We start from the raw sequence: 57,671 nt of genomic DNA, 5'->3' as shown, positions 1-57,671 counted from the left end.
GGTTGCGGCCGACGCGGAACTTGACGTGGTTGAGGGGCTGCGTCTCGGGGTCGAGGCCCCACATGCGGCAGAACTCCTCGGTGGCCTCGTCCTGGGTGGCGAAGCGGCTGGAGTAGACGTAGCCCGTGCCGAAGCGGCCGAGCATCGGGATCTTCCAGGTCCAGCCGGAGGACATCGCGATCGAGGAGGTGAAGGGCTCGATGCCCTCGGCCTCGTCGTCGTGGGGCACCTGCGTGGCGACCGCGCGGTCGTTCAGCAGGTGGTCGCTCATGTCCAGGAACGGTTCCTTCATCGTCTGGTTGATGAGCAGGCTGCGGAAGCCGGAGCAGTCGACGAAGAGGTCGGCCTCCAGGGTCAGGCCGCCCTCGGTCCTGATGGAGGTGATGTGGCCGCGCTGGTCGATCTCCGCGCTGACGAACTTGTCCTCGATGTGGACGGCGCCCTGGCGCTGGGTGGAGAAGCGGCGCAGGAAGTCCGCGACCAGGTTGGCGTCGAAGTGCCAGGCGTAGCTGGCCCACTTGGTGCCGTCGAGGTAGCGCGGGGAGAGCTTCTGGTCGAAGACGGCCGGCTGCGGGTAGCAGGCGCGGTCGAACGGCTCCTCGGTGAGGCCGTTGAGGCGCTTGTGCGTCCAGTAGTGCGAGAGCGGCAGGTTGTCGTGCTCGGGCAGCAGGCCGAAGAGGTGGTCGAAGTGGTCCTTGCCCTGGCCGAAGGTGCGGCCGTCGGACTGGCCGGCGCCCGGGGTGCGCCAGTTGACGAAGCGGATGCCCATCTTGAAGCTGGCGTTGCACTCCGGCATCCACTCCTCCTCGCGCAGTCCGAGGAAGTCGAAGAACACCTTCTGGAGGTTGGCGATGGTGGCCTCGCCGACGCCGATCCTGGGTATCGCGGGCGCCTCCAGGACCGTGATCTTGACGGTGTCGCCCAGGGCGCGCCCCAGGTAGGCGGCGGACATCCACCCGGCGGTGCCGCCGCCGAGCACGACGATGCTCTTGATCCGGTTGTCAGTGGTCATGGCTGTGTAACCCCCAGTGGGTCGGTGGTGGGGAGAGGGGCGGCGGGGCCGTCTTCACGCGGCCGTCAGCCCCAGTCGGCGGTGGACGGCCCCGCCCAGTGCGGTGGCGGGGTCGTCGAGGTCGAAGGTGATGTCGAAGTGGTTGCGGTGGGAGACGACCAGCTCGCGCACCTCGGGCGAGCGGCCGGTGACCGCCGCCACCAGGTCGTCGTGCTGCCGGCGGAACTCGTCCGTCTCGGCGCCGCCCCGGGCCACCACGAGCGGCGGGAGGCGCTCGGGCAGCCGGTGCAGCGGGCTCATCAGGCGGGCGGTCTCCTCGGTCAGGCCGAGGGGCTCGTTGACGTAGGTGAGCCGGAGCGGTTCCAGGTCGTAGACCCCGCTGAGCAGGACGGCGCCCGCGAAGGCGTCGGCCGGGTGGCGGCCGGCCGGCCGCCAGTCGTCCAGCAGGGCCATGAGCACCAGATGGGCCCCGGCGGAGCTGCCGCTCAGGACGATCCGGCGCTCGTCCACGCCCAGTTCGGCGGCGTGGGCGACGAGCCAGTCGAGGCCCCGGCGCACCTGGGCGACGATCTCCTCCAGCCGGTACGCGGGAGCCAGACCGTAGTCGAGGGCGGCGAAGGCGGCCCCGGCCGGCACGGTCCGCCGGGCCGGGAAGGACGACTCGTCCTTGCTCAGCTCCTGCCAGTAGCCGCCGTGGACGAACACCAGGAGGGGGGCGTCCGGACGGGCGGCCGGGAAGAAGTCCAGCGTCTCGCACGGCTCGGTGCCGTACGGGACGCCGGCGCGGACGGCGAGCGCGCTCCTGGTCCGGGCGCTGCGTGCGGCGTACTCGTCCAGGAACACGCCGATGTCGTCGACGCGGGAGCTGGGGGAATACTGCCGGTCCAGGGTGCGCTGGTCGTAGGGGCCGTAGACGAGTGTGTCAGGTCCGTCGTGCGTCGGCATCAGAACTCCGTGCGGACGGACCAGAGTTCGGGGAAGAAGCGGTGCTCGGCGACCCGGCGGAGCCATTCCACGCCCAGGGTGCCGCCGGTGCCGGGCTTGTGGCCCATGATGCGCTCGACGGCCAGCAGGTGCGTGGTGCGCCAGCGGGAGTACTGGTAGTTCAGCTCCGAGAGCGCCTCCGCGAGGGCGTGCAGCTGGGGGTCCTCCTCCGGTGACCGGTAGATCGCGCCCCACGCCTCCTCCACGAGCGCGTCCGGCACGTACGGCTCCGCGAACTCCACCGGCACGCACTTCTCGGGGATCCGGCCCCTGCGGTGCAGCACGGCGAGTGTCGCGTCGTACAGGCTGGGCGCCTCCAGGACGGCGGTCACCTGCTCGTGCAGCCAGGGGACGGCGTGGTACGCCTCGGCCATCCGGCGGACCTTGTTGCCGAGGGAGAACTCCAGCTGCCGGTACATGTACGACTGGAAGCCGGAGGCCGACCCCAGCTCGTTCCTGAAGTTGGCGAACTCCCGGGGGGTCAGCGTGCTGACCGGCTCCCAGCAGGCGGTGAGCACCCGCTGCGTGCGCTCGATCCTGCGGAGGTACCACAGGGCGTCGTCGATCCTGTCGTCGAACAACAGGTCACGGACGCGGTTGATCTCGGTGAACAGCAGCTTGAACAGCAGCTCCTGGACCTGACCCGTGATGTAGAAGGTCAGCTCCGCCGGCTCCTCGGTGCGCGGGTGCTGAAGGCTCAGGAGCGCGTCGACGCTGTGGTAGTCGATGTACGGGGTGCTGTTCTCGTTGACACGGCCCACGCTGAAGTCCAGGACCGGCTCGCCGTTCGTCTGCTCGGACTGCGCGCGCCGCTCCTCCTCCGTCATAGCGCGATAGGCGCGGGGTCCTCGGGTAACTCCCTCGGCTGCCATGCGTGATGAACTCCAGTCCTGCTGGGTGGGCCCTGGAACGGCGACTCGGCCGAGGGCGCACGATGGGGCGAATTCCGGTGTGCGGGTGGTTCCCGAAGGGGCGGTCGAATCCGCGCGCCTACAAGGGCGGCGACCGCCGGGTCGGTCCGGTTCGGTGACAACCAAAGTGCAACGTCGCGCTCTGGTGGTGAAGTTGGCCGCCCTCCCTTGGTCAACAGGGCGCAGCACGGGTCGGGACCTTACGGGACGTCATTTTCGGCGTCAAGAATGTAGAGGCGACTCCAAGGGGGGTCCCTCTACGCGAATTAACCCTTGGGCCAACTGCGCCGGGCGGCCCGGCAGGGCTTCCCTCCGGTGTAATTCCCTGTGGCCGACGTCACGTGGATCGCATCCCCGTGTGTGCGGTTTCCGGAGCGTCTGTGCTCCTTTGCCGGAGCCGTCGCGCATCGGCATATGAACGGATTACGGAGTCGAAGTGGCATGCCGGGGAACGGCGTTCGGGGGCGGGCCGGCCGGAGCCGGGCCTGGGCCGGAACCAGGACAACTGCTATCCTGAGTGTCGTGAAGATGTCGTCGACGGTCGAGTGGACAGTCCATGTGTGCCTCACGCTGGCATGCGCCCCCCCTGGGACATTGATGCAGGCCGGAGCCCTGGCCGAGTTCCATGGACTCCCGAAGGCCTACCTCACGAAGCAGCTCCAGGCCCTGGTGAAGTCCGGGATCATGCGCTCCACGCCAGGGGTCCGCGGTGGCTTCTCGCTGGCGCGCCCCAGCAGCGAGATCACCCTGATGGACATCGTCGCGGCCGTGGAGGGCCGTGCCGACCTCTTCCAGTGCGCGGAGATTCGCAAAAGCGGCGTGATCGCCGAGTCCGGCCTGAGCAACGTGAATCTTCCGTGCATTGTTCAGATCGAGATGACGAAGGCCGAAATGGCCTGGAGAAAGGCCTTGGCGGCGCAGACACTTGACGGACTTGCCCGCCGTCTCGAAAAGGGTGCGCCACGTGTGGTGGACCTTACTCGGCAGTGGATCTCCGCCATCTGAACCAGCCCGCCCCCGCTCTTGTTCGCTTGCTCCGGGATGCCCCCGGCGTAGGGTGATTCGCCGTGTCGACGCGAGCCCCCTCACCCGTGGGCAACCCTGGCATGCCCACTATTCGCAACAAAAGGCAGAAGGTGCCATGACCACCAGCGCGACCACCCCGCTGAATTCGGACTTAACGCGACCCCGCTCCCCGGGCGTCGCCGTGGCCATCGTTCTGGTGGCCGCGTTCCTCGTCCTCGCCGACACCTCGATCGTGAACGTGGCGGCCCCCGTCCTGCAGAGCGACCTCGGCGCCAGCTTCGCCCAGACCCAGTGGGTGGTGGCCGCCTACCAGCTCACCTACGCGGTGCTCCTGATCACCGGCGGCCGGCTCGGCGACCTCTACGGCCGCAGGCGGCTGTTCGTGGTCGGCCTCGTCGGCTTCGTCGTCACCTCGGCCGCCTGCGGCTTCGCGACCAGCCCCGCCGTGCTCATCGCGGCGCGCGCCCTCCAGGGCGCCACGGCCGCCCTCATGTACCCGCAGACGCTCGCCGTCATCCAGGTGGTCGTGCCCCCCGAGCGCCGGCCCAAGGCGTTCGCCGCCCTCGGCATGGTCGTCAGCGGCGCCACCATCGCCGGCCCGATGATCTCCGGCGTCCTCATCCAGCTCGACCTCTTCGGCAGCAGCTGGCGGCCGGCCTTCCTGCTGAACCTCCCCATCGGCCTGCTCGGCGTGCTCGCCGCGGTCAAGTTCCTCCCCGAGTCGCGCTCGGAGCAGGCCCGCAGGCTCGACCTCCCGTCGGTGCTGCTCGTCACCGCCGCCCTCGGCTGCCTCATCTACCCGCTGATCGAGGGCCACGAGCGCGACTGGCCGTGGTGGACCGTCGCCCTGATGGTCCTGTCCCTCCCGCTGTTCGGCGCCTTCCACCTCCGCTGCACCCAGGTGCACCGGGTGACGCAGTCGGCCCTCGTGCCGCCGTCCCTGTGGCGGGACCGGGCGTTCACCGTGGGACTGGTCATGTACGTGCTCGCCTACTCGGGCATCGCGTCGTTCTTCCTCTACCAGTCGTTGATGCTTCAGTTCGCCTATGGGTATAGTGCCTTGGCCGTCGCGGCGATCATGAGTCCCTTCGCGATCGGCTCGATGGTCGGCTACTACTCGTCGACCCCCTTCGCCAAGAAGACCAGCGGCCGTGTGGCCGTCGCCGTGGGCGCACTGATCTGGGCCGTCGGCGACGTCGCCGTGGGCGCCACCACCCTGCTCGCCGGGAACGGCCTCAAGGGCTGGTACTTCGTTCCCGCCTTCGTCATCGCCGGCTTCGGTCTCGGCATCGCCCTCGCCCCCCTCCTCGGAGTGGTCCTGGGCTCGGTGCGGAGCTCGGACGCCGGCTCCGCCTCCGGAACGCTGAGCACCGGTCAGCAGGTCGGCGCCGTCCTGGGCGTGGCCCTGATCGGCGTCGTCTTCTTCGGAACGCTCGGCAGCGCCGCCGAGAGCTCCGCCGAGCAGCGGGCCGGCACGGTGCACGCCTCCGTCGCCGCCGCCGCGGGCCCCGAACAGGCCGACCGGCTCACCCAGGAGTTCACGACCTGCGTCATCGCCCAGGGCGAGGGCGGCACGGCCGCTGACGGACCGTGCCACGCCCTGGTCACCGGAACCGACACCACCGCGGCCACGCACCTCGTGGAGGCCGGACGCCACGACTACCGGATGGCCTACGGCGTGAGCGCCTTCGTGCTCGCGGCCGCCGCCGCCCTGGTCGCCCTCGGCGTCAGGTTCCTGCCGCGCCCCGCGCCCGCCCCCAAGCCGTGAGACCGGCCGTGGACCCCCACGGCCAGAACGGACCTTCCCACATGACCGAAACGTTACTGCGGCTCATGGAGAGCCGAGGTGCGCTCTCCTCGCTCACCTTCGTCGAGGAGGACCGCACCCTCTCCCTGGCCGACCTGCTGGCCGAATCCCGCGCGACCGCGGCCGGGCTCATAGCCCGGGGCGCCGCCCCGGGAGACCGCGTCGCCTTCATCATGCAGAACGGCAGCGGCTTCCTGAAGCTGCTCTTCGGCGCCCAGTACGCCCACGCGGTGCCCCTGTCCATCGCCCTCCCCTTCGGCTACGGAGGGGTGGACGGCTACATCGAGCACGTCCGCGGCATCCTGGAGGACGCCGACGTCCGGCTCCTCGTCGTCGACCCCGACCTGGCCCGCGTCCGCCGCGCCCTGGCCGAGGCACTGCCCGAGGTCACCGTCGTCTCCGCCGAGGACCTGGACACCCAGGACCTGACCGCGGTGCCCGAGGGCTCCGGCGACCCCGACCGGCCGGCGTACATCCAGTACACCTCCGGCAGCACCTCCCGGCCCAAGGGCGTGCCGCTCACCCACGCCAACGTCATCGCCGGCCTGCACGCCCTCGCCACCCCCTCCGGCACCACCAGCGAGGACCGCTGGGGGCTGTGGGTGCCGCTCTTCCACGACATGGGCATGTTCTGCCTGCTGACCGCGCTGTCCGCGGGCGCCGACGTGGTGCTGTGGCGGCCGCGCGGCGGCATCAGACGACCGCTCGAATGGCTCCGCCGGTTCGCCGCCGAGGGGTGCACCCACACGGCCGCGCCGAACTTCTTCGCCGACGCGCTCGTCGAAGCCGCCAAGGCGGCCGAGGCCCCGCTGGAGCCCGCCGACCTGTCCGCGTGGCGGGTCTGGTGCAACGGCGCCGAGACCGTCAACGCCCACTCGCTCGCCGCCTTCGAGAAGACCTTCGCCTCCTGGGGCTTCCGGCCGCGCTCCATGTGTCCGGTGTACGGCATGGCCGAGGCGACGCTCACCGTCACCTTCCCGCCCTCCCGCCGCGAGCCCGTGGTGCGCTGGGTCGACCGCGAGGCCCTCGCCGGAGGGACCTTCGTCCCTTCCGGCGAAGGACCGGGCGCGCGCCCGCTCGTCGGCGTGGGCCACCCCGTGCCCGGCGTCGAGGTCCGCGTCTGCGGCGACGACGGGCCCCTGCCCGAGGGCAGGGCCGGGGAGATCGAGATCACCGGCCCTCCCGTCATGGCCGGCTACTACCGCCGCGAGCGCGGGGACGAGTGGTCGCCCGACGGCTGGTACCGCACCGGGGACATCGGCGTGGTCGCCGACGGCGAGCTGTTCATCTTCGGCCGCAAGAAGGACATGATCGTCGTCCGGGGCGTCAACTACTACGCGGAGGACGCCGAGACGGTCGTCCGCGACCTCCCCGGGGTCTTCCGCAAGCGGTGCGCCGCCGTCGCCGACGACGACCACCTCGCCCTCGTCGTGGAGACCTCCCTGGAGACCGAGGAGGAGCGCGCCGCGCTCGTGGCCGAGTGCCACCGGCAGATCCGGTCCCGCATGGGCCTCGACCGGGTCACCGTCCACCTCGCCCCCACCCGCTTCCTGCCGCAGACCAGCAGCGGCAAGGTGCAGCGCCACAAGCTGCGCTCCTCCCTCGGCGAACTCGTCGCCGACGGCTCCGGTGGTCGTGCGTGACCACCTCCGCGGAACAGAGAACCGAAAGGAACCCGAACGTGGGGACGACCGCTCCCGCCGACGTCACGGCCTCCGTCCTCGACGCGCTCGCCGCCGAACTGGGCCTCGAGCCCGACACCGTGGCCCCGGACGCCGAACTCTCCACGCTCCCCGGCATGGAGTCCGTGAAGCTCCTGCGGATCGTCAGCGCGCTGGAGGAGACCCACGGCGTGGCCCTCGACGACGACGCCCTCTTCTCCATCGAGACCGTGGACGACCTGGTCCGCGCCCTGCGCGGCGAGCCGGCCGCGGACGGGACCGCGGGGGAGTCCGGGACGTGACCCGGCCCACCGGCGCCCCGGCCCCGGCCGGGGCACGGGGCGCGGACGGCTGGCTCGACGCCCTGCACCGGATCGTGCCCACGCCCGACCGGTACCTGCGCTTCGACACCGACCGCGACAGCGCTCTCGCCGTCATGCGCTGCTCGCCCGAGGTGCTGGACCGCCTGATGGAGGCCGGGCTGCGCCACCGCACCGAAGGCGACCGGGTCCTCTTCGACGACAGCGACATACGCAACGTGGCCGCCGCCTCCGGGTCGGGCGGCTCGGTGCTGGAACTGGTGCAGCGCTACCTGTTCCGCTTCGCCGTCTCCGACCCGTCCGAGTGGACCGACGCACGCGCCTGGGCCATCCGGAACCTGGGCGCCTGCCCCGACGACCCCGGCTGCCGCGAGCCCTGGCAGTTCGCTCCGCTGGCCGCCGGGGACTTCGCCGGGCGCTCGTGGGACGAGCGGGTGACCGACGGTCCGGTGGACGCGCGCGGCGCGACCGTCGACGGCCACCCGCCGCTGGCCGAGTTCACCGCCACCGTACGGACCGTCGGCGCCGTGCGGAGGGTGCGCGACCCGCTCGTCCGGGACGCCTTCCACACCTCGCTCCAGGAGATGCGCACCGGCCGCATGTACTACCAGGCGATGCCCACGGAGCTGCGCAACGACCCCGAGGCGGCCCGGGCCAACGGCACCGCCAACTGCATCAGCGTCAGCCTCCACCTGGAGCGGGTCTTCACCGACGCCGGCCTGGAGGCCCGCACCCGCAAGGGCTACCTCATGGGCATCCTCGGCAGCGACCACTCCTGGGTGGAGGTCCGCGAGGACGGCGAGTGGAAGGTCGTCGACCCCGTCTTCGCGCTGCTCGGCCTCCGGCAGGGTGCCTCCGAGGAGTTCGTCGAGTTCTGCCTCGGTTCCGTGCCCAACCGGCTCGTCCCCTGCGACTGCCCGGCCGACCTGGAGACCGTGCGCCACACCCATCAGCAGTCACCGGCCCCCACGCGCAACGTGGTGCTGGTCAACCCCCTCAAGGAGATCCCCTCATGAACGGCCGCGCGCTCCTCGCCCAGTGCATATCCGCGCCCGCGATCCTCGACACGCTCGCCGACGACGAGGACCTCAGGGAGGCCGGGCTGAACTCGGGCGAGATCGTCCTGGCGGTGATGCGCCTGGAGGACACCATCGGCAGGGCCCTGGACGACGACGAGATCACCTCGATCACCACCATCGCCAGCATCGACGCGCTCCTGCCGACCGGCGAGGCGGCCCCGCCCGCCCCGGTCCAGGACGCGGCGTAGCCACCGTGCCGCCCCCGGCCGCGCCCGCGGATCCGGACCCGGGCCCGGATCCGGACCTGGCGGACGCCGTCGCGACGGGTGGTGGCCCGCCCGCCGGAACCGTCCTCGGACTCGCCCACGCGCCGGAGACACCATCCCGCACAGAGCCCCACGCCCCGCCCCACGTCCTGCACGAGGCGGAGCACCGGCTGATGAGCACGCTGCCGCCCGCCCGCCACGAGGACTTCCGGCTGGGCAGGACGGCGGCCGCCCTCTGTCTCATCCGGCTGGGCGTGCCGGGACCCGTCCTGGCCGACGGCAGGCTGCCGCGGTTCCCCGCCGGCGTCACCGGCTCGATCAGCCACCGCGCCGGTACGGCGGTGTGCCTCGGCGCCGGCCCGGGGATCCGCGCGGTCGGCGTCGACCTCGAACGGGCCGAGGCCCTGCCCCCGGCGGCGGCCCGGCTCGTCTGCTCCGAGGACGAGCGCGCCTGGCTGGCGGGACGGCCCGGCGCGGCCCGTCACCTGACCGCGCTGTTCTCGCTGAAGGAGTCGCTGTACAAGGCGCTCTGCGCGCTGGGGGAGCCGGTCCGGGGGCTGAAGGAGCTGGCCTGCCCGGTGGACCTCCTCGGCGGCCTGCCCGTCGCCGGGGAGTTCACCGTGCGCGGCGTCCGGTTCGAGACCGGCGGCGTCCGCACCTCACGATCCGTACTGACCTGGGCAGTTGCCCGCACCTGACGGCAAGGACGACTCATGCGCAGTTACCACCGGCTCCTGGACCGGATCGTCGCCGGCGACGCGAACCCGCCCGCCGTCGTCGAGGCCCTGCGCCTGCCCGGCATCGACGGCTGGGCGGCGGACGGCCGGGTCTGGGGCACCTGGGAGGTGGACCCGGTCGTGGTCGGCCCCGGCGGGGTGTTCGGCGGGTACCTCGCGGCCGTCGCGGACAGCTACTCCGGCGTCTGCATGTACACCGTCCTGGAGGACGGCCAGTGGCTCGCCACCCGTGAACTCACCACCCGCTTCCTGCTGCCCGTCACCGGAGGGCGGGTGCGGACCGAGTCCACCGTCGTCCGCACCGAGGGCCGGCGCGTCTGGGTGGACACCGTCTTCACCACCGACGACGGACTGAAGGTCTGCACCGCCCAGGCCGTCCAGGTCGTCGTCGCGAGGAAACCCGCCGCCGGCGCCCCGCCCCGCCCCGCGTCCCCGGCACTGCCGCAGGTCACGCCGTAGCCGCCGACGCCTGCCCGGGGACTCCCGCGCGACCACACGCCCCGGCGGCCCCGCCCGTACCGCCCGCCCGTCAGCACCGCCCGCCCCGCCCGCCCGCACCGTTTGGAGACCCGCCCCCATGTCCGCATCCTCCACTGAGGCCCTTCGCATCGGCGAGCTGTTCGACATGGGTGCCGCGCAGCACCCGAACAGCCACATGACCCTCGACCACACGCTGCGCATGTTCCCCGAGTCCGGGACGAAGATCACCTACCGCCGGCTCGCCGAGCACGTCGCCGAGATATCCGCCCGCCTCACCGCGGCGGACGTCCGGACCGGCGAGAACGTCGTGCTCTTCGCCTCCAACACCTTCGACCTCGTCCTCACCGCCTGCGCCCTGGCCCGGGCCGGCGCCGTCCCGGTGCTGCTCTCCCCGCGGCTGGACGGCGACGTCGTCGCCCAGCTGCTCACCAAGTTCGACGAGCCGCCGCTGCTCCTCACCGACGCCGACACCCTGGGCGGCGCCCTCGACGGCGTCGACCTCACCGAGGCGGCCGGCAGGGTGCTCCTGATCAGCGGCGAGGCCGAGGGCCGCACCTCCCTGGCCGAGTTCGCCGGCGCCCCGCACCGGGCGCCCGTGCGCACCGACGCCGGAGCGCCCGCCCTGGTCACCCACACCTCCGGCACCACCGGCCTGCCCAAGCTCGTGCAGCAGTCGGCGAGCAGCCTGTGGTGGCACCTCAAGCCGCAGCTGAAGACCGCCAAGATCATGCGCGCCCGGGAGACCCGCGCCGTCTGCGTCTCCCTGGTGCACGCCAGGATGTGGCCGCTCCTCTACATCGTGATCTCCCGCGGCCAGCACACCGTGGTGCTCACCGACCCGGACCCGAAGAAGGTCGCCGACCTCTTCGCCGAGACCCGGCCGGGCCTCCTGGAGGCGCACCCCAACTGCTTCATCCAGTGGGAGAAGCTCGCCGACGACCCCCGCGCGCCCCTCGGCAGCATCCGGTACTTCATCAACACCTTCGACGCCATGCACCCGCGGACCATGCGCATCCTGCTGGGCGCGAGCAAGCGCCGGATGCCCGTCTACATCCAGGGGTACGGCCAGTCCGAGACGGGCCCGGTCTGCCTGCGGCCCTACACCCGCAAGCTGGTCGAGACCGCGGACGGCCGCTGCCTCGGCCACACCTTCCGCGGCATCACCGAGGTGAAGATCGGCGAACCGCTCATCGACTCCACCGGTCCCGAGAAGGTCGGCCCCATCCTGGTCCGCACCCACGGTCACTCCCTCGGCATCATCGGCGGCGCCGACCAGTTCGCCGAGCGCTTCGCCGGCGGCTGGTGGCGCATGGGCGACCTCGGCTACCGCAGCAAGTGGGGCTGTGTGCACCTGCTGGACCGCGAGATCGACCACATCGACGGCGTCGCCAGCAGCCTGCGGGTCGAGGACACCCTCATGGAGCGGCTGCCGCAGCTCACCGAGATCGTGCTCGTCGGCGACGAGAAGGGGCGCCCCATCCCGGTCGTCTCCACCCACGACGACGAGCCCCTCGACACCCGCGCCTGGGAGCGCGCGGTGGCCGACCTCCCCGCCATGGCCGCGCCGCTGCACAGCCGCTGGAACGCCATCCCGATGACCTCCACCTGGAAGGTCCGCCGGCAGGCGCTCAGCACCATGGTGACCGACGGCACGCTGCCCCTGGTGGGCGCCGCGGCCACGGTCTGACCGGGCCGGCCACCATGACCACCGACACGTCCGCCGCCGCCGCCCTCGCGGCGGCGGCCCCCGGCCCCGACGTCGACCTCTTCTCCCAGGAGTTCGCCGCCGACCCGTTCCCCGTCTTCGACCGGCTGCGCCGCTCCGCGCCCGTCCACCACGACCCGGTCACCAGGCTGTGGCTGGTCAGCCGGGACGAGGACGTCCGGCGGGTCCTCCTGGACCCCACCACCTACCGCAACGACAACGCGCTCGGCTCGGTCCTCCCGCTGCGCCTGCCCGCCCTGCGGATCCTCGACCGGGCCGGGTTCAAGACCCTGCCGCCCGCGCTGTTCAACAACAGCACCGAGAGCCACCCCGTCCTGCGCGGCCCCGTGCTCCGGCTCTTCGGCGCCCAGCGGGTGCGGGCCGCCCTGCCCATGATCGAGCGGGTCACCCACGAGGAACTCGACCTCATGGAGGCCGAACTCGACGCCACCGGACGACACGACTTCGCCCGGGGCCCGGCCCGCACCATCCCCGTGCGGGTCATGCTGGAGCTGCTGGGCGTCCCCGAGGCGGCCCGCGCCGACATCGCGACGGTCGCCGACTGGACGGACGCCTTCATCGGCCTCTTCTGGGGGCGTACGGACAAGGACCGGCAGCGTGAACTCGCCGTCCAGGTCGCCGACTTCTACACCTGGCTGTGCGAGCTCGCCGCCCGTCCCGACGCCCCCGAGGACTCCCTCCTGGGCGCCCTCGCCAAGGTCCGCATGCCGGACGGGTCCCCGGTGCCCCCGGACGTCGCCGTCGCCGTCTGCTCCAACCTCATGGTTGCCGGCCACGTGACGACCTCGCAGATGATCAGCACGGCGGTCCACCGCGCCCTGGAGACCGAAGGACAGTGGCGGGCGCTGGGCCGGGACCCCGGCCTGGCCGAGGGGTGGACCGAGGAGACCCTGCGCCGGGAGCCGTCCCTGACCGCCTGGCGCAGGATCACGAGCCGGCCCGTCACCCTCGGCGGCGTCGACCTCCCCGAAGGGGCCGAACTGCTCCTCCTGTTCACCAGCGCCGGCACCGACCCCGAGGCGCACGAGGAACCGCTGCGGATCTGCCCCATGCGCGCGGAGGGGCGCGCGCACCTCGGCTTCGGACTCGGCCGGCACCGCTGCCCGGGCGCCGAACTCGCGCGCGCCGAGGGCCGGGTGGTGCTCGGCGCGGCCGCCGCCCGCTTCCCCGGGCTGCGGCTCGCGTCCGCCGACCGCCCGCCCTTCCTCGAACTGGTCTCCTTCCGCGCCCCCACGCGCCTCGACGTGACCCACACCCCCACCCGCACCGCGTGAACCCCGCGCGCTGAAAGGCGGTACAGCACCATGAAGTCCGTGGAACCCGAGGTCTCCGTGATCGCGAGGCCCGCCCTCGACCTCGACGAGATCGCCTCCTACCTCCGTGAGATCGGAGGCGAGGAGTGGCTCGCCCGGCTCGACCAGGGGCGGCTCCAGGAGGAGCCGAACGACGCGCAGACGCTCGCGGAGGTCGCGGGCCGGATGTGCTACCGCTCCTGGGAGCCCGGCCTCAACCCCAACGTCAAGCGCGTCCGCACCGACCAGAACGCCTACCTGCGCAACATCCTGGCCAGCGCGCACGGTTCGGTCCTGGAGCACGTCAACTTCACCTTCGTGCTGAAGGACGTGAGCCGGGTCCTCACCCACGAGCTGGTCCGGCACCGGGTCGGCACGGCCGTCTCCCAGGAGTCGCTGCGCTTCGTCCGCCTGGAGGAACTGCCCTTCTGGATGCCCGACTGGGCCCAGGAGGACCCCGAACTCATGCGGCGGGCGCACGAGATGCTCGCCGAGCTCGAACGCTTCCAGACCTGGATGGCCGGGCACTTCGGCCTCGACGACGAGGGCGTCGCCTTCGCGGAGAAGAAGCACAAGACCTCGTTCATGCGGCGCTTCGCCCCCGAAGGGGTGGGCACCGGCCTCGTCTGGACCGCGAACATCCGGACCCTGCGGCACACGGTCGAGTCACGCACCGCGCCCGGGGCCGAGGAGGAGATCCGGCTGGTCTTCCACAAGATCGGAGAGCTGATGCGGAAGGAGGCCCCCGCGCTCTTCGCCGACTACGAGGTACGGGACGGGGCCTGGGTCCCGCAGTGGCGCCGGGTCTGACCGCGCCCTCCCGCCGCTCCCGTCCCCCGACCCTCTGGAAGGTGCCGTGAAACCGCAGATCGCCGCCCCGGCAGGGGCACCGCACGCCCGCATCCTCGGTGTGGGCGCCTACCGGCCCCGGCGCGTCGTGGACAACGACGAGGTGTGCCGCTTCATCGACTCCTCGGACGAGTGGATCCGCCGGCGCACCGGCATCGTGCACCGCCGCTGGGCCGGGCCCGACGAGACCCTGGAGGTGATGGGCGCGGAGGCGGCGAGCAAGGCGATGGCGGCGGCGGGAACCGACCCCGCGCGGATCGACTGCGTCATCGTGGCCACCTTCACCCACCTGATGCAGACGCCCGCCGCGGCGGCCCGGATCGCCCACCGCGTCGGGGCGACCCGGGCGGCGGCCTTCGACCTGTCCGCCGGATGCGCCGGCTTCGTCCACGGCCTGGCGCTCGCCGCCGACACCGTCCGCGCCCGGGGCGGCCACGTCCTGGTGATCGGCGCGGAACGCATGACCGACGTGCTGGACCTCGGGGACCGGGCGACCGCCTTCCTCTTCGGCGACGGTGCCGGAGCCGTGGTCGTCGGTCCGTCGCGGACGCCCGGCATCGGCCCCGTCGTGTGGGGCGCGGACGGCTCCCAGGACGACGCCATCACCCAGTCCGCGCCGTGGACCGCGCTCCGGGACGATCCGGGAGTCCCGTTCCCCTCGCTGCGCCAGGACGGCCAGCGCGTCTTCCGGTGGGCCGTCTACCAGATGCCCGAGGTGGCCCGGGACGCGGTGCGCGCGGCCGGCCTCGCCGTCGAGGACCTGGACGTCTTCGTGCCCCACCAGGCCAACGTCCGCATCATCGACGCGATGGCGTCCCGGATCGGCCTGCCCCCGACCACCGTGATCGGCAAGGACATCGTCCACAGCGGCAACACCTCGGGCGCCTCGATCCCGCTCGCCATGGACGCGCTGCTCGGCTCCGGCGAGGCCGCCGGCGGCGACACGGCGCTCCTCCTCGGCTACGGCGCGGGCCTCTCCTACGCCGGCACCGTGGTGACGCTGCCCTAGTGACCTCAGTCGGCCGAGCGGTGCCACCCGGCGGCCTCGACGCGGGAGGCGTCCGTCGGGCGGGTCTCGTCGAAGAGGGTCCGGCCGGTGGCGTCCAGGAGCCGGAGCGCGGTCACGTAGGCCCCGCGTCCGACGGTGGCTGAGGCGGTCTCGTACCGGAAGCGGAGCCGGACCGCCGGCCCGGGTCGGAGGTCGGCGGTGAGGCGGTGCCAGCGGCGGCCGGACCAGCCGGTGGCGGTGCCGTCCGGGTGGGGGAGCGGGGCCGCCGGGCCGTCGAGGGGTGCGGTGCGGAAGGGCACGGGCCGCGTGCCGGAGGCGGTCGTGGCCTCCAGGACGAGGCGGTCGGTGTCCGGCGCGGTGTCCCACCACACGAGGCAGGTGAGGCGGGCCGCGCCCGGTTCCGTCGCGGGGAGGGCGAGGGTGGCGCCGCCGGGGGCCGCCATGCCGGAGAACCAGGCCGTGGGGCCCGCGCCGGCCGGAGGGCGTACGGGGATCGCCCGGGCCAGCCGGTCGGCGGCGGCCACCCGGGGGGCCGAGCCGGCGCGCCAGGTGCGGACGGGGTGCACCGCGTTGGCGAGGAGCACCAGGAACGCGTCGGCGTCCGGGTCGAGGACCAGGCTGGTGCCGGTGAAGCCGGTGTGTCCGGCGGTACGCGGTCCGGACAGCGCGCCCATGTACCAGCGCTGGTCCAGCTCGAAGCCGAGGCCGTGGGCGTGGCCGGGGAAGTCCGGGTTGACGTCGGTGAGGAGGAGGCGCGCGGACTCGGGGGAGAGGATCCGGGCGGAGCCGTACGCGCCGCCGTCGAGGAGGGCGCGGGCCAGCACGGCGAGGTCGCGGGCGCGGGAGAAGACGCCCGCGTGACCGGCGACGCCGCCCATCGCGTAGGCGTTCTCGTCGTGCACCTCACCCCGGACCATGCCCCGGTCGAGCCGCGCCCACGGCCGGCGGGCGTCCTCGGTGGCCGCGGTCCCCGCCCGCCACGAGGGCGGCGGGACGAAGCGCGTGCGGCTCATCCCCAGCGGTCCGGTGATCCCCTCGTGGAGCAGCGTCTCCAGGCCGCGACCGGTGATCCGCTCCAGGAGCAGGTGCAGCACGATCAGGTTGAGGTCGGAGTAGCGGTATGCCGTCCCGGGCGGGTCGAGCGGCGCCTCGTCCCACAGCAGCCGCAGCCGCGCCTCCCGGTCCGGCGCCTCGTACAGCGGCAGTTCCGCCCGCAGCCCCGAGGTGTGCCCGAGCAGCTGCCGGACCGTGATGCCCGCCTTCCCGGCCCGGCCGAACTCCGGAAGGTACGCCGCCACCCGCTCGCCGAGGTCCAGGGCGCCCCGCTCGACCTGCCGCACGGCCAGGATCGCGGTGAAGAGCTTGGTCAGCGAGGCCACGTCGAAGACCGTGTCCGGGGTCATCGGCACCCGCTGTTCCGGCGCGAGCCCGACCGCCGCGTCGCGCGCCTCGTCGTACGAGGCCCAGCGCGCCGCCCAGCCGACCGCCCGGTGCAGCGCCACCGTCCGGCCCCGCCCCGCGAGCAGCACGGCCCCCGCGCACCAGGGACGGACCGGCGAGGGTCCCAGGAACCGGCTCACGTCCGTGACCATCCCCTCCAGCTCCCGCCCGAGCAGCCCGGCCTCCGCCGCCGAACCCCACCGCAGCACCCCGCCTCCCGCCCCGTCTGCGCGCCCGCCGTCCCCCGGGCCCCCGTCCCGGAGGTCCCCGCCCTCTCCGCCGCTCCCCGTCCCGCCCATCCGCCCGCCTTCCGCACGCCTCGCTCCGGCCCGTACGCCCCCACCCTCCCCGACGCGCGGGCCGGCGGCCCGCACCGAACCCCCGTCGCGTCCCCACCGCCCCCTCACCAAAGAATCTGACGAGCCATCAGAAAACCTCTTCCCTCCACCGCCCCGCTGCGGCATCCTGCCGCCCATGGAGACGGAGCTGAGTCGCACACTGGGGATCGAGCACGCCATCTTCGGCTTCACGCCCTTCCCCGCGGTCGCCGCCGCGCTCAGTCGGGCCGGCTGTTTCGGCGTGCTGGGCGCGGTCCGCTACACCGCGCCTGACGACCTCGCCCACGACCTCGACTGGATGCAGGAGCACACCGACGGGCGGCCCTACGGCCTCGACGTCGTGATGCCCGCCAAGAAGGTCGAGGGCGTCAGCGAGGCCGAGGTCGAGGCCATGATCCCCGCCGGGCACCGGGAGTACGTCCGGTCGGTCCTGGCCAAGCACGGCGTGCCCGAACTCGCCGAGGGCGAGGCGTCGGGGTGGCGGATCACCGGCTGGATGGAGGAGGTCGCCCGCAACCAGCTCGACGTGGCCTTCGACTACCCCATCAAGCTGCTCGCCAACGCCCTCGGCTCCCCGCCGCCGGACGTCGTCGCCCGCGCCCACGCGCACGGCGTGCTCGTCGCCGCGCTCGCCGGCAGCGCCCGCCACGCCCGCCGGCACGCCGAGGCCGGCATCGACATCGTCGTCGCCCAGGGGTACGAGGCGGGCGGCCACACCGGCGAGATCGCCTCCATGGTGCTCACGCCCGAGGTCGTGGACGCCGTCTCCCCGCTGCCCGTGCTCGCCGCGGGTGGCATCGGCAGCGGCGAGCAGATCGCCGCAGGGCTCGCGCTCGGCGCCCAGGGCGTGTGGCTCGGCTCGCTCTGGCTCACCACCACCGAGGCCGAACTCCACTCGCGGGCCCTCACCGCGAAGCTCCTCGCCGCCGGCTCCGGCGACACCGTCCGGTCCCGCGCGCTCACCGGCAAGCCGGCCCGTCAGCTGCGGACCGAGTGGACCGACGCCTGGGAGGACCCGGCCGGACCCGGCCCGCTGCCGATGCCGCTCCAGGGGCTGCTGGTCGCGGAGGCGGTCTCCCGGATCCAGAAGTACGAGGTCGACCCGCTGCTCGGCACCCCGGTCGGGCAGATCGTCGGCCGGATGAACTCCGAGCGCGGCGTCCAGCAGGTCGTCGACGAGCTGACCCGGGGCTTCGAGAAGGCCGTCGACCGCATCAACCGGATCGCGGGAAGGAGCGGGTCGTGAGCGACGGAACCCCCAACGGCTTCTGGGCGCAGGCCGCCGCCGACCCGGACCGCACGGCGCTGGTGGCGCCCGACGGCGAGGAGTGGTCGGCCGGCCGGCTGCTCGCCGCCGCGCACCGCATGGTCCACGGGCTGCGCGCGGCGGGCCTGGAACGCGGCGACGCCTTCGCCGTCGTCCTGCCCAACGGCGTCGAGTTCTTCACCGCCCATCTCGCCGCCACCCAGGCCGGGTTCTACCTCGTCCCGGTCAACCACCACTTCGTGGGCGCGGAGATCGCCTGGATCGTCGCCGACTCCGGCGCCAAGGTGCTCGTGGCTCACGAGCGCTTCGCCGAGGCGGCCGTCGCCGCCGCCGACGGCGCGGGCCTCGCGCCGAGTCACCGGTACGCCGTCGGCGCGGTTCCCGGCTTCCGTCCGTACGCCGAACTCCTCGACGGTCAACCGGAGTCGGAGCCCGGCGACCGGACGCTCGGCTGGGTCATGAACTACACCTCGGGCACCACCGGCCGCCCCCGGGGCATCCGCCGCCCGCTGTCCGGCCGCCTCCCGGAGGAGTCCCACCTCGGCGGCTTCCTCGGCATCTTCGGCATCCGCCCCTTCGACGGCAACGTGCACCTGGTCTGCTCGCCGCTGTACCACACGGCGGTCCTCCAGTTCGCCGCGGCCGCGCTGCACATCGGGCACCCGCTCGTCCTCATGGACAAGTGGACGCCCGAGGAGATGCTGCGGCTGATCGACGCGCACGCCTGCACCCACACGCACATGGTGCCCACCCAGTTCCACCGGCTCCTCGCCCTGCCCGAGGAGACCCGCGCGCGGTACGACGTGACCTCGATGCGGCACGCCATCCACGGCGCCGCGCCCTGCCCGGAACACGTCAAGCGCGCGATGATCGCCTGGTGGGGCGGGTGCGTGGAGGAGTACTACGCGGCCAGCGAGGGCGGGGGCGCGTTCGCCACGGCCGAGGAGTGGCTCAAGCGTCCCGGCACGGTCGGCAAGGCGTGGCCGATCAGTGAGCTCGCGGTGCTCGACGACGACGGCGAGCCCCTCCCGCCGGGCGAACTCGGCACGGTCTACCTGAAGATGAACACCGGCGGCTTCCAGTACCACAAGGACGCGGCCAAGACGGCGAAGAGCCGCGTCGGCGACTTCTTCACCGTCGGCGACCTCGGATACCTCGACGAGGACGGCTACCTCTACCTCCGCGACCGCAAGATCGACATGATCATCTCCGGCGGCGTCAACATCTACCCCGCCGAGATCGAGGCCGCCCTGCTCGCCCACCCCGCCGTCGCCGACGCCGCCGCCTTCGGCATCCCGCACGCCGACTGGGGCGAGGAGGTGAAGGCGGTCGTCGAGACGGCGGAGGGCCACGAGCACGGCCCGGCGCTGGCCGAGGAGATCCTGGCCCACTGCGCGGACCACCTGGCCGCGTTCAAGCGCCCGAAGTCCCTCGACTTCATCGCCGTCATGCCCCGTGACCCCAACGGCAAGCTCTACAAGCGCCGGCTCCGCGACCCCTACTGGGAGGGTCACGAGCGCCCGGTGTGACGCCCCGCCGGCCCGCCGCCCGTGAGGACCGGCAGCAGTCGCGCCTCCTCGTGGGCGAAGTGCTCCTCCAGGACGGCGGCGAGCCGGTCGACCTCGGCGCGCAGGACCTCCGGCTCGGCGCCGGAGGCCAGCAGCGCCTCCAGCTCCGTCACGGTGCGGGCGACCGTCCGGTGCTCGTCCCGCATCCGGTCCAGCGCCTCGGTCAGCTCCGGGAAACGCTCCTGGAAGAGGTCGAAGACGCCGTCCTCGCCGGCGTGATGGGTGCGCAGCGCGCCGCAGAAGGCGAGGCAGTGCCCGGCGAGCCGCTCGCCCAGGCGCGGCTCCGGGCCGTCGAGGCCCGCGCGGAGCGCGGCCAAATCGGCCCGCAGCTCCGTGTGTACGGCGACCAGGTGGGCGGCGATCGCCGCGTGCCGTGAGGGGTCGTCGATCCCGTCGGCGCGGTGCAGGGCGACGACGGGGATGAGCCGGTCGGTCCCCGCCTGGTAGGCGGCGAAGGCCGGGTCCCGCAGGGACTGTGCCGCGTAGAGCCGGTCCCGCTCCGCGCCCTCGGTGACGACCGCCCGCGCCTCGAACCGCTCGACCCCGCCCTCTCCGGAGCCGAGCTCGACGGTCACGCGCGGCTCCGCCCGCACGTTGTGGTACCAGGCCGGGTGCTTCGGCGCGCCGCCGTTCGACGCGAAGACCAGCAGCCGCGCCCCGTCGCGCACGTACACGGCGGGGGTCGTGCGGGTGCGGCCGCTGCGCGCGCCCCGGGTGGTCAGCAGCAGGAGGTCGGCGCCTTCGAACATGCCGCCCACGCGGCCGCCGTTGCCCCGGAACTCCTCGATGACCTGTTCATTGAAAGCGGACATGGTCCTGCCCTCCGGTAGCATCGATCACGACAGATCTATTTGCTTTGAAAGCAAAGCTAAAACGGAGGGTTCAGGGTGTCAACCGAGCGCGAGGGGAGCGGGGCCGCCGGACCGGACGTCGACGACGCCGTCCGTACGCTGCTGCTGCTCATGCCCCGGATGGTGGGGCGCGCCAAGCGCATCAAGGTCCCGGAGGAGCTGGCGTCGCTGACGCTGGCGCCCCGTCACCTCTCCCTGCTCGCCTACCTCCTCTTCGACGGCCCCCAGAGCGTCAACGAACTGGCCGCACGGCTGGGCGTCGCGCCCACCACGGTCAGCCTGATGGTGGGGGACCTGGCGAAGAAGGGGGTCCTGGAGCGCCACGAGGACCCCGCCGACCGCAGGCGGAAGATCGTGTCGATCGCCGAGGAGCGCCGGGGGGCCATCGACGGCTGGCTCGGCCGCAGCGCCGGCGCCTGGCGGGCCGCCCTGGCCCCCCTGGGTCCGGCCGAACGGCGGATGTTCATCGACACCCTCGCGGCGTACGAGCACGGTCTGGCCGACGCAGAAGAATGACGGAAACGGACGCGGCCGCCCACGGCGGGAGCCGCGTCCCCTAGGGCAGGAAGAAGATGATGAGTCCGAGCACCAAGGCGTTGACCCGGGAGTGGACCACGTGGGGGCCGGTGGTGGCCCTGCTTGCGCTGGTCTTCGCCTGGGGGCGCGACCTACCGGGCGTCGCCGTGGCCCTCGTCGCGCTCTGCCTCATCGCCGCGGTCCTCGCCGCCGTCCACCACGCCGAGGTGATCGCCCACCGGGTCGGGGAACCCTTCGGCTCGCTCGTCCTGGCCGTCGCCGTCACCGTCATCGAGGTCGGACTGATCGTCAGCCTGATGGCGGGGGGCGGCGAGAAGACCGCCACCTACGCCCGGGACACCGTCTTCGCCGCCGTCATGATCACCTGCAACGGCATCGTCGGCCTCGCCCTCCTGGTCGCCGCGCTCCGCAACCGGGTCGCGGTCTTCAACGCGGAGGGCTCCGGCGGCGCGCTCGCCACCGTCTGCACCCTCGCCACCATGACCCTGGTGCTGCCCACCTTCACCACCAGCCACCCGGGCCCCGAGTTCTCCGGCGCCCAGCTCGCCTTCGCCGCCATCGCCTCGCTCGGCCTGTACGGAGTCTTCGTCGCCGTCCAGACCGTCCGGCACCGCGACTACTTCCTCCCCGTGACCATCGAGGGCAAGGAGCCCTCGGAGGAGGAGCACGCCGACCCGCCCACCACCGCGCTCACCTGGGCCAGCCTCGGTCTGCTCCTCGTCGCGCTCGTCGCGGTCGTCGGCAACGCCAAGGTGATCTCCCCGACCATCGAGGACGGCGTGCAGTCCGCCGGTCTCCCCAAGGCCGTCGTCGGTGTCGTCATCGCCCTGATGGTGCTGCTGCCCGAGACGCTCGCCGCCGTGCGCGCCGCCCGCCGCAACCGCGTGCAGACCAGCCTCAACCTCGCCTACGGCTCCGCGATCGCCAGCATCGGCCTCACCATCCCGGCGATCGCGCTCGCCTCCATCTGGCTGTCCGGGCCCCTGGTGCTCGGCCTGGGCCCCCTCCACATGGTCCTGCTCGCCCTCACCGGAGTGGTGAGCGCCCTGACCGTGGTGCCCGGACGGGCCACACTCCTCCAGGGCGGCGTCCATCTCGCGATCTTCGCCGCCTTCGTGTTCCTCTCGTTCAGCCCCTGACCGGCGTCAGTCCTCCCTGACCCGCACCACCTTCAGCGCGGGCGAGCGCAGGATGTCCCTCTCGCAGAACCTGGACGTCACCCAGCGCTCGCCCGCGTACAGCCTCGTCTGGTCGGCGAAGTGCGCCGAGGCCGGGTTCGAGGACTGGGAGTAGGTGAGCAGGGTGCGGGCCACCGGGCAGCGCCCGCCGTCCCAGCCGACCGCCTGCACGTGGCTCGTCCCGTGCGCGACCTCGACGTAGCCGCCGCCCGCCGCGTTCCACACCGCCTCCGTCTTGTTCCAGACGCCCAGCGACTCCGTCCCGCCGCTCACCGGGATCCGCTCCCCGCCGCGCACCACGAACTGGTGCTCCCGCAGCGGCGCGCCCGGTGCGATCCCCGCCGCACGCAACTCCGCCACCGCGTCCGCCAGTGCCTTCGCGAACCCGGCCGTGCCGGTGTCGACACCGCGCGGGGTGCGGACCGGGTCCGCCGCCGAGAACGGCACCTTCCACTGCTGCGCCACCGGCACCGAGCCCGTGAACTTCCGCCAGAACCGGTCGAAGAGCAGCGCGCCCCGACTGTCCGAGTCCATCGTGCCGTCCCAGGCAGCCAGCGCCCGGCACGCCTCCGGCTCCGCCGGCAGCACCGAAGGGCAGGCCGCGGCCACGTCCGCCGCCGCGAGACCGGCGGCCGGCACCCGGTTGGCGAACTGCTGCCGCTGGAGGTCGGCCACCGTCAGCCGCCCCCGCGCGGCCATCCCCGCCACGTCCTCGATCCCGCCCCGGGTCCGCAGCGAGCGCGGGGTGGCGAGCGTCCCGAAGACCCGCTCGTAGCCGGTCAGCGGCCGCTCCGCGTTGGTCAGCCACGCGCTGTCGTTGGAGTTCACCGCGTACGGCGCGTCCCGGAGGACCGGCATCCGGGACGGTCCGAAGACGCCGGGCTGCACCGCGTCCGGGTCCGATCCGAGCGCGCAGTCCGCCCGGGAGCCGTCCAGGACGGCGACGCCCGAGGCCGGGTAGACGACCCGGCCGAGCGGGGTGGAGCAGCGCTCCGCCAGCTCGTCGGTGATCCGGGGCAGCACCTGCGCCTGGCTGAAGAAGCTGTGTCCGGCCGCGTCGGCCGCGACCGTGTTCACCCACGGCAGGCCCTGGGTCCGGCGCAGCGCCTCGGCGACGTCCCGGGTCGAGCGGGCCCGGGCGAAGCCCAGCGCCGTGTCGGAGCCCCGCAGGTTCGCCGCGTTGGGATCGTTCAGCGCGTAGGCGGTGGTCGCCGTCCACGGCAGCGGCAGGCTCGCGCCGAGCCCGCTCGTCACCGGCCCGTACCGCGTCCACCACTGGGTGCGGGTCACCGGAGCGCCGTCCCGGTCCGCCACCGTCACCTCGCGCGCGGTCATCCGCTCCGGCTTCCCGTCCACCAGGTAGGCCGTCGGATCACCGGGCACCAGCGTCAGCTGGTGCAGGTTCATCGGCACACCCGTGGCCACCGTGTGGCTCCAGGCGACCTTGTCGTTGAAGCCGATGTTCACGACGGTGGTGCCGAGCAGCGACGCGCCGGAGACGTTCAGCTCCCCGGGGATCGTCTGCTGCGACTGCCAGAACCGGCGGCCGCCCTGCCACGGGTAGTGCGGATTGCCGAGCAGCAGCCCCCGCCCGTTCGCCGTCGTCGTGCCCGAGAAGGCGACCGCGTTGGAGCCCATGGTCGCGTTCTCCGGCGCGAACAGCGCCCGTGCGGCCTCGGCGGCGGCCTCGGCATCGCGGTCCGGCTCCCCCTCGGCGTCCGCCGCCGCCCGCGCCTCGGCCCGCGTCGCCGGGGCGGCGGGCGGCCGTGCGGCCGTGATCCCGTCCACCGCCCGGCCCTGGCCGCCGAGCACGGAGACGGCGAAGCCGCGCCGGGCCACGTCCAGGGCCGTCACCGGCCGGACCCAGCCGGCGCCCGCGCAGGCCGGATCGGTGACCCGGTTCTTCCGCAGCCAGGCGTTGTACCCGGCGGCCCACCCGCGCATCAGCTCCTTCAGCTCCCGGCTCGGTCCCGCCGGGGCCGGGGTGCGCAGCAGCGCCTCGACCGTGCCCGCCTCCGCGACGCCCCGGAAGTACAGGTCGCTGGCGAGGTTCGTGGTCGCGGAGGAGAGCGAGCCGTCCGGCGCTCCGGAGGCACCGAAGTGGCGCGAGCGCTCGCCCCGCACGGTCGCGAAGCCGTCGGCGAGCACGCACACCTGGTCGGCGGCCTGCGCCCAGCCCGTGCCGAAGCCCAGGTTCGCGTAGTCCGCGGCCAGGATGTGCGGCACGCCGTACTCGGTGTACCGGATGACGGCGCTCAGCCCCCGGTCGGACGGCCGGTGCTCCCGGTCCCGCCCGCCCGGATCGGCGGCCGCCGCGCCGGGCAGCAGCCCCGCGGTGACGGCGGCGAGCGCGGCGCCGACCAGGGCGAGCCGTCCTCGGAAACGGCGGGGGACGAGGGTACGGACGGGCAAGGTGCCTCCCAACGGGCATGCGGGCGGAGCAGGTTGGGCCATCCAGTCAGCACCCGCCCGCTCTGTCAACATGCCGTTCGGTATCCGAGGCCGGGAGGTGTGCGCTCCGGTCCGGGTACTTGACCCGCCGGGGAGCCGCGCCGAGGATCCAGCCATGGAACGAGGACTCCTCACCCGCACCGTCGACGGCGTGCTGCGCGCCACCGCCGAGCGCGTCCCCGGCCGGACGGCCCTGCGGTACGCCGACCGCGCCTGGACCTACGCCGAGCTGGACGCCGCCGTCTCCACCGCCGCGGCCGTGCTCCGCCGCGAGCCCGGACTGGTGCCCGGCGCCCGGGTCGCCGCCTACGGGCACAACTCCGACGCGTACCTCATCGCCTTTCTGGCCTGCGCCCGAGCCGGGCTCGTGCACGTCCCCGTGAACCACCACCTCACCGGCGACGACCTCGCCTACCTCCTCGACCAGTCGGGGAGTTCCCTCGTCCTCGCCGATCCGGGGCTCGCCGACCGGATCCCCGCGGGCGTGCGGACCAGGCCCCTGCGGGACGCGCCGGGCTCGCTCCTCGACGCGCTCGCGGACCCGGAGCCGTACGACTCCGACAGCGACCCCCGCGACCTCGTGCAGCTGCTCTACACCTCCGGCACCACCGCCCTGCCCAAGGGCGCGATGATGACCCACCGGGCGCTGGCACACGAGTACGCCAGCGCGATCGAGGCGCTCGGCCTGGCCGAGGACGACCGGCCGGTGCACGCCCTGCCGCTCTACCACTCCGCCCAGCTGCACGTCTTCCTGCTGCCCTACCTGGCGGTCGGCGCGGAGAGCGTGATCCTCGAAGGGCCGGACCCGGAGACGCTGTTCGGGCTCGTCGAGGCGGGCCGGGCGGACAGCCTCTTCGCCCCGCCGACCGTGTGGATCGCCCTCGCCAACCACCCCGGCTTCGAGGGCCGGGACCTGACCGCGCTGCGCAAGGCGTACTACGGCGCCTCGATCATGCCCGTGCCCGTCCTGGAGCGGCTGCGCGCCCGCCTCCCCGGCCTCGCCTTCCACAACTGCTTCGGGCAGTCCGAGATCGGCCCGCTCGCCACCGTCCTCGGCCCCGACGAGCACGAGGGCCGGATGGACTCCTGCGGCCGGCCCGTCCGGCACGTCGAGGCGCGGGTCGTCGACGAGGACGGCGAGGACGTGCCCGACGGCACCCCGGGCGAGATCGTCTACCGCTCCCCGCAGCTCTGCGAGGGGTACTGGGCCAAGCCCGAGGAGACCGCGGCCGCCTTCCGCGACGGCTGGTTCCGCTCCGGCGACCTCGCCGTCCGCGACGCCGACGGCTATCTGACCATCGTCGACCGGGTGAAGGACGTCATCAACTCCGGCGGGGTGCTCGTCGCCTCCCGCCAGGTCGAGGACGCCCTCTACACCCACCCCGCGGTCGCCGAGACGGCCGTCATCGGCCTCCCCGACGACCGCTGGATCGAGGCGGTCACCGCCGTCGTCGTGCCGCGCGCCGAGGTCACCGAGGACGAACTCCTCGCCCACGCGCGGCAGTCGCTCTCCTCCTTCAAGGCACCGAAGCGGATCCTCTTCGCCGACGCCCTGCCCCGCAACGCCAGCGGCAAGATCCTCAAGCGGGAACTGCGCGACCGGTACGCGGGGAAGTGACCGACCCGGTCAGCGCCGCCGCAGCACCTCCGCGACCCGGGAGAACCCGTCCGCGCCGTGGCCGAGCGCCACGGTGCGGCGGGCCAGCCCCTCGATCGCGCGCATCGCGCCCGAGTCGATGGCGTGCGCCTCCGCCGCGTGCACCACGTGCGCCATCGTCGAGACGCCCGAGGTCAGCGGGTTGATGGCGCCGGAATAGGTGGCGTCCTCCACGTCGCCGGCGAACTCGTCGAAGAGCGGCGGCAGGATCCGCGCGATGCCCGCCGCGAACGGCGCCAGCTCACGCGGCGAGACGCCCTCCGCGTCCGCCAGCGCCAGCGCGTGCACGAAACCGCCCATCGCCGTCCAGAAGATGTCGAGCAGCGCGATGTCGTACGCGGCGGCCCGGCCCACGTCCTCGCCGAGGTGGGTGTGGCTGCCGCCGAGCGCGTCGAGCACCGCCCGGTGCTCCTCGTACGTCCCGGCGGGACCGCTGTACAGGAACACGCCGTCCGGCGAGCCGATCGTGCCGGCCGGCGTCATGATCGCGCCGTCCACGTAGCGCACCCCGTGCTCCCCGGCCCACCGGCCGGTGTCCCGGGCGCGGTCCGGCGTGTCGGCGGAGAGGTTGACGAGCGTGCGGCCCTTGAGCGCGGCCTCCACCGCGTCCTGCCGCAGCACCGCGTCCGTGGCGTCGTAGTTGACCAGGCAGATCACGGTCAGCGGGCTCGCCGCGACCGCCTCGGCGGCGCTCGCCGCCGTGACGGCGCCCCGCTCGGTGAGGTCGCCCTCCCGCCCCGGCGTGCGGTTCCAGACCGTGGTGCGGATCCCGGCGGCGAGGAAGGCGCCGGCCAGCGCGCGGCCCATCGGGCCGAGCCCGAGCACGGTGACGGCGGACGGGGACGGGGCGGACTGCGGGGTGACGGACATGCGGGAACTCCTGTGCAGAGAATGCGGATTAGGGTGGGTACGGCGACGCGGCGGACCGGCCGCGCGGACGGGGAGAGAGAGGTCGACGATGGCGCGCATCCGCCTCGACGAGGGCGAGGTCTGCGGCGTGGCCGCCGCGATCTCGGTGATCGACGGCAAGTGGAAGACCACGCTGCTGTGGCTGCTCGAATCGGGGCCGCACCGCCCCGGCGAACTGCGCCGGAAGGTGCCGGGGATCAGCGAGAAGGTGCTGACCCAGACCCTGCGCGAGATGGAGGCCGACGGGCTGGTGCACCGCGAGGCGCACGACGTGGTGCCCCCCAAGACGGTCTACTCGCTGACCGGCCGGGGACTCGCGCTGTCGCTCGTCCTGGCCCCGCTCTCCGACTGGGGCCACGGGCACCTCGACCGGCTGGCCGCGGCGCGGGCCGTCGCCTCCTGACTCACTCCCTCCGGATCCGTGAGGCGCCGTCCCTGTCGACGTCCTCAGCCTCTCCCGGCCCGCGGACGGCGACAAGTACCCACAAAAAAGTGGGTACTCCGCCGCCCGCGCCCGGACGCCCCCGGGCTACTTCTCCCGCAGGTCCACGATCCGCTTGATCTTGCCCACCGACCGCTCCAGCGTCTCCGGGTCCACCACCTCGACCGCGACCGAGACGCCGATGCCGTCCTTCACGGCCCGCCCGATCGCCCGGGCCGCCTCCGCCCGGTCCTCGGGCGTCGCGTCGGCGCGCGCCTCCGCCCGGACCGTCAGCGCGTCGAGCCGGCCCTCGCGGGTCAGCCGCAGCTGGAAGTGCGGCGCCACCGCCGGCGTGCGCAGCACGATCTCCTCGATCTGGGTCGGGAAGAGGTTCACCCCCCGCAGGATGACCATGTCGTCGCTGCGGCCCGTCACCTTCTCCATCCGCCGGAACGCGGGCCGCGCGGTCCCCGGGAGCAGCCGGGTCAGGTCCCGGGTGCGGTAGCGGATCACCGGCATGGCCTCCTTGGTGAGCGAGGTGAAGACCAGCTCGCCCCGCTCGCCGTCCGGCAGCACCTCGCCCGTGATCGGGTCCACCACCTCGGGGTAGAAGTGGTCCTCCCAGACGTGGAGCCCGTCCTTGGTCTCCACGCACTCCTGCGCCACCCCGGGCCCCATCACCTCCGACAGGCCGTATATGTCGACCGCGTCGATCGCGAACCGCTCCTCGATCTCCGCGCGCATCGCCTCCGTCCACGGCTCCGCGCCGAAGACCCCCACCTTGAGGGAGGTCGAGCGCGGGTCCACGCCCTGCCGCTCGAACTCGTCGAGCAGGGTGAGCATGTAACTGGGCGTCACCATGATGATCTCGGGCTCGAAGTCCTGGATCAGCCGCACCTGCCGGGCGGTCATCCCGCCGGAGGCGGGGATCACGGTGCAGCCGAGCCGTTCGGCGCCGTAGTGCGCCCCGAGGCCGCCGGTGAACAGGCCGTAGCCGTAGGCCACGTGCACCCGGTCGCCGGGGCGGGCGCCGGCCGCCCGCAGCGAGCGGGCCACCACGTCCGCCCACACGTCCAGGTCGCCCTCCGTGTAGCCGACCACGGTCGGCAGCCCGGTGGTGCCGCTGGAGGCGTGGACGCGGCGGATCCGCGAGCGGTCCACGGCGAACATCCCGAAGGGGTAGTGGTCGCGCAGGTCCGCCTTGGTGGTGAAGGGGAAGCGGGCCAGGTCCGCGAGGGACCGGCAGTCGTCCGGGTGCACCCCGGCCGCGTCGAAGGCGCGCCGGTGGAAGTCCACGTGCGCGTACGCGTGCCGCAGCGTGCTCCGCAGCCGCTCCAGCTGGAGCGCCGCCAGCTCCTCCCGCCCGAGCCGTTCGCCGCCGTCCAGCAGATCCGTCATGCGCCGCCACTCCTCCGCGCTCGCCGGCCGCCCCGGGGGAAACGGACGACCGATCATTCGGTAGATACGTGTGAGGGCCAGTTAAACCGCCCGGGGGAGGGGTTTGGCAAGAGGCCGGAGCGGGCTTTCCACGCCGCGTCCGCTCCCCGGCGGTTCCGTCCGCCCCGGGCCGTCGTCGGCGAGTGGGCGCGTCACCGTTCACCCCATGGGGTGGGTTCCGGAGCCGGACGCATACGGGCGGAAGGGCCAGGGGACCCGTGGGACCATCCGGGGCCCCCGCGGCCCCGCACCCCGCCCCCCCGGCACCCCGGACGGGCGGGCCCGCCCGCGTGCCCGGACGAAAGCGAACGCCATGCCTGTCCCGCATCCGCCCACCCCCGCGGGGGTGACGCTGTGACCACCACCGCCCCCGGAACCGCCGACACCCCCCAGGTGCACTTCTGGGCCGTGCCCGACCTCACCGGCCTCGACTTCGACCCGATGCTGGCCAGGCTCCTCCACGAGGACCCGGTCACCCGCGTCCGGCTCCCGCACGGCGAGGGCCACGCCTGGCTCGTCACCCGCTACGAGGACGTCAAGTTCGTCACCGTCGACCCCCGCTTCAGCCGCGAGGCCGTCTGGGGCCGCCCCGTCACCCGGCTCGCCCCCCACTTCATCCCGATGGCCGACGCCGTCGGCTTCGCCGACCCCCCGGACCACACCCGGATGCGCCGCGTCGTCGCCAGGGCGTTCAGCGCCCGCGCCCTGCGCACGCTGCGCGCCCACGCCCAGGCCGTCATGGACGGGCTGCTCGACCGGATGGCCGAGAGCGGCCCCGCCGTGGACCTCATGGAAGCGGTCAACCGGCCCTTCCCGCTCGCCATGGTCAGCGAACTCATGGGCGTCCCCGAGACCGACCACTCCCTGATGGCCCACTGGTCCGACACCATCATCTCGGCCGGCGCCGGACGGGAGGCCAGCGAGCGGGCCAAGGACGAGATGGGCGCGTACTTCACCGACCTCATCGCCGGCGACCACGCCCCCGACAGCGACCAGCTCGCCGCCGTCCTCGCCGAGGCCGTCGCCGACGGCACCCTCACCGAGGACGAGGCCGTCGGACTCGCCGTCCTCATCCAGATCGGCGGCGCCCACGCCGTCCGCAACAACAGCGCCAACATGGTCTTCGCGCTGCTCACCCACCCCGAGCACCTCGCCCGGCTGCGCGCCGAACCCGAGCTGATCCCGCAGGCCGTCGACGAACTGCTGCGGTACATCCCGCACCGCAACGCCGTCGGCCTCTCCCGGATCGCGATGGAGGACGTCGAGGTCGGCGGGGTCCGCATCCCCGCCGGAGACCCCGTCTACGTCTCCTACCTGGCGGCCAACCGCGACCCCGAGGTCTTCCCCGAGCCCGACCGGCTCGACTTCGACCGCGCCTACAACCCCCACGTCGCCTTCGGCCACGGACCGCACTACTGCCCCGGCGCCACGCTCGCCCGCCTGGAGTCCGAGATCCTGCTCGGCTCCCTGTGGACCCGCTTCCCCGGGCTGCGGCTCGCCGTCCCCGAGGAGGCCCTGCGCTGGCAGCGCGGCGCGCTCATCCGGGGCCCCGAGACGCTCCCCGTGACCTGGTGACAGGAGCGGCGCCCCGTGACAGCCATCGCCATCGGAGCCGTCGGCGGCCTCGTCGTGCCGCCGGGACACGGCCGCGTCCTGGACACCGAGGCCCAGCACGTCACCTTCAAGGTGACCGGAGAACACTCCCGTACGGCCTCCACCTTCGAGGTCGTCGTCCCGCCCGGCTTCGACGTCGGCGCCCACGCCCACGGGCACAGCGAGGAGCTGTTCTACCTCCTCGAAGGCGAACTCGACGTGCTCGCCTTCGAGCCGCTCGTCCGCACCCGTGACAGCTGGCGCGCGTGGGAGTCCGCCTCCGGGGAACGGGCAGTGCGGGCCACCCCCGGCACCCTCATCCTGGTGCCCCCCGGCTGCCCGCACGCCTTCGCCAACCCCACGGGCGCCCCGGCCCGCATGCTCTTCCAGGCGTCCCCGCCGCCGGACCACGAGCGGTACTTCGAGGACCTGATGGAGATCCTGGCCGACGCGGGCGAGGGCGGCGAGATCGACCACGCCGCCGTCGAACGGCTCCGCGTCCGCTACGACATCGACCAGATCACCCCCCTCCGGCACGGGAGCGGAGCCTGACCCGCCGGAACGGCCCCGACCCGCCGCAAAAGGCGTTGCCCGGCCCCCGGCGGCAGTCGTTCAATGGCCGGAATGAACCTCGCACACCACCTCCTCGACCTGTACGACGCGCAGCTGCGGCGGGCGGCGCGCCCCGACGGGCCCGGCTGCCACGTCGAACGCTCCGGCGCCGTCGTCCGCCAGACCGGCCCCGCCCACGCCTGGAACGGCGTCCTCTGGTCCGGCCTCGACGAGCGCACCGCCGACGCCGCCATCGCCGCGCAGCTCGACCACTACCGCGCGCGGGGCGTCCCCTTCGAGTGGAAGCTGTACGGCCACGACGGGCCCGCCGACCTCGGCGCCCGGCTCGTCGCGGCCGGCTTCGAGGCCGAGGAGCCGGAGACCCTGCTGGCCGCCGAGGCGGCCGCGCAGGCCGGGGCCGCGGCGCTGCCGGACGGCGTCGAACTCCGCGAGGTCACCGACGCGGAGGGCGTCCGCCAGGTGGTCGAGGTCCACGAGCGGGCCTTCGGCACCGACAGCTCCGACCTCGGCCGCCGCCTCCTCGACCGGCTGGCCGCCGACCCCGGCACCGTCCCCGCGGTCCTCGCCGTCGCCGACGGGGTCCCCGTGAGCGCCGCCCGCCTGGAGCTGTACCCGGGCACCGACTTCGCCGGCCTGTGGGGCGGCGGCACCGTCGAGGGGTGGCGCGGCCGGGGCCTCTACCGCGCGCTCGTCGCCCACCGCGCCCGCGTCGCCGCCGCCCACGGCCACCGCTACGTCCAGGTCGACGCGGCCCCCACCAGCCGCCCGATCCTCCAGCGCCTCGGCTTCGTCCCGCTCACCACGACCACCCCGTACCTCCACGCCTGAGGCCGTTGTCAGTGCCCCGGTGCATCATCGGGAGCGGTGAACACGCACGGGAGGGGAAGCGGCATGACGGTCACGAACCGGAAGGTGGAGGAGTACGCGTTCCTGCGCGGCCTGTACGAGGACGGGTACTTCCCCGACCACGTGGTCGACAAGGGTCGCGAGATCCTGCTCCGCCTCTGCGAGCGCGTCGAGGCCGAACGCCCCGCCGACCTCCCGGCCCTCTACGCCCTCACCCACGCGGCCACGGAGGAGTTCAACGCCCTGGAGGCCGAGTTCGAGGCCGCCGGCAGCGAGATCGAGACCGTGGCCCGCGAGGAGATAGCCGAGGACTTCTGGTTCGTCGCCACCGCCTACGGCTTCGCCGACGCCGACCCGGAGGAACTGATCGCCACCCGGGAGTGGTGACCGCCCGGGAAGGGGCCACCACCGGAGCGCGGCGGTGCCGGGCCGTCGAGGTCGGCCCGGGGTGGTTCAGGAGGCCCAGTGCGAGGGGCGCTCGAAGCCGTGCGGGAGGACGGTCACGGCGTCGCCGCGGGCCGCGTTCAGCTGCGGCTGGGTGAGGAACAGGGCGTCGGTCAGGACGGCCCCGGACAGGTCCGCGTCGCGCAGGTCCGCGCCGATCAGGTCGGTGAGCGTGAGGTCCGCGCCGGTCAGGTCGGCGGCGATCAGCAGCGCGCCGCGCAGATCGGTGCCGCGCAGCTTCGCGCCGCGCAGCCGCTTGCCGATGAGGTCGGCGCCGCGCCGGCCCCGCGGTGTGCCGCCGGCCGTGGCGCGGACGAGTTCGCTGGTCCGGAGCAGCAGCGGGTTCACCTCGGCGCGGACGGGGCCGACGTCCAGCTTCTCCAGGTCCGCGGCGGGCAGCGCGGCCAGCTTCTCGACCCGGGCGAGGGCCGTGCGCAGCTCGCCGTGGAGCCGGCGGGCGGCGGGCCGCTCCAGCGCCTCGGTCAGATAGCGCAGCAGTTCGTGGAGCTGCCGCACCACCGGGAAGACCTCGTACATCTGCCGGGCGGTCTCCGGCGCCTCCCGCCACGACACCCCGCCGAAGGTCACCTGGGAGACCCGCTGACCGGCGCCGAAGCAGTCGTACACCGTGCAGCCCTGGAAACCGCTCGGCCGCAGCCGGGCGTGGATCCCGCACCGGAAGTCGTCCTGGAGGTTGCGGCAGGGGTCGCCGGCGGACTTGTCCGCGGCGAAGTCGGCGGACTTCGCGAAGGGCAGCGCCACACAGCACAGACCGAAGCACTGCGCGCAGTCGCCGCGCAGGGCGGATTCCCGGGTGTCGGGCACGGTGGAACGGTTCCTTCACGGCTCGGAGACGATCCCCCCACCGTATCGCGCCCCCGGTGGACGGCCGGAGCCGTGGCCGTCACGCTCCCGGGAAAACCGATCGCCCCCGCCGGCCGGCCCCGCGAGGACCACGATCATGCCGACGTCCACGCCTCACGACGGGGTCGCCCGCGCCTACCAGGTCCGGGACGAGGGACCGGGACGGCCCTTGGCCTGTCCGACCGCCGAGCCGGACGATCCGAGGGGATCCGAACGGTGGGAGCGGTCCGGAGGAGCCGGCGCGGCTCGCCGGGCAGCGGCCCCTCGTCCTGGAGGAACCGCCGTCCTTCGTGGCCGTTCCGGACGCCCGCCTGGTCACCGTCGAGGCGGGACACCTCGTCCACGAGACCCGCCCCGCCGCCTTCCTCGCCGCGATCGGGGAGTTCGGCACGGGCTGAGCACGGGTGGCGGCACCGGGCGGGCGCCGTTCAGGGGGAGGGCGCTAGGCGCGCCCTTCCGCGTCCGCCTCCGTCGCCACCGCCTTCGCCCAGCGGTAGTCCGCCTTGCCGCTCGGGGAGCGCTGGATGCGGTCGGCGAGGACCAGCTGGCGGGGGACCTTGTAGCCGGCGAGGTGACGGCGGCAGTGCTCCTGGACGGCCACGAGGTCCAGCGGCGCCGAGCCCTCGCGCTGCTGCACGACGGCGGCCACGTGGTTGCCCCAGGTGGCGTCCGGGACGCCCGCGACCAGGGCGTCGTAGACGTCGGGGTGCGACTTGAGGGCCTGCTCGACCTCTTCCGGATAGACCTTCTCGCCACCGGTGTTGATGCACTGCGAGCCGCGGCCGAGGACGGTCACCACGCCGTCCGCGTCGACGGTGGCCATGTCGCCGAGGAGGACCCACCGCACGCCGTCCCGCTCGAAGAAGGTCTCCGCCGTCTTCTCCGGGTCGTTGTAGTAGCCGAGCGGCACGTGCCCCCGCTGGGCGAGCCGGCCGATCGCCCCGGCGGCGACCGGCGCGAGGGTGGCCGGGTCGACGACCTGGGTGCGCTCGTTGACGTGCAGCCGGAAGCCCTTCTCGGGACCGGAGTCGTCGGTGGCCCGTCCGTTCGAACCGGACTCCGTGGAGCCGAAGTTGTTCAGCAGGATGACGTTCGGCATCAGCTCGCGCAGCTGCGCCCGCACGGTCTCCGACATGATCGCGCCGGAGGAGGAGAGGCTGAACAGCGCGGACAGGTCGGTGCCCCGGAGAGGCCCGGCGAGCGCGTCGATCAGCGGTCGCAGCATCGCGTCCCCGACGAGGGAGATGCTGGAGACCCTCTCCTTCTCGATGGTCCGCAGCACCTCCTCGGGCACGTACTTGCGGTGCAGCACCACCCGCTGGCCGTAGTTGAAGGCGATGAAGGTGGTGAGCGTGGAGGTGCCGTGCATGAGCGGCGGCGCGGGGAAGAAGGTGATGCCGGCGCCGCCGGCGGCCACCCGCTCGGCCAGTTCCTCGGGACGCTTGACCGGCTCGCCCGAGGGGTCGCCGCCGAAGAGCCCGGCGAAGAAAAGGTCCTCCTGGCGCCAGAGCACGCCCTTGGGCATGCCGGTGGTGCCGCCGGTGTAGATGATGAAGAGGTCGTCCCCGGACCGCGGCGCGAAGCCGCGCCCGGGCTCGGCGGCCGCCTCCGCCTCCTCCAGCGGTACGGCATCGAGGGCCGCGGCGCCCTCGGGCGGGGTCCCCACCCGCACGAGGTGCCGCAGCTTCCCGCAGCGCGGCAGGGCCGCCGCGACGCGGTCGGTGAACTCGGCGTCGTACACCAGGGCGGTGAGGTCGGCGTCCTGGTAGAGGTAGACCAACTCCTCCTCGACGTACCGGTAGTTGACGTTCACCGGCACGATCCTGGCCTTGAGGCAGGCGAGGACGGTCTGGAGGTACTCGACGCCGTTGTAGAGGTGGAGTCCCAGGTGCTCGCCGGGGCGGACGCCCGCGTCGAGCAGGTGGTGGGCCAGCCGGTTGGCAGCCTCGTCGAGTTCGGCGTAGGTGAGCCGGCGCTCGGCACCGGTCCCCGGGTGGTCGACGTAGACCAGCGCCTCGCGCTCGGGCACCACGTCCACGACCGATTCGAACAGGTCGGCAAGGTTGTACTCCACCGTTCCTCCTGACCCCGGCGCGTTCGGACTCGGGCGGTCATCAGAGCACCGCCGGGACGAGGTGGGAAGGGGGCGCGTCAAAGAATCTGACTGAGTGTCAGAAAACTATTGAACTGCTTCCGCCGCTCCTGCAACCTGTTCCAGAACTGGAGACGGGAGATGCCCATGGCCGGCACCGAACACCTCACCGTGCGGCGCGAAGGCGCCACGCTCGTCCTCACCCTGAACCGCCCCGAGGCGAAGAACGCCCTGTCCCTGCCGATGCTCGTGGGCCTCCACGACGGCTGGATCGAGGCCGACGCCGACGACGGCGTCCGCTCGATCGTCCTCACCGGAGCGGGCGGCGCGTTCTGCGCGGGCATGGACCTCAAGGCCCTCGCGGGCAAGGGCATGGCCGGGGACGCGTACCGCGACCGGCTCAAGGCCGACCCCGACCTGCACTGGAAGGCGATGCTGCGCCACCACCGCCCCCGCAAGCCCGTCATCGCCGCCGTCGAGGGCGCGTGCGTGGCCGGCGGTACGGAGATCCTCCAGGGCACCGACATCCGGGTCGCCGGAGCCTCCGCCATGTTCGGCCTCTTCGAGGTCCGGCGCGGCCTCTTCCCCATCGGCGGCTCCACCGTCCGCCTGCCCCGCCAGATCCCGCGGACCCACGCCCTCGAAATGCTCCTCACCGGCCGCGCCTACACCGCCGAGGAGGCGGCCCGCATCGGCCTCGTCGGCCGGGTCGTCCCCGACGGCACCGCCCTCGACACCGCCCTCGACCTGGCCGAACGCGTCAACGCCTGCGGACCGCTCGCCGTCGAGGCCGTCAAGGCGTCCGTCTACGAGACGGCCGAACTCACGGAGACGGAGGGCCTCGCGGCGGAACTCAAGCGAGGCTGGCCCATCTTCGACACGGCCGACGCGAAGGAGGGAGCGAAGGCCTTCGCGGAGAAACGACCCGCGGTCTACCGACGGGAGTGACCCGCCGCCGGACTGAGGCCGGCCCCGACCCCGGACCGGTTGCGGCCCCGGCGCCCAGCCCCCGGACCGGCCTGTGGCCCCGGCCCCGGCCCCGGACTGGCCTGCGGCTTCGGCCCCCGGCCCAGGCCCCGGACCGGCCTGCGGCTTCGGCCCCCGGCCCGCGGCCCCGGACCCGGCCCCGGACTGGCCTGCGGCTCCGGCCCCGGACCCGAACCGGGCTGCGGCCCCGCCCCTCCGTACCGCCCCTCCGTACCGCCCCCCCATAGCGCCCCGCCCCACCCCGCCCCGCGAAGGAAGGCCCCGCGCATGACCGTCACCCCGTCACCCCCCTCACCCCCCGACATCCTCCGCGCCCCCCTGATCGTCGAGTTCCCCTTCACCCGGTCCCTCGGCCCCGTCCAGTCCGCCTTCCTGACCGGGTTGCGCGAGCGGGTCGTGCTCGGGGTGCGGACCGAGGCCGGCGGGGTGCTCGTGCCGCCCGTGGAGTACGACCCCGAGACCGCCGCCGAGCTGAGCGAACTCGTCGAGGTCGCGCCCACCGGGACGGTCACCACCTGGGCCTGGAACCCCGAGCCCCGCCGCGGCCAGCCCCTCGCGACGCCCTTCGCCTGGGCCCTGGTCCGCCTCGACGGCGCCGACACCGCCCTCCTGCACGCCCTCGACGCCCCCGGCCCGGACGCCGTCCGCACCGGCATGCGCGTCCGCATCCGCTGGTCCGCCGAACGGACCGGCGCGATCACGGACATCGCCTGCTTCGAGCCGTACGAGGGCGCCGCTCCCGAGGGCGGACCCGCGCCGCACGCCGGGGAGTTCGACGAGCCGGTCACCGGCATCGTCGCCCCCGCCCGCCTCGACTACACCTACAGCCCGGGCCGCGCCCAGACACGCTACCTCCAGGCCCTCTCCGAGCGCCGCACGGTCGGCGAGCGCTGCCCCTCCTGCGCCAAGGTGTACGTCCCGCCCCGCGGCGCCTGCCCGACCTGCGGCGTCGCCACCACCGACCGGGTCGAGGTCGGCCCCCGCGGCACCGTCACCACCTTCTGCATCGTCAACATCAAGGCGAAGAACCTCGACATCGAGGTCCCGTACGTCTACGCCCACATCGCCCTCGACGGAGCCGGCCTCGCCCTCCACGGCCGGATCGGCGGCATCCCCTACGACCAGGTCCGGATGGGCCTGCGCGTCGAGCCCGTGTGGAGCGACGACGGCCGCTACCCCGACCACTACCGGCCCACCGGCGAACCGGACGCCGACTACGACACGTACAAGGAGCTGCTATGAGCGCCCCCGGCCGCGACGTGGCGATCGTCGCCTTCGCCCAGAGCGACCACCGCCGCCGCACCGACGACGTCTCCGAGGTCGAGATGGTGATGCCGGTGCTCCACGAGGTCCTGCGGCAGACCGGCCTGAGGACGTCCGACATCGGCTTCACCTGCTCCGGCTCCTCCGACTACCTCGCGGGCCGCGCCTTCTCCTTCACGATGGCCCTCGACGGCGTCGGCGCCTGGCCGCCGATCTCCGAGTCCCACGTCGAGATGGACGGCGCCTGGGCGCTCTACGAGGCGTGGGTGAAGCTCCTCACCGGCGAGGCCGACACCGCCCTCGTCTACTCCTACGGCAAGTCCTCGCCGGGCTCCGTCCGCGACGTGCTGACCCGCCAGCTCGACCCGTACTACGTGGCCCCGCTCTGGCCCGACTCGGTCGCCCTCGCCGCCCTCCAGGCGCAGGCCCTCGTCGACGCCGGGCACACCGACGAGGCGGCCCTCGCCGCGCTCGCCGCCCGCCGCCGCACCGACGCCGCCGCCAACCCGCACGCGCAGGTCACCGGCGCCCGCCCCCAGGGCGACTACGTCGTGGCCCCGCTGCGCACCGGCGACTGCCCGCCGATCGGGGACGGCGCCGCCGCCGTGATCCTCGCCGCCGGCGACCGCGCCCGCGAACTGTGCGCACGGCCCGCCTGGATCCGGGGCATGGACCACCGCGTCGAGGCCCACTCGCTCGGCGTCCGCGACCTCACCGACTCGCCGTCCACCCGGCTCGCGGCCGAACGCGCCGGCGTCTTCGAGCGGCCCGTGGACACCGCCGAGCTGCACGCCCCCTTCACCTCCCAGGAGGTCGTCCTCGCCAAGGCCCTCGGCCTCGGCGACGACGTCCGGATCAACCCCTCCGGCGGCGCGCTCGCCGCCAACCCCGTCATGGCCGCCGGACTCCTCCGGCTCGGCGAGGCCGCCGCCGCCGTGCACCGCGGCGACTCCGACCGCGCCCTCGCCCACGCCACCTCCGGGCCCTGCCTCCAGCAGAACCTGGTCGCCGTCCTGGAAGGGGACCCCCGATGAGCAAAGAGCCCGTCGCGATCGTCGGCATCGGCCAGACCAAGCACGTCGCCGCCCGCCACGACGTCTCCCTCGCCGGGCTGGTCCGCGAGGCCGGCGCGCGGGCCCTCGCCGACGCCGAGCTGACCTGGGCGGACATCGACGCCGTCGTCATCGGCAAGGCGCCCGACTTCTTCGAGGGCGTCATGATGCCGGAGCTGTACCTCGCCGACGCCCTCGGTGCCGTCGGCAAGCCCATGCTGCGCGTGCACACCGCCGGCTCCGTCGGCGGCTCCACCGCCCTCGTCGCCGCCAACCTGGTCGCCGCCCGGGTCCACCGGACGGTCCTCACCCTCGCCTTCGAGAAGCAGTCCGAGTCCAACGCGATGTGGGGCCTCTCCCTGCCCGTCCCCTTCCAGCAGCCCCTGCTGGCCGGCGCGGGCGGCTTCTTCGCCCCGCACGTCCGCGCCTACATGCGCCGCACCGGCGCCCCCGACACGATCGGCTCCCTCGTCGCGTACAAGGACCGCCGCAACGCCCTCAAGAACCCCTACGCCCACCTCCACGAGCACGACCTCACCCTGGAGAAGGTGCAGGCGTCCCCCATGCTGTGGGACCCCATCCGGTACTCCGAGACCTGCCCGTCCTCCGACGGCGCCTGCGCCATGGTCCTCACCGACCGGGCCGGCGCCGACCGGGCCCCGCGCCCCGCCGCCTGGGTGCACGGCGGTGCCATGCGCAGCGAACCGACGCTCTTCGCGGGCAAGGACTTCGTCTCGCCGCGGGCGGGCTCCGACTGCGCCGCGGACGTCTACCGGCAGGCCGGGATCACCGACCCGCGCCGGCAGATCGACGCCGTCGAGATGTACGTGCCGTTCTCCTGGTACGAGCCGATGTGGCTGGAGAACCTGGGGTTCGCCGCCGAGGGGGAGGGGTGGAAGCTCACCGAGGCGGGCGTCACCGAACTCGACGGCGACCTGCCCGTGAACCCCTCCGGAGGCGTCCTCTCCACCAACCCGATCGGCGCCTCCGGGATGATCCGCTTCGCGGAGGCCGCCCTCCAGGTGCGCGGGGAGGCCGGCGAGCACCAGGTGGACGGTGCCCGCCGGGCCCTGGGGCACGCCTACGGCGGCGGCGCCCAGTTCTTCTCCATGTGGCTGGTGGGCGCCGAACCGCCGGCCGGCTGAACCCGCCGGGACCGACCCGACCCGTCGGCCCCGCCGGTCAGGCGCGCAGGCTGTCGCGCACCCGGGTCGCCAGCGCCACCGGGTCGCCCTTCGGGGTCACCGGGTAGGAGTCCCGCCGCAGGTTCCAGGCGTTCTCCCAGGAGAACCAGTCGATCGCGGCGGGCGCCCGCCCGGTGACCAGCGAGGTCTCCAGCGAGTCCAGGTACGCCGACCACCGGGGGGCGTAGAAGCCCGACACGAGGCCCGACCACTCGCGGTTGGCGTAGTCGTGCAGCCCCGCCTCGCTGCCCGCCCGGTGCCCCCACGTGGTGATCAGCGAGCGGGCGTCGAACTCCAGGGTGGCCCGCTCCACGTCCGACCGCGCCCACGAGCGGGCGCCCTCCAGCCACGGCCCGAGCAGGAACCTCCGGTCGGTGGCGAGGACGGCGTCGAGCAGCGTCATGGAGCCGCGCCACTCCGCCGCCCGCGCCCGGAAGGCCGTCAGGTCCTTCGCCTCGTACGCGGCCTTGATCCGGGGCAGCAGCACCCGGCTGCGGTTGGTGAGCGCCTGCCGGGCGGTGTCCACCAGGTCGAAGCGGTACGCGTCGGTGTTCCGCAGCGCCGGCGCCACCTGCAACAGCTCGGTCAGCGCCCGCTCCACGGTCGCCGCGTCGTACCGCATGGCCTTCGGGCCCCAGGAGGCCGAGGTCCGCACGGTCAGGCTCGGCCGGGCCGTGAAGAGGCTGTCCTGGGACTCGCTCCAGCCGTTCGACCGGGTGCCGTACGGGCCCTTCCGCAGCCACTCCCACGCCTGGGCCGCGTGCGGGTCGGGGGCGCCGTAGCGGCGGGCCGCGTACTGCGTGAACCAGCCCGCGTGATCCACCGGGGTGTCCCGCCAGGCCAGCTCGGTGAAGAGGGAGAAGGTCACCGGGTTGGCGGAGGTGGCCTCCGGGAGGAAGGCGATGCCGCGCAGCGCGCTGCCCGGCTTCGTCCGCCACGCCTCGAACCGGTCCGTCCACACCGAGGTGTTGGCACCGATCGTGGTGTGCCCGCCGAAGTTGGGGATGGTGCCGAAGGCGTACGGCGTCCCGGACCAGGCCGTCTCCCGGTCCAGGTTGTCGTACCGGTCGGAGAGGCCGTCCACCACGAGCAGCCGCGAGGTGTCGACGCCCGCGAGCAGCTCGGCCTTCGGGTTGCGCTGCCAGCCGAGCAGCACCCAGGTCGCACCCCGCCGCGCGTCGTCCAGGGTCTCCATCACCCGGGCCGCGGCCTCGCCGACCGGCACGTCGCCCGCGTTCCCGCCCTCGTGCAGCAGGTCCATCTTGTACATCGTGGTGGTGCCGAGCAGCCGGGCCTGGTGCCGGTAGAACGCCGCGGCGACGCGCGGGAAGAGCGGGCCGCGCGGATCCAGCCAGTCCGGCCGGGTGAAGCCGATCCACCGGCCCTGCGGCACCACCCGGCCCTCCGGGTTGCGCTCCGCGAAGCCCGGCGGCACCGTGCCGAAGTACCCCGGCAGCACCGGCGTCATGCCCAGCTCCCGCAGCCGGTCCACGATCCGCTTGCCCAGCGCCGCCCGGCGGGCGATCAGCTGGTCGGTGACCGGGCCGCCGAAGGACGCCATGTTCTGCATCAGCCACCACGGCTGGTGCGCCGGCCCGGGGATCCACTCCCGCAGCTCCGCGCCCGTGTAGCCGAACTCCTGGAACGCCGCGTGATAGGCCGCCTCGGCGCCCATCTGCACGAACACCTCGTTCACCCCGTGCAGGGCCAGGAGGTCGATCTGCCGTTCGTACGACGCCCAGTCCCGGTAGGCGCCCGAATAGCCGTCGTCCGTGTCGTTGAGCGCGAACCGGTGCGGCACCGAGGCCGACTTGGTGACCGTGCCGGACGGCCCGGGCAGCCGGTCCGGCAGTGCCGCGAGGCTGTCGCCGGGCGAGCCGAGGTCCACGCCCACCGTGTAGCTGAGGTACCAGTGCACCCCGCGCAGCAGCACCGCCGGCGTGGAGCCCGTGACCACGATCCGGCCCGTCGACCCCGAGACCGTGAACCGGTCGGCGGCGTCGGAGCGGGGGACCAGGACCAGCTCGAACTGGCCCGCGTGGCGCGGCCGCAGCCGCACCAGCGCGGCACGCGCCGCGCTCGTCGAGTAGGGCGCCGCCGCCGGGGCGCCGGCCGCCGGCCCGGTGGGCCCGGCGGGTTCGGCGGAGGCGGGCGCCGACGTGGGCAGCGCGGTCAGCGCCGCGGCGCACAGGGCGAGGGAACACGCCGAGCGCGCGGCCCAGGACCGCGCACGGGAAAACGGAGGTCTCATGGTCGGCTCATCCCCTCGTCAGGACCGTGTGACGATCATGAACTGACCGTCCGTCATATGGGAGTATTCGCAGGCATCGCGGTCAAGGACGACACGCCCCCCGCGCCGCTTCCCCGGCACCGCACATCTGTCCGTCGAACACCCCCCGACCTGCGGGTCGCCGAGTGCCCCCACCTCCGCCAAGACCACCCGAACTGCTTGGAAGAATGCCGTTACACAGCGCTCGTTCCGGCGTACGCTGGACCTTTCGTGGGGTGATCGCCCCGGCGCCCCGACCGTGCGCCGGGCGTGCGCCCCCTGTGTGGGGGTGGAACGTGGCACGACAGGACGGCAGGCCGGCCCGCCTGGGCTTCGGCCTCTTCGAACGCGAGGCCGCGCTCGACGCCGCCGAAGAGGCGCTCGACCTGCTCACCGGCCTCGCACCGGAGCCCCCGTCCCCGCCCGAGCGCGTGCCCGCACCGCGCGACGCCCGTGTCGTCCCCCTGCACGCCGCCCGCTCCGCCTCCGACGCCCCGCGCGCCGCCGAACCGCCCGCCGCGCGCGGCGGAGTCCTCGTCTACGCCGCACCCGCGGGACTCGGCAAGACCACCCTCCTCGCCGAGATCCGCCGCCGGGCCGGCGCCCGCGGCTGCACGGTCCTCTCGGCCCGCGGCGGCGACCAGGAGCAGCGCGTCGCCTTCCACGTCGCCCGCCAGCTCCTCCAGCCCCAGCTCGCCCACGCCTCCGACGCCGAACTCCGCGAACGGCTCGGCTCCTGGTACGACATCGTCGGTCCCGCCCTCGGCCTGCGCGCCGCCACCGCCGGCTCCTCGCCCGACCCCCAGGGCCTGCGCGACGGCCTCGACTGGATCCTCACCCACCTGGCCGTCCGGCGCGCCCCGCTCGTCGTCGTCCTCGACGACGCCCACTGGGCCGACCCCGAGTCCCTCGGCTGGCTCGCCTCCTTCGCGCCGCGCGCCGAGGACCTCCCCATGCTGCTCGTCGTCGCCTACCGGCCCGACGAACTCCCCGACGAGGGAGCCGAATTCACCGGCCACCGGTCCGGACAGCGTCCGCACGGCCTCGCCCCGCTCACCGCCGACGCGGTCGCCCAGCTGGTCCGGGACCGGATCGGCGCCCACGCCGACGACGCCTTCTGTCGCGACTTCTGGACCGTCACGTCCGGAAACCCCTTCGAGACCGTCGAGCTGGCCGCCAAGGTCCGTGACCGCGGCCTCGACCCCACCGCCGACGGCGCCCACGAGCTGCGCGACCTCGCCGCCGCCCTCAAGGGCAGCGGCCTCATCAGCCGCCTCGAACGGCTCGGCCCCACCACCGTCCGGCTCGCCTGGGCCTGCGCCGTCCTCGGCACCGAGATCTCGCCCGCGCTCGCCGGATCCCTCGCCGGCCTGGGCGACGAGGCCGTGGCCGACTGCGCGGAACGCCTCCGCGAGGCCCGCGTCCTCGCCGAGAGCGGCGACCCGGCCGGGCCGCTCGAATTCGTCCACCCGCTCATCGCCAGTGCCGTCTACCGCGCCATCCCCGACGGCATCCGCGTCGCCTTCCACGGCCAGGCCGCCGCCTGCGTCATCGACGCCGGGCTCGGCCCCGCCGCCGCGGCCCGCCACCTCCTGGAGACCCACCCGGAGGGCGACCCCTCCGTCGTCGCCCAGCTCCGCGCCGCCGCCCGCGAGAACCTCCGCGCAGGCGCGCCCGACGCGGCCCGCCGCCACCTGGCCCGCGCCCTGCGCGAACCTCCCACCGCCGACGAGCGGGCGGCCGTCCTCTTCGAACTCAGCTCCGCGTCGCTCCTCACCGAGCCCGCCACCACGGTCAACCACCTGCGCGCCGCCCTGGAACAGCCCATCTCCGACCAGGCCCTGCGCCACGGCATCGTCTACCGCCTCTCCCAGGTTCTCGCCCACAGCGACCGTCTGGTCGAGGCGTCCGAGCTGCTGGAGCACGAGAGCCGGCTCACCACCGACTCCCGCAGCCGTCTGCGCATGCAGGCCGAGCGCTTCATGTGGGACGCGCTCCGCTCCGACGAGCCCGAGTCGCCCGCCCGCTCCCGCCGCCTCGCGACCCTCGCCGACCGGCTCCCGGCCGCGACCTCACCGAGCGCTACATCATCGGGCTGCGCGCCTGGGACGCCACCCTGCGCGCCGAGCCCGCCACCGTCGCCCTCCGGCACGCCGAGCGGGCCCTCGAAGGCGGCCTGAGCTGGGCCGACGAGAGCCGCGGCTTCGAGGTCCCGGTCCTCGTCGCCCTCATCCACCTCTACGCCGACCGGCCCGGCCGCGCCGAGGAACTCTTCGCCGCGGGCACCGCCGAGTTCGAGAAGCAGGGCTGGCGCGGAGCCCACCTCTCGTTCGCGTACACCCTTCTGGGCTACATCCGCTTCCGGCGCGGCCGTCTCATGGAGGCCGAGGACTTCGCCCGCGCGGGCCTGCGCCTCGCCGAGCGCGTCGGCCCCCGCACCCCCGCCCTCTGGTACGCCACCGGCGTCATGATCGAGGTCCTCCTGGCCCGCGGCCGCACGGCGGAGGCCGAGCGGGTCGCCCGCGACCACGACTTCGGCGAGCCCTTCCCGGCCACCGTCACCATCCCCGACTGCGAGACCGTCCACGCCGCCCTGCTCCTCGCCACCGGCCGCGCCGAGGAGGCCGCCGCCGCGCTGGCCGACATCGGCCGCCGGCTGGAGCCGCGCGGCAAGCGCAACCCGTCGTGCAGCCCCTGGCAGCTCCACCTGGCCCTCGCCGAGGCCGCCACCACCTCCCCGGCCAAGGCCCTCGCGACCGCCCAGGACGCCGTCGCCCGCGCCCGTCAGTACGGCGCGCCCTCCGCGATCGGCCAGGCGCTCCGGGTGACCGCCGAGGTCTCCGAGGGCGCCGACCGGATCAAGCTCCTGGAGGAGTCCGTCGACTGGCTGGACCAGTCCCCGGCCGCGTACGAGCTGGCCCGCTCGCTGGTCGCGCTCGGCGCGGCGCTCCGCCGGACCGAACGCCACGCCGAAGCCGCCGAGCACCTGTACCGGGGCCTGGAGACCGCCCAGGACTGCGGGGCCGACGGCCTGGTCGAGGAGGCCCGTGCCGAGCTGGCCGCGGCCGGCCTGCGTCCGCGCGCCCTGCACACCGCCGACGGCAACTCGCTCACCGCCCGTGAGCGGGCCGCCGCCGGGGCCACCGTCCGGGGCCTGGACCCGGCCGCCGTCCTCGGCGTCGACGCCACGGCGGCCTCCCGGCTGCTCTCCGCCGTCTACCGCAAGCTGGGCACCGACCGCTCCGGTCTCGCCCTCGCCCTCGGCGACCCCGGTGAGCCGGGCGACCCGGCGGAGACGTCCGGGGCGGCCGACCCGCTGGGCTGAGTCCCGGCGGGGCCGGTCCGGCGCCGGAAGGGCCGAGCCCGGCGCCGCACCGCGCGCCCGGGCACGTACCATGGCCGTATGTCCTTCCTCCGCCGCCGCAGTGCCACTCCCGCTGGCCCGGACTTCGACGTCCTCGCCATGGACCCGGGCGACTGGCCCGGCAATCTCGGCGCCGGTCTGCTGCCGGCCCCCGACGGTTCCTGCCAGGGCGTCTTCCTGCGCTACGACCTCTTCGGCGGCCGCGGCCCCGCGATGATCATCGGCAACCTCCCGGAGGGCTCGCCGGCCCGGGAGCTCGCCGAGGGCCAGATCCCCTTCGAGGTCGCCCAGCTCCTCGCCGCCCTCGAGAACGACGAGCCGGTCGAGGTGCTCGACACCGAGGACGTCCCCGTCATGCAGGGCGACAACCTCCTCATCGTGCGCCGTCTCAAGCTCTCCGAGAGCCGTATCTCCTGCGTCCAGTTCGACCGCAGCGACAACGTCCTGGTGACGATCGCCAGTTGGGACCGGCCGATCACCGACGACCTGTACGCGCTGCTCAAGCCGCTGCCCGCCGAGCTGTTCCAGCAGGGCTGAGCGGGAGGCGGGGGCCGATGAGCGCACGCGTCGACGCCTGGATCTGGGCCGTCCGGCTGACCAAGACCCGCTCGCAGGCCGCCGCGGCCTGCCGGGCGGGCCACGTGAAGGTCAACGGCGAGCGGGCCAAACCCGCCCAGTCCGTGAAGCCCGGCGACGAGGTCCGCGTCTACGTGGCGGGCCGCGAGCGGATCGTCGAGGTCAAGGAGCTCCTGACCAAGCGGGTCGGCCCGCCGGCCGCCGCCGAGGCGTACGTGGACAACAGTCCGCCCCCGCCGCCCCGCGAGCACGTCGCCCTCGCCGCCGTCCGCGACCGGGGCGCCGGCCGCCCGACCAAGCGGGAGCGCCGCGAGCTGGACGAGCTGCGCGGCCGCCAGACCTAGGGCCTGTCCGACCATTCCCGCCGGGTCCGGCCCGCCCGGCACGCACGCTCGCCGCACGGCCGAAACGCCCAAGTAGCGCCGCTACGAGGCCGCCCCGGCCGCACGCCGATCGCACGCACCGGACGACCCGGCCTGATCCGACGGGAATGGCCAGACACGCCCTAGACCACGGCCGGAGGGCCGCCCCGCGGTGCCGGGGCGGCCCTTCCGCGTGTCAGGACGGGACGGCCGCGAAGGCGCTCGCGACGCGCGCCGCCGTGGTGCCCAGCCCGTGCGGGACGGTCCAGTCCGGGACCGCGACCGGCTCCGGCACCCCCGCGTCGGACCGGTCGCGCAGCAGCGGGGTGCCGGCGCCCGCGTGGACGTCCCCCGCGCCGTACCGCCGCACGTTCCGGTGCCAGTGCAGGACGCCGGCGAGCCAGTCCTCCAGCTCCCTCAGCCGGGTCTCGAAGGCAGCCCGCCCGGCCTCGTCGAGACCGAAGTGCTCGTACATCAGCGGCACCTCACGCCGCTTCAGCTGCTCGTACTGGCGCAGCCGTCCGTTCATCAGCTCGTGCACCATGCCGACGGCCGTGTCCCGGTCGACGTCGAAGAACTTCTCCAGGACGAGCACGCCGTTGTGCAGCTCGCCCTCCACCTCGACCTCCTTCTGGTAGGAGAAGAGGTCGTTGACGAGCGCGCCGTAGTCCGACACCGCGTTCTCCAGCGCGCGGGCGGTGCCCGAGGCGAACAGCTCCGGCGGCAGGACGCCGTCCTGGCGCAGCCGGCCCATCAGCAGGGTGAGTTCGGACCCGAAGGTGCTGCGGCGCATCTCGACGTAGTCGACCGGGTCGGGCACGCGGTGCTGGGCCTGGTTGTGCAGCTCCCACATCCAGCTCTCCAGCATCGCGTCGAGCGCGGTCCACAGTTCCGTACGGGCGGCCGGGCCCATCGGGCCGGCCGTCCTCGCCCACACGTCGGCGAGCGACCGCTCCAGCGCGTTCCCGGCGAACCGCGGGGCGGAGGCGGGGTCGTCCACCGGCAGGCACGCCTTCAGCCGGGCGGTCTGCGCCCGGGCCCCGGCGAGGTCGCGGGGGCGGCCGAAGACCATCGGGTAGTAGTCGTCGGCGTAGGTGCCCCAGGTCAGCCAGAGGGCGCTGAGCTCCAGTTCCTCCAGCGTGGCGTCGGGGTCGAGACCGGCCGAGCAGAGGGCGAGGTCGAAGCCCTCCATCAACGGCCGGTCCCAGATGCCGTCGAGGAGCCCCATCGCGTCGGCCCAGTCCTCGGAGCGCCGCTTGGCCTCCTGGTGGTGCGGGCTGAGGGAGACCGCGTAGGGGAGGGCGAAGTCGGGGAGGGGGGAGGGGCCGACGGCCCGGTGCGGCGTGTGGGTGAGGCTCCGCAGTCGCGCCTCGCCGGCCCGGCCGCCGAGCAGGCTCCGGACGTCGAGCACGGACATGCCGAGCGCCGGGGCCGCGGCGGGAGCGTCGGCCATGCCCTCGTTCATGTACCGGCTGGAGCGCATGTGCCACTCGTGGCCGCCGGACTGCCAGTCCTGGAGTCCCTTGGTGTACGCGCCGATCGCCGCGATCTCCAGGGGGGTGAGGCCCTCCCGCACGGCCAGCGCGGGCACTTCGGTGAGCGCGGTGTTCTCGAACTGCTGGACCCGTGAGGTCAGCAGGTCGTTGACGGCGTCGGCGGCCTCCTGGGTGGAGCAGCCGAGGAAGTGCTCCAGGACGAGCACGCCGTTGCTGTTCTCGCCCTCGTCCTCGACCTCGCGCTGGTACGAGAAGAGGTCGTTGCGCAGGTGGACGGCGTCGGAGAAGGAGTCGCGCAGCACCCGCAGCGGCCGTGAGCGGGCCACCCGGTCGGGGACCTCGGCCCCGGCGGCGTACTCGACGAGTCCGGCGGACCAGGGCGCGCCGCCGACCTTCCGGCGCATCTCGATGTATTCGAGGGGGTTGGCGATCCGGCCGTCGTTGATGTTGTCGAGCTCCCACAGGGACTCGTTGAGCAGGGCCTCGGTGGCCTCGGCGAAGCGCTGCCGCCAGCCGTCGGACATCGCGGGGACGGTGCGCCGCCACAGGTCGGCGAGGCCGGCCTCCACGGGGTTGACCGGCTCGGGCATCCCGGCGGCGGGGTCGGCCGGCATGAAGTGCGGCAGCCGGTCCAGGTACTCCTTGCTGCCCGCCCGGTCCTGGGTGCGCTTGAAGACCTCCAGGAAGTGGTCGTCGAAGAAGAAGACCCACGTGTACCAGTCGGTGACGAGGTTCAGCGCGTCCTCGTCGCAGTCGGGGTGGGTGTAGGCGCAGAGCAGCGCGTAGTCGTGCGCGTCGAGGTCGGCCGTCTCCCAGACCCCGGATCCCTCCAGCATCCCCATCGCGCGGGCCCAGTCCCGGGTGTGCGTCCGGGCCGCCTCCACATGGGTGTTGAGGCGCGCCGGATACGGGACATAGAAATCCGGCATGACGAAGGGCTGAGGCATGTGCGGGCGGGCCTTTCCGGTGGAGGGGTGGCGTTCCGGCCCAGCCTTACCCCTGCCCCGGGGGGAGAACCCGCGCTCAGGAATAGTCGTATGAGCACAGGAAAGGGTGGCGCCGGAGGGGAACCCCGACGCCACCCCGCACCTTTCGGCCAAGCCCGCTCAGCCCTGGGAAACCCGCACGTCAGCGGCCTTCACAAAGGCGATCCGATGGCCGAACTGGATCTGGTAGTACTCCTCCTGGCCGCGCACGACCCGATGGTTCGTACTGTCGAACACCGGTGCGTAGTAGTACTCGCCGGGCGTCTTGTGCCCCACCACGTACGTCTGCCCCGCGAGCAGCCGGTACGGCAGCGGCGACACCGCCTGCACCGGCACCCCCGCCGGGTACGCCGACGCCTCCGGATAGGCCCGGCCGTAGACCGGCACCTCCGCCAGACCCTCCCGCGGCGTGAGCACCAGCCCCCGCGCCCCCACCGCCGTCGGCTCCGCCGCCGGGTTGTGGAACCACGCCTTCTGCCCCAGGTACCAGATCGCCGTCCAGTCGCCCCGGCGCTCCGCCACCGCGTAGCTCTGCCCCGTCGTCGCCCGCGCGCCCGTGTCGTTGACCCCGGTCGTCGAATCCTGCCCGCCGGGCCGCAGCCCGATGTCCTTCACCAGCGGCGCGTCGGCGCTCGGCGCGGTGTGCAGGCGCACGGCCCCGCTGCCGTGCGGCGCGCACGCCTCCCCGGCCGTCGCGCACCCGGTGTACACCGGCCGGTTCCCGCCGTACTCCGGGCGGATCGTCACCACACCGGCCCGCGGCCCCGCGCTCGGCGTCAGCGGCCGGCCCAGCAGCCGGAAGTAGTGCGCCCAGTCCCAGTACGGCCCCGGGTCGGTGTGCATGCCGCGGATCGACGAGGTCACCGTCCCCGGCACGTTGTCGTGCCCGATCACGTGCTGCCGGTCCAGCGGGATGTCGTACCGCTTCGCCAGGTACCGCACGAGCCGGGCCGAGCTGCGGTACATCGCCTCCGTGTACCAGGAGTCCGGCGCCGTCAGGAAGCCCTCGTGCTCCAGGCCCACCGACTTGGCGTTCACGTACCAGTTCCCCGCGTGCCAGCCGACGTCCTTCAGCGGCAGGTGCTGGGCGACGTGCCCGTCCGAGGAGCGGAGCGAGTACTGCCAGGAGACGTACGTCGGGTCCTGCACCAGCTTCAGGGTGACGTCCCAGGTGGCCTCGGTGTCGTGCACCACGATGTAGTCGATCTTCTGCGAGACCGGCCGGTCCGCCTTGTCGTGGTTGCCGTAGTCGCCGTCGCCGAACTCCTCGTACGGCGCCGGGATCCACTCGCACGCCACCGTCGTCGGGCACTCCACCGGACCGCGCGCCGGCGCGCGCAGCCCGAGCGCCGCCACCTGCCCGGTGTCCGGCGCCACCGCCGGGGCGGCCGGCAGCGCCACCCGCTGCCCGCTGTCCGTGACCCGCGCCTCGCCGGTCCGGACGCCGGCGAAGACGTCGTCGGCGTACGCCGCCGCCGTGGCCGTGTCGTCGGCGCCCGAGTAGCGCGCCACCGCCCCGTACCAGTCGGCCGGGTCCGCGCTCGGCGCCCGCCCGGCCTCCCGCTGGGCCGCCGCGAGCAGCGCCGCGCCGCCCTCGATGTTCGCCGCCGTCGAGCTCCGCAGCTCCTCCGCCGGGATCCCGGAGAGCGACGAGGCCCGCTCCAGGGTCCGCAGCCGAGCGGGCAGCTCCTCCGGCGACGGCGGGTCGACGGCGGCCCCGGCCCCGGTCCGGGCGGGCCGGGAGTCGTCACCGCGCGCGTCCTCGCCGTCCTCCGAGTGGTGCGGCACGGAACGGGCCAGCGCCGTGGCCGTGTCCGTGAGGTGCATCGGACCGTAGCCCCCGGTCACACTGGGCGCGCCGGCGTGCCCGTCCCAGCGCGACTGGAGGTACGAGACGGCGAGCAGCACGCTCTCGGGCACGCCGTGGCGCTCGGCCGCCGCCGCGAACTGGCGCTGGAGCGAGTCCGCCACCGGCACGTCGGCACCGGCCGGCGGGGCGCCCGACAGCAGCGGGAGGAGCAGGGCGGCGGACGCGGCGACGGAGAGCACACGACCTCGGGACGCGGTACGGAGCAAGGCGGCCTCCAGGGACGGGGGGTGACACGGGGGCGTGCGGTACCGAACCCGTACAGGGGTAGCCGCTCCCGGACCATCCGTCAATCACCCCTCCATCGGGGCGAGTTCCCACGTCAGCGCGGTCGTGCGGTCCGAACGGGGCGACTTTCGCGGTGACGGCCCGCCCACCGGCGACGCGTCGGTGGTCTCGACCACTGAGGCCTGCCGCCACCGCTCCCGGCACGCGCCGGAAACCCGCGGGGGACGGTCGCCCGCCACCGGCCCGGAAGGCACCCGCGGGCGCTCCGGACACGGCGAAGCGCCGCACTCCCGGTGTGTCGGCACCGGGTGCGCGGCGCACACCCCCGTCTCGCGGTGGGGACGCTCAGCGCGTCCCCACCGCCGCGCGCACGGCCCGCCGTGCCATGGCGCAGTCGTCGTGCAGCCGCCTCAGCAGCAGCCGCTGTTCCTCCCCGGGAGCGAGTGCCCCCGAGACCACCGGCACCGAACCCGCCGGCGGGGCCTCCTTGATGGTCCGCTGCACGGCCGTCTCGTACGTGCGGATCTCCCGCGTCAGCACGATCATCAGGTTCACCAGGAAGGCGTCACGGGCCGCAGGCCCCTGCTGCTGTGCCATCTGGCTGATCTGGCGGCGCGCCAGCGGCGCGTCACCGAGCACCGCCCACAGCGTCGCCAGGTCGTAGCCGGGCAGGTACCAGCCCGCGTGCTCCCAGTCGACCAGGACGGGACCGGCGGGGGAGAGGAGGATGTTGGAGAGCAGGGCGTCACCGTGACAGAACTGCCCCATGCCCTGCCGCCCGCCCGCGTGGGCCAGGCCGTGCAGGAGCTTCTGCAGGTCGTCGCGGTCCCGGTCGGTGAACAGACCCAGCTCGTGGTAGCGCGCGATCCGCGTGCCGTAGTCGAGCGGCGCGTCGAAGGTCCCGGCCGGCGGCCGCCAGGCGTTCAGCCGGGCGATCGCACCCAGCGCCGCCCGGACGTCGGCCCGCGGCGGGGCCTCCACGGGGTGGCGCGAGAGGGCCGCGGCCCGCCCGGGCATCCGCTCGATCACCAGCGTGCAGTTCTCCGGGTCCGCGGCGATCAGCCGCGGCGCGCGCACCGGCGGGCGGTGGCGTACGAAGGAGCGGTAGGAAGCTATCTCGTGCCGGAACCGCTCGACCCACGCGGGGGAGTGGTCCAGTAAACACTTCGCCACCGCCGTCGTGCGTCCGGTCGTCCCGACGATCAGGACGGACCGGCCGCTGCGCCGCAGCACCTGCACCGGGTTGAACTCCGGGCAGATCCGCTGGACCGCGGCGATGGCGACCTTGAGCTGCGCCCCCTGCGGACCGGAGAGGTCGATCCGGCCGCTGACCTGGGTGCCGAATCCGGTGCCGGTCCCCGCCGCCCAGGACCGCGGACGCGCGGCCCGCGGGGCGGGGGCGAGGTACGGTCCGCCGGCCTGCACCAGGCGGGTCTGCGGCCGGGGCGGGGCGGACACGGCGGACGATGCTGTGTACATGGAGGTGACAGATCCCTTCGTGGTCCGGCGTACTTCGTGCGTCGCCCCCGCCCGCCCCCGGTCCGCACCCTGGGGAAAATGAGGGCCGGTCGACGGGGCGGGGTGGCGCATACCTACCTGACACCCGCGCGCGGGTGGCGGAACATCGAGCGCACCCTGGCGAACCCTGGCGAATAGTCGCCAGCCCTATGACAGCGGGCTACTGTCAACTCAGCCGAGAACCTGGGGGCTTAGACGTGACAGGACAGACCAACACCCGCCTGGCGGACCTCTTCGGCCTCGCCGGCTGGTCCAAGGGCGAACTCGCGAGACTGGTCAACCGGCAGGCGGCGGCCATGGGCCACCCCCAGCTCTCGACCGACACCTCGCGGGTGCGGCGCTGGATCGACAGGGGAGAGACCCCGCGCGATCCCGTACCCCGGGTGCTGGCCGCCCTGTTCACCGAGCGACTCGGTCGTGTCGTGACCATCGAGGACCTCGGGTTCGTACGACGCGGGCGTGCCGGAACGCGGCAGGCCGTCAGGAACAAGGACGAGAACCCTGACGGAATGCCCTGGGCTCCCGACCGTACGGCTGCGGTCCTCACCGAATTCACGGGAATGGACCTCATGCTCAACCGACGCGGCCTGATGGGCGCGGGCATCGCGCTCACCGCCGGCTCCGCACTCAACAGCTCCCTGAACGACTGGCTCAGGACCGAGCCCTCCCGCCCCGCCGCGGCGCCCCGCGCCACCGATCCGTACCACGCCGACCCCGCCGGCTTCGACCGCTACGAGGCCGCCCCCATCGGCTCGGAGGAGATCGAGGCGCTGGAGCAGTCGGTGAAGATCTTCCGCGCCTGGGACGCCTCCCGGGGCGGCGGCCTCCAGCGCAAGGCGGTGGTGGGCCAGCTCAACGAGGTCGGCGGCATGCTCGCCTACCGCCACGCCGACCACCTCCAGCGCCGGCTGTGGGACGTCGCCGCCAACCTGGCCGTCCTGGCCGGCTGGATGTCCCACGACGTGGGCCTCGAACCCACCGCGCAGCGCTACTTCCTCATCGCCGCGCACGCGGCCCGCGAGAGCGGCGACCGGCCGCGCGCCGGCGAGGCGCTCTCCCGCGCCGCCCGTCAGATGGTCCACCTGGGCCGCCCCGACGACGCCCTCGATCTGATGGAGCTCGCCAAGTCCGGTGCGGGAGAGCGGTTGTTGCCGCGCACCCAGGCGATGTTCCACACCATCGAGGCGTGGGCGCAGGCGTCGATGGGACGGGGCCAGGCGATGCGCCGCACCCTGGGCGAGGCCGAGGACCTCTTCGTCTCCGACAAGGCCGACGAGACGCCGAGCTGGATGCAGAGCTTCGACGAGGCCGACATGCACGGCATGCAGGCCCTCGCCTACCGCACGCTCGCCGACCACGACCCGGCGGCGGCGGCCACCGCGCAGCACCACGCGAAGCTCGCCCTGGACCTGCGGCGCGACGGGCACGACCGCTCGAAGCTCTTCGACCACATCTCGATGGCCTCGGCCTGCTTCATTGCCGACGACCCTGAGCAGGCGGACCGCTACGCCCGGCTCGCCCTGATCTCCATGGGCGAGACCTCCTCGCACCGCACCTGGCACCGGCTGCGCGAGATGTACCGGCTCACCGGCCAGTACGCGGGCTACTCGAAGATCGAGGACCTGCGCGCCGAGCTGGAGGTGGAGCTGCCCCGCTCGCCGGAGGCCCCGAGAACGGGTCAGGTCTGAGACGGGGGCACGACCCCGGGAAGCGGCACGCGCACGGACACGAGGACGTACGGGACCGGGCTCCGGCCTGCCCCGCGCGGGATGTCGCGCGCCCTGGGGTCAGCGCGGCCGGGCAGCCCGGAGAACCGACGCGGTCACGCGGACCGACGCCGGCGGGCGGACGCACGCCGCCCGCGGGACGTGCGGCGCCCCGGGAACGCGCACCGGCTCAGGAGCCGACGCGGACGACCATCAGACAGGCGTCGTCCTCGCGTGCCTCCTCGCCGAACTCCTCCAGGACGGACCGCAGGCACTCCTGCGCGTCCCGGGCCTCCGCGAGGCGGGGGGCGAGGGCGATCAGCCGGGCGAGTCCGGTCTCGTCGTCGAGTGCCCCCGCCGCCCGGGTCAGTCCGTCGGTGTGCAGCACGAGCACGTCGCCTGGGAGGAGGCGGGTCTCGGTCTCCTCGTACGCGATCCTCGGCGTCGCCCCGAGGAGCACGCCCTCCGGGCGGCGCAGCTGCCGGCCCGTCCCGCCGCGGAAGAGCAGCGGGGCGGGGTGGCCGGCCTGCGCCCAGGTGAGGGTCTGCGCCACGGGGTCGTAGCGGCAGCACATCGCGCTGCCGAGCGCGGGCTGGCCGGAGCTCTCCAGGAGCTGGTTGAGGTGGCCCATGAGGGCGCCGGGCCGGATGCCGGCGACGGCCATGCCGCGCAGCGCGCCGAGCAGCATCGCCATCGAGGACGTCGCGGCGACGCCGTGGCCCGTCAGGTCGCCGACGGTGAGGAGGGCGTCGCCCGCGGGCAGCGCGAGCGCGTCGTACCAGTCGCCGCCGATCAGGCCGGTGGAGGCGGCCGGGAGGTAGTGGCCGGCGACGTCGAGCGGGGCCGGGCCGTCGTGGGCGAAGCGGAGCGAGCCGCGCCAGGGCGGCAGGACCGCCTCCTGGAGTTCGACGGCGACCCGGCGCTCGGTGCGCTCGACCTGGCGGCTGTGCTCCAGGCGGTCGCGGCTCTCGCGGACGGCCCGTTCGCTGCGGCGCAGTTCGCTGACGTCCCTCAAGACGGCCCACATGGAGGCCGTGCAGCCGTCGGCGTCGAGCACCGGCTCGCCGGTCATGTGCACGGCCCGGACCTTCGCGTCCGTGCGGACGATGCGGAACTCGCCGTCGATCGGCTTCCCGTCGATCAGGCAGTCCGTCACCATCGCCTGGAGCCGCGGCTGGTCCTCGGTGTGGACCACGGTCGGCATCTCGTCGAGCGACATCGGGCCCTGCTCGCGGGAGCGGCCGAAGATCTGGAACAGCTCCTCGGACCAGCTCACCTCGTCGGTCAGCAGGTTCCACTCGGCGCTGCCGACACGGGTGAGGAGGGATCCGGTGCGGACCGGGGCCTCGCCGTAGGCCGCGCCGGCGTCGCTGGTGAACGAACCGTCGAAGAAGGATCCGTCCTCCTCGGGCGCGGCGTCCTCGCGCGCGATGCCCGGGTCCGCGGAGTCCTGCCCGGCGGGGAGGGTCACCGCCGGGGCGCCGTCGCGCAGCTGCCCGAACTGTGCGCGCAGGTCGTCGAGCTGATGCATCGCCAGATCGCAGAGGGCGCGCTGCCAGCGCTGCCGGGGATCGTCCTCGTGGGCGGCGGCGTCCCGGCGGACGGCGTCGACCTCACCGCGCAGGCGACTCGCCTGCGAGATCAGCGCGTCCACCGCACCCGGCTCGGGAGGCTGGGCGGGACGGTCCGCGAACAGAGGGGACGGCATGTCGTACTCCGATACAGGCGCGGCGCGGGCCCGTGTCGGAACGGGCCTGGAGACGACTGTGGCACAGGGTCCGAGTGGCCGTAAGGGATTTGGCAACACTCGATCCGGTGGTGCTTCTGGCATATGCCTGAGGCCCGGCCGTCATCGGCCGCGACACAACGGGTTACGGTGCACGTGTGGTGAGCGACGAGGTGAACGGTACGGCCGGCACGGTGGGTACGGACACGGGGGAGGCGGCGGTGACTTCGGGCCCGGCGAGCGCGGGCGCGCCCGCGGCGGCGGGCACGGCCGTGCTGCTCGCGGCGGCGCCCGCGGGGCGCGGCCGGGCGATGGACGCGGTCTCCGTGCTGCCCTCGCTCGCGGCGGTGCCGCCCGGCGTCCTCACCGGGACGGCGACCGCGACGCTCGTCGAACTCGCCGACCCCGTCGACCCGCAGACCGTCCTCACCCGGCTGCGGGCCGCCGCGCAGAGCCCGGGCCCGCTGGTCCTCTACCTCGCGGGCCAGCTGCACCTGGACCGCCGCCAGCAGTTGCCCCACCTCGCCCTCGCCCGCAGCACCTCGGCGGCCCTCCGCTACACGGCCCTGCCCTGGCACTGGCTCGCGGAGGCGGCGGCGTCCCGCCCGGCCGGGACGACCACGGTGGTCGCGGACCTGGTCGCCGACCCGGAGGCGTGGACCCGCCTGGCCGCCGCCCCGGACCTCCTCCGCCTCGTCCCCGCCCCCACCCTCTACGCCCGGGTCGGCGCGCCCCCGCGCCGCGGCGACCTCGCCGCCCCCGACTACCTCCGCGCCTGGGCCGACCAGTGGCGCGCCGGCGCCCGCCCTTCCTTCGCCGCCCTCCACGCGGAGGCGGCCGCCCGCACCCTGTCCCCCCAGTGCCTGTTCCTGGCGACGGGGGGCGAGACGGCCGTCCCGGCCGTGGCGGAACCTCGGTCTGTGGGCGCGGCGGTGGCGGTGTCGGTGCCGGGGGCGGGTACGGCTCCGGTGCCGGGCCCCACTCCGGCGCCCGTGTCCGGTCCGGTTCCGGTTTCTGCTCCGATCTCGGCTCCGGTGGCGGTTCCCGCGCAGGTGGTCTCCGCTCCTGCGGCGAGTGCTCCTGCTCCTGTACCCGTCATGGCCGTGGCCGTCGACCCGGGCGCGCCTTCCGCCGAGGGTGGGGAACCGGTCCGTACGCCGAGTCCCGCCCCGGTCCCGCTCTCCGAGCCGGCTCCGGCCCCCGCCCCTCAGCCTGCCCCCGTCCCGGACCGGGCCCCCGCACCGGCCGTCCCGGCCCCCGTCGCGGAGAGCGCGGAGCGGCCCGGCGCCACGGCCGTCCCTCCGCTGCCCGCCGGTTTCGCGCCCGCCGAGGACGAAGAGGCCCCCGGAACGATGAAGTTGGCGCCGCCGAAGGCGAAGCGGAAGCTGAAGGACGCGGACGTGGAGGGGAACGTGCAGGCCCCGCCCGTACCGCCGCTGCCGCCCGCCGCCCCGCCCGCGCCGCCGGAGTCCCCGTCGCGGCCGCCCGCGCCGGCCTCGCCTCCCTCCTGTCGGGTGCCGGC

At 74.0% G+C, this 57,671-nt stretch carries 45 protein-coding genes and 1 pseudogene (1 of these 46 running past the window's edge); 31 read left to right on the top strand and 15 right to left on the bottom strand.

Annotated features, from left to right (window positions below):
- The 3 genes in view from IE321_RS19660 to IE321_RS19650 are tightly spaced (at most 54 nt apart) and all read right to left on the bottom strand, a layout consistent with a single transcriptional unit that may run on beyond the window.
- Positions 1-1,012, bottom strand: the 5' portion of a protein-coding gene (locus IE321_RS19660) for a tryptophan halogenase family protein (protein WP_043220229.1). It extends 584 nt beyond the left edge of the window; only the first 1,012 of its 1,596 coding nucleotides appear in the window; the start codon lies at positions 1,010-1,012; its stop codon lies off the left edge, out of view.
- A 54-nt stretch (positions 1,013-1,066) separates the two neighbouring features.
- Positions 1,067-1,957 carry an alpha/beta hydrolase gene (locus tag IE321_RS19655; RefSeq protein WP_043220233.1) on the bottom strand — a complete coding sequence of 297 codons (891 nt, stop codon included), beginning with the start codon at positions 1,955-1,957 and terminating at the stop codon, positions 1,067-1,069.
- Positions 1,957-2,823: a tryptophan 2,3-dioxygenase gene (locus tag IE321_RS19650; RefSeq protein WP_079021817.1), complete on the bottom strand. Its 867-nt coding sequence runs from the start codon at positions 2,821-2,823 to the stop codon at positions 1,957-1,959. Before IE321_RS19650 ends, IE321_RS19655 begins: the two co-directional genes overlap by 1 nt.
- A 612-nt stretch (positions 2,824-3,435) precedes the next feature.
- Between IE321_RS19650 and IE321_RS19645 the strand changes: the two genes are divergently transcribed.
- The 12 genes from IE321_RS19645 to IE321_RS19590 all read left to right on the top strand — a co-directional run bounded on the left by IE321_RS19645 (position 3,436) and on the right by IE321_RS19590 (position 15,099).
- The gene (locus tag IE321_RS19645) at positions 3,436-3,912 is read left to right on the top strand and encodes an RrF2 family transcriptional regulator (protein WP_051841655.1); all 477 of its coding nucleotides are present in this window, start codon (positions 3,436-3,438) and stop codon (positions 3,910-3,912) included.
- Positions 3,913-4,048: 136 nt separating this feature from the next.
- Entirely contained in the window at positions 4,049-5,701 is a 1,653-nt protein-coding gene (locus IE321_RS19640) for an MFS transporter (protein ID WP_079021818.1), read from the top strand.
- A gap of 41 nt (positions 5,702-5,742) precedes the next feature.
- On the top strand, positions 5,743-7,383 hold the full coding sequence (locus IE321_RS19635; protein ID WP_190223898.1) for an AMP-binding protein: 1,641 nt from the start codon (positions 5,743-5,745) through the stop codon (positions 7,381-7,383).
- Positions 7,384-7,421: 38 nt separating this feature from the next.
- Positions 7,422-7,703, top strand: coding sequence for an acyl carrier protein (locus IE321_RS19630; RefSeq protein ID WP_190223897.1), 282 nt, complete (start codon positions 7,422-7,424; stop codon positions 7,701-7,703).
- A complete protein-coding gene (locus IE321_RS19625) occupies positions 7,700-8,737 on the top strand; it encodes a transglutaminase-like domain-containing protein (RefSeq protein WP_043220239.1) in 1,038 nt (345 codons plus the stop codon). Before IE321_RS19630 ends, IE321_RS19625 begins: the two co-directional genes overlap by 4 nt.
- Positions 8,734-8,988 carry a phosphopantetheine-binding protein gene (locus IE321_RS19620; RefSeq protein ID WP_190223896.1) on the top strand — a complete coding sequence of 85 codons (255 nt, stop codon included), beginning with the start codon at positions 8,734-8,736 and terminating at the stop codon, positions 8,986-8,988. Before IE321_RS19625 ends, IE321_RS19620 begins: the two co-directional genes overlap by 4 nt.
- A gap of 191 nt (positions 8,989-9,179) precedes the next feature.
- Positions 9,180-9,704, top strand: a complete 525-nt coding sequence (locus IE321_RS19615; protein ID WP_190223895.1) for a 4'-phosphopantetheinyl transferase family protein — start codon at positions 9,180-9,182, stop codon at positions 9,702-9,704.
- Positions 9,705-9,719: 15 nt separating this feature from the next.
- Entirely contained in the window at positions 9,720-10,202 is a 483-nt protein-coding gene (locus IE321_RS19610) for a PaaI family thioesterase (RefSeq protein ID WP_190223894.1), read from the top strand.
- A 118-nt stretch (positions 10,203-10,320) separates the two neighbouring features.
- Entirely contained in the window at positions 10,321-11,910 is a 1,590-nt protein-coding gene (locus tag IE321_RS19605; protein WP_190223893.1) for a class I adenylate-forming enzyme family protein, read from the top strand.
- A 14-nt stretch (positions 11,911-11,924) separates the two neighbouring features.
- Entirely contained in the window at positions 11,925-13,223 is a 1,299-nt protein-coding gene (locus IE321_RS19600; protein ID WP_190223892.1) for a cytochrome P450, read from the top strand.
- Between the two features lie 30 nt (positions 13,224-13,253).
- Positions 13,254-14,051, top strand: a complete 798-nt coding sequence (thyX, locus tag IE321_RS19595; protein ID WP_190223891.1) for an FAD-dependent thymidylate synthase — start codon at positions 13,254-13,256, stop codon at positions 14,049-14,051.
- A gap of 46 nt (positions 14,052-14,097) precedes the next feature.
- Complete coding sequence (locus IE321_RS19590; protein ID WP_190223890.1) at positions 14,098-15,099, top strand: beta-ketoacyl-ACP synthase III; 1,002 nt, start codon at positions 14,098-14,100, stop codon at positions 15,097-15,099.
- Between the two features lie 5 nt (positions 15,100-15,104).
- On the opposite strand, the gene IE321_RS19585 is transcribed toward IE321_RS19590, so the two are convergent.
- Entirely contained in the window at positions 15,105-16,838 is a 1,734-nt protein-coding gene (locus tag IE321_RS19585) for a serine hydrolase domain-containing protein (protein WP_372470313.1), read from the bottom strand.
- A 175-nt stretch (positions 16,839-17,013) separates the two neighbouring features.
- On the opposite strand from IE321_RS19585, the gene IE321_RS19580 reads away from it, so the two are divergent.
- Complete coding sequence (locus IE321_RS19580) at positions 17,014-18,123, top strand: NAD(P)H-dependent flavin oxidoreductase (RefSeq protein ID WP_190223889.1); 1,110 nt, start codon at positions 17,014-17,016, stop codon at positions 18,121-18,123.
- Positions 18,120-19,673 (top strand): acyl-CoA synthetase, encoded by a 1,554-nt coding sequence (locus tag IE321_RS19575; RefSeq protein WP_190223888.1) that lies wholly within the window; start codon positions 18,120-18,122, stop codon positions 19,671-19,673. The genes IE321_RS19580 and IE321_RS19575 overlap by 4 nt, the downstream gene beginning before the upstream one ends.
- Here IE321_RS19575 and IE321_RS19570 read toward each other — a convergent pair.
- The gene (locus IE321_RS19570) at positions 19,655-20,524 is read right to left on the bottom strand and encodes a nitroreductase/quinone reductase family protein (protein ID WP_226652979.1); all 870 of its coding nucleotides are present in this window, start codon (positions 20,522-20,524) and stop codon (positions 19,655-19,657) included. The genes IE321_RS19575 and IE321_RS19570 overlap by 19 nt on opposite strands.
- A 150-nt stretch (positions 20,525-20,674) precedes the next feature.
- Here IE321_RS19570 and IE321_RS19565 point away from each other — a divergent pair, with 150 nt between their 5' ends.
- Positions 20,675-21,079 (top strand): MarR family winged helix-turn-helix transcriptional regulator, encoded by a 405-nt coding sequence (locus tag IE321_RS19565; protein WP_079022495.1) that lies wholly within the window; start codon positions 20,675-20,677, stop codon positions 21,077-21,079.
- Positions 21,080-21,138: 59 nt separating this feature from the next.
- Complete coding sequence (locus IE321_RS19560; protein WP_043231481.1) at positions 21,139-22,239, top strand: calcium:cation antiporter; 1,101 nt, start codon at positions 21,139-21,141, stop codon at positions 22,237-22,239.
- Between the two features lie 6 nt (positions 22,240-22,245).
- On the opposite strand, the gene IE321_RS19555 is transcribed toward IE321_RS19560, so the two are convergent.
- Complete coding sequence (locus IE321_RS19555; protein ID WP_229916462.1) at positions 22,246-24,690, bottom strand: penicillin acylase family protein; 2,445 nt, start codon at positions 24,688-24,690, stop codon at positions 22,246-22,248.
- A gap of 154 nt (positions 24,691-24,844) precedes the next feature.
- Between IE321_RS19555 and IE321_RS19550 the strand changes: the two genes are divergently transcribed.
- Complete coding sequence (locus IE321_RS19550) at positions 24,845-26,347, top strand: fatty acyl-CoA synthetase (RefSeq protein WP_190223885.1); 1,503 nt, start codon at positions 24,845-24,847, stop codon at positions 26,345-26,347.
- A gap of 9 nt (positions 26,348-26,356) precedes the next feature.
- On the opposite strand, the gene IE321_RS19545 is transcribed toward IE321_RS19550, so the two are convergent.
- Positions 26,357-27,256, bottom strand: a complete 900-nt coding sequence (locus IE321_RS19545) for an NAD(P)-dependent oxidoreductase (protein WP_226652977.1) — start codon at positions 27,254-27,256, stop codon at positions 26,357-26,359.
- An 88-nt stretch (positions 27,257-27,344) separates the two neighbouring features.
- On the opposite strand from IE321_RS19545, the gene IE321_RS19540 reads away from it, so the two are divergent.
- A complete protein-coding gene (locus IE321_RS19540) occupies positions 27,345-27,698 on the top strand; it encodes a winged helix-turn-helix transcriptional regulator (protein ID WP_043231475.1) in 354 nt (117 codons plus the stop codon).
- A gap of 126 nt (positions 27,699-27,824) precedes the next feature.
- On the opposite strand, the gene paaK is transcribed toward IE321_RS19540, so the two are convergent.
- The gene (paaK, locus tag IE321_RS19535) at positions 27,825-29,114 is read right to left on the bottom strand and encodes a phenylacetate--CoA ligase PaaK (RefSeq protein ID WP_190223883.1); all 1,290 of its coding nucleotides are present in this window, start codon (positions 29,112-29,114) and stop codon (positions 27,825-27,827) included.
- A 393-nt stretch (positions 29,115-29,507) separates the two neighbouring features.
- Here paaK and IE321_RS19530 point away from each other — a divergent pair, with 393 nt between their 5' ends.
- From IE321_RS19530 to IE321_RS19515, 4 genes are all read left to right on the top strand, one after another.
- The gene (locus IE321_RS19530) at positions 29,508-30,728 is read left to right on the top strand and encodes a cytochrome P450 (protein WP_226652976.1); all 1,221 of its coding nucleotides are present in this window, start codon (positions 29,508-29,510) and stop codon (positions 30,726-30,728) included.
- Positions 30,729-30,758: 30 nt separating this feature from the next.
- A complete protein-coding gene (locus IE321_RS19525; RefSeq protein WP_051842866.1) occupies positions 30,759-31,298 on the top strand; it encodes a cupin domain-containing protein in 540 nt (179 codons plus the stop codon).
- Positions 31,299-31,370: 72 nt separating this feature from the next.
- The gene (locus IE321_RS19520; protein ID WP_190223882.1) at positions 31,371-32,147 is read left to right on the top strand and encodes a GNAT family N-acetyltransferase; all 777 of its coding nucleotides are present in this window, start codon (positions 31,371-31,373) and stop codon (positions 32,145-32,147) included.
- Positions 32,148-32,210: 63 nt separating this feature from the next.
- Positions 32,211-32,552 (top strand): DUF5713 family protein, encoded by a 342-nt coding sequence (locus IE321_RS19515; protein ID WP_190223881.1) that lies wholly within the window; start codon positions 32,211-32,213, stop codon positions 32,550-32,552.
- A 66-nt stretch (positions 32,553-32,618) separates the two neighbouring features.
- Here the strand turns inward: IE321_RS19515 and IE321_RS19510 are convergent, their stop codons facing one another.
- Positions 32,619-33,434 carry a pentapeptide repeat-containing protein gene (locus IE321_RS19510; protein ID WP_190223880.1) on the bottom strand — a complete coding sequence of 272 codons (816 nt, stop codon included), beginning with the start codon at positions 33,432-33,434 and terminating at the stop codon, positions 32,619-32,621.
- Positions 33,435-33,915: 481 nt separating this feature from the next.
- A complete protein-coding gene (locus IE321_RS19505) occupies positions 33,916-35,547 on the bottom strand; it encodes an acyl-CoA synthetase (RefSeq protein ID WP_190223879.1) in 1,632 nt (543 codons plus the stop codon).
- A gap of 165 nt (positions 35,548-35,712) precedes the next feature.
- Here IE321_RS19505 and IE321_RS19500 point away from each other — a divergent pair, with 165 nt between their 5' ends.
- From IE321_RS19500 to IE321_RS19485, 4 genes are all read left to right on the top strand, one after another.
- On the top strand, positions 35,713-36,513 hold the full coding sequence (locus IE321_RS19500; RefSeq protein WP_190223878.1) for a crotonase/enoyl-CoA hydratase family protein: 801 nt from the start codon (positions 35,713-35,715) through the stop codon (positions 36,511-36,513).
- 306 nt (positions 36,514-36,819) lie between these two features.
- The gene (locus tag IE321_RS19495) at positions 36,820-37,794 is read left to right on the top strand and encodes a Zn-ribbon domain-containing OB-fold protein (protein ID WP_190223877.1); all 975 of its coding nucleotides are present in this window, start codon (positions 36,820-36,822) and stop codon (positions 37,792-37,794) included.
- A complete protein-coding gene (locus tag IE321_RS19490) occupies positions 37,791-38,849 on the top strand; it encodes a thiolase family protein (RefSeq protein WP_190223876.1) in 1,059 nt (352 codons plus the stop codon). The genes IE321_RS19495 and IE321_RS19490 overlap by 4 nt, the downstream gene beginning before the upstream one ends.
- Positions 38,846-40,012, top strand: a complete 1,167-nt coding sequence (locus tag IE321_RS19485) for a thiolase family protein (protein WP_190223875.1) — start codon at positions 38,846-38,848, stop codon at positions 40,010-40,012. Before IE321_RS19490 ends, IE321_RS19485 begins: the two co-directional genes overlap by 4 nt.
- A gap of 37 nt (positions 40,013-40,049) precedes the next feature.
- Here the strand turns inward: IE321_RS19485 and IE321_RS19480 are convergent, their stop codons facing one another.
- Positions 40,050-42,302: an alpha-N-acetylglucosaminidase gene (locus IE321_RS19480; protein WP_190223874.1), complete on the bottom strand. Its 2,253-nt coding sequence runs from the start codon at positions 42,300-42,302 to the stop codon at positions 40,050-40,052.
- A 314-nt stretch (positions 42,303-42,616) separates the two neighbouring features.
- On the opposite strand from IE321_RS19480, the pseudogene IE321_RS19475 reads away from it, so the two are divergent.
- The 3 genes and pseudogenes from IE321_RS19475 (at position 42,617) to IE321_RS19465 (ending at position 46,604) form a co-directional block, all read left to right on the top strand.
- A pseudogene (locus tag IE321_RS19475) lies at positions 42,617-45,645 on the top strand (ATP-binding protein).
- Between the two features lie 78 nt (positions 45,646-45,723).
- Positions 45,724-46,221 carry a hypothetical protein gene (locus tag IE321_RS19470; RefSeq protein ID WP_030494979.1) on the top strand — a complete coding sequence of 166 codons (498 nt, stop codon included), beginning with the start codon at positions 45,724-45,726 and terminating at the stop codon, positions 46,219-46,221.
- Positions 46,222-46,238: 17 nt separating this feature from the next.
- On the top strand, positions 46,239-46,604 hold the full coding sequence (locus IE321_RS19465) for an RNA-binding S4 domain-containing protein (RefSeq protein WP_043226943.1): 366 nt from the start codon (positions 46,239-46,241) through the stop codon (positions 46,602-46,604).
- A 214-nt stretch (positions 46,605-46,818) separates the two neighbouring features.
- Here the strand turns inward: IE321_RS19465 and IE321_RS19460 are convergent, their stop codons facing one another.
- The 3 genes from IE321_RS19460 to IE321_RS19450 form a co-directional block, all read right to left on the bottom strand.
- Positions 46,819-49,065, bottom strand: coding sequence for a terpene synthase family protein (locus IE321_RS19460; protein ID WP_190223873.1), 2,247 nt, complete (start codon positions 49,063-49,065; stop codon positions 46,819-46,821).
- A gap of 159 nt (positions 49,066-49,224) precedes the next feature.
- Positions 49,225-51,180: an N-acetylmuramoyl-L-alanine amidase gene (locus IE321_RS19455; RefSeq protein WP_229916460.1), complete on the bottom strand. Its 1,956-nt coding sequence runs from the start codon at positions 51,178-51,180 to the stop codon at positions 49,225-49,227.
- Between the two features lie 364 nt (positions 51,181-51,544).
- Positions 51,545-52,678: an aminoglycoside phosphotransferase family protein gene (locus IE321_RS19450; protein ID WP_190223872.1), complete on the bottom strand. Its 1,134-nt coding sequence runs from the start codon at positions 52,676-52,678 to the stop codon at positions 51,545-51,547.
- A 236-nt stretch (positions 52,679-52,914) separates the two neighbouring features.
- Between IE321_RS19450 and IE321_RS19445 the strand changes: the two genes are divergently transcribed.
- Entirely contained in the window at positions 52,915-54,405 is a 1,491-nt protein-coding gene (locus IE321_RS19445) for a DNA-binding protein NsdB (RefSeq protein WP_043226937.1), read from the top strand.
- Between the two features lie 208 nt (positions 54,406-54,613).
- Here IE321_RS19445 and IE321_RS19440 read toward each other — a convergent pair whose 3' ends face one another.
- Positions 54,614-56,131: a PP2C family protein-serine/threonine phosphatase gene (locus tag IE321_RS19440; protein ID WP_190223871.1), complete on the bottom strand. Its 1,518-nt coding sequence runs from the start codon at positions 56,129-56,131 to the stop codon at positions 54,614-54,616.
- 176 nt (positions 56,132-56,307) lie between these two features.
- Here IE321_RS19440 and IE321_RS42855 point away from each other — a divergent pair.
- On the top strand, positions 56,308-57,671 hold a 1,364-nt coding region (locus IE321_RS42855), incomplete at its 3' end, for a hypothetical protein (RefSeq protein ID WP_190223870.1).

This window comes from Streptomyces hydrogenans (genome assembly GCF_014656075.1).
GTDB classification, from domain to species: Bacteria; Actinomycetota; Actinomycetes; order Streptomycetales; family Streptomycetaceae; genus Streptomyces; species Streptomyces hydrogenans.
This window is presented reverse-complemented; position numbering and strand designations above follow the sequence as displayed.

Excerpts from the sequence above, each read along its gene's own strand:
- IE321_RS19655 (WP_043220233.1), bottom strand. The coding sequence starts at position 1,957 with ATGCCGACGCACGACGGACCTGACACACTCGTCTACGGCCCCTACGAC.
- IE321_RS19650 (WP_079021817.1), bottom strand. The coding sequence starts at position 2,823 with ATGACGGAGGAGGAGCGGCGCGCGCAGTCCGAGCAGACGAACGGCGAG.
- IE321_RS19645 (WP_051841655.1), top strand. The coding sequence starts at position 3,436 with ATGTCGTCGACGGTCGAGTGGACAGTCCATGTGTGCCTCACGCTGGCA.
- IE321_RS19640 (WP_079021818.1), top strand. The coding sequence starts at position 4,049 with ATGACCACCAGCGCGACCACCCCGCTGAATTCGGACTTAACGCGACCC.
- IE321_RS19635 (WP_190223898.1), top strand. The coding sequence starts at position 5,743 with ATGACCGAAACGTTACTGCGGCTCATGGAGAGCCGAGGTGCGCTCTCC.
- IE321_RS19620 (WP_190223896.1), top strand. The coding sequence starts at position 8,734 with ATGAACGGCCGCGCGCTCCTCGCCCAGTGCATATCCGCGCCCGCGATC.
- IE321_RS19615 (WP_190223895.1), top strand. The coding sequence starts at position 9,180 with ATGAGCACGCTGCCGCCCGCCCGCCACGAGGACTTCCGGCTGGGCAGG.
- IE321_RS19610 (WP_190223894.1), top strand. The coding sequence starts at position 9,720 with ATGCGCAGTTACCACCGGCTCCTGGACCGGATCGTCGCCGGCGACGCG.
- IE321_RS19605 (WP_190223893.1), top strand. The coding sequence starts at position 10,321 with ATGTCCGCATCCTCCACTGAGGCCCTTCGCATCGGCGAGCTGTTCGAC.
- IE321_RS19600 (WP_190223892.1), top strand. The coding sequence starts at position 11,925 with ATGACCACCGACACGTCCGCCGCCGCCGCCCTCGCGGCGGCGGCCCCC.
- thyX (WP_190223891.1), top strand. The coding sequence starts at position 13,254 with ATGAAGTCCGTGGAACCCGAGGTCTCCGTGATCGCGAGGCCCGCCCTC.
- IE321_RS19585 (WP_372470313.1), bottom strand. The coding sequence starts at position 16,838 with ATGGGCGGGACGGGGAGCGGCGGAGAGGGCGGGGACCTCCGGGACGGG.
- IE321_RS19580 (WP_190223889.1), top strand. The coding sequence starts at position 17,014 with ATGGAGACGGAGCTGAGTCGCACACTGGGGATCGAGCACGCCATCTTC.
- IE321_RS19570 (WP_226652979.1), bottom strand. The coding sequence starts at position 20,524 with ATGTCCGCTTTCAATGAACAGGTCATCGAGGAGTTCCGGGGCAACGGC.
- IE321_RS19565 (WP_079022495.1), top strand. The coding sequence starts at position 20,675 with ATGCCCCGGATGGTGGGGCGCGCCAAGCGCATCAAGGTCCCGGAGGAG.
- IE321_RS19560 (WP_043231481.1), top strand. The coding sequence starts at position 21,139 with ATGAGTCCGAGCACCAAGGCGTTGACCCGGGAGTGGACCACGTGGGGG.
- IE321_RS19550 (WP_190223885.1), top strand. The coding sequence starts at position 24,845 with ATGGAACGAGGACTCCTCACCCGCACCGTCGACGGCGTGCTGCGCGCC.
- IE321_RS19545 (WP_226652977.1), bottom strand. The coding sequence starts at position 27,256 with ATGTCCGTCACCCCGCAGTCCGCCCCGTCCCCGTCCGCCGTCACCGTG.
- IE321_RS19540 (WP_043231475.1), top strand. The coding sequence starts at position 27,345 with ATGGCGCGCATCCGCCTCGACGAGGGCGAGGTCTGCGGCGTGGCCGCC.
- paaK (WP_190223883.1), bottom strand. The coding sequence starts at position 29,114 with ATGACGGATCTGCTGGACGGCGGCGAACGGCTCGGGCGGGAGGAGCTG.
- IE321_RS19520 (WP_190223882.1), top strand. The coding sequence starts at position 31,371 with ATGAACCTCGCACACCACCTCCTCGACCTGTACGACGCGCAGCTGCGG.
- IE321_RS19515 (WP_190223881.1), top strand. The coding sequence starts at position 32,211 with ATGACGGTCACGAACCGGAAGGTGGAGGAGTACGCGTTCCTGCGCGGC.
- IE321_RS19500 (WP_190223878.1), top strand. The coding sequence starts at position 35,713 with ATGGCCGGCACCGAACACCTCACCGTGCGGCGCGAAGGCGCCACGCTC.
- IE321_RS19495 (WP_190223877.1), top strand. The coding sequence starts at position 36,820 with ATGACCGTCACCCCGTCACCCCCCTCACCCCCCGACATCCTCCGCGCC.
- IE321_RS19490 (WP_190223876.1), top strand. The coding sequence starts at position 37,791 with ATGAGCGCCCCCGGCCGCGACGTGGCGATCGTCGCCTTCGCCCAGAGC.
- IE321_RS19485 (WP_190223875.1), top strand. The coding sequence starts at position 38,846 with ATGAGCAAAGAGCCCGTCGCGATCGTCGGCATCGGCCAGACCAAGCAC.
- IE321_RS19480 (WP_190223874.1), bottom strand. The coding sequence starts at position 42,302 with ATGAGACCTCCGTTTTCCCGTGCGCGGTCCTGGGCCGCGCGCTCGGCG.
- IE321_RS19470 (WP_030494979.1), top strand. The coding sequence starts at position 45,724 with ATGTCCTTCCTCCGCCGCCGCAGTGCCACTCCCGCTGGCCCGGACTTC.
- IE321_RS19465 (WP_043226943.1), top strand. The coding sequence starts at position 46,239 with ATGAGCGCACGCGTCGACGCCTGGATCTGGGCCGTCCGGCTGACCAAG.
- IE321_RS19460 (WP_190223873.1), bottom strand. The coding sequence starts at position 49,065 with ATGCCTCAGCCCTTCGTCATGCCGGATTTCTATGTCCCGTATCCGGCG.
- IE321_RS19450 (WP_190223872.1), bottom strand. The coding sequence starts at position 52,678 with ATGTACACAGCATCGTCCGCCGTGTCCGCCCCGCCCCGGCCGCAGACC.
- IE321_RS19440 (WP_190223871.1), bottom strand. The coding sequence starts at position 56,131 with ATGCCGTCCCCTCTGTTCGCGGACCGTCCCGCCCAGCCTCCCGAGCCG.